At 62.7% G+C, this 57,302-nt stretch carries 54 protein-coding genes and 1 pseudogene (2 of these 55 cut by a window edge); 43 read left to right on the plus strand and 12 right to left on the minus strand.

The features are described 5' to 3' along the window. The 17 genes from thrB to ACIQTS_RS15300 form a co-directional block, all read left to right on the plus strand. Positions 1–127: the final stretch of a homoserine kinase gene (gene thrB / locus ACIQTS_RS15220; protein ID WP_105662582.1), read on the plus strand. The gene continues 806 nt to the left of window position 1, outside the view; the window shows 127 of its 933 coding nt (coding positions 807–933); its start codon lies off the left edge, out of view; the stop codon is at positions 125–127. 335 nt (positions 128–462) lie between these two features. Further along, positions 463–2,688, plus strand: a complete 2,226-nt coding sequence (gene rho, locus ACIQTS_RS15225; RefSeq protein ID WP_402473797.1) for a transcription termination factor Rho — start codon at positions 463–465, stop codon at positions 2,686–2,688. Positions 2,689–2,876: 188 nt separating this feature from the next. Then, positions 2,877–3,950: a peptide chain release factor 1 gene (prfA, locus tag ACIQTS_RS15230; RefSeq protein WP_105658405.1), complete on the plus strand. Its 1,074-nt coding sequence runs from the start codon at positions 2,877–2,879 to the stop codon at positions 3,948–3,950. Between the two features lie 7 nt (positions 3,951–3,957). Then, positions 3,958–4,815 (plus strand): peptide chain release factor N(5)-glutamine methyltransferase, encoded by an 858-nt coding sequence (prmC, locus tag ACIQTS_RS15235; RefSeq protein ID WP_400290763.1) that lies wholly within the window; start codon positions 3,958–3,960, stop codon positions 4,813–4,815. 34 nt (positions 4,816–4,849) lie between these two features. Next, positions 4,850–5,533: an L-threonylcarbamoyladenylate synthase gene (locus ACIQTS_RS15240; RefSeq protein WP_105658407.1), complete on the plus strand. Its 684-nt coding sequence runs from the start codon at positions 4,850–4,852 to the stop codon at positions 5,531–5,533. Next, positions 5,530–6,651 carry an MraY family glycosyltransferase gene (locus tag ACIQTS_RS15245; protein ID WP_332488148.1) on the plus strand — a complete coding sequence of 374 codons (1,122 nt, stop codon included), beginning with the start codon at positions 5,530–5,532 and terminating at the stop codon, positions 6,649–6,651. Before ACIQTS_RS15240 ends, ACIQTS_RS15245 begins: the two co-directional genes overlap by 4 nt. Positions 6,652–6,874: 223 nt before the next feature. Further along, positions 6,875–7,255: a hypothetical protein gene (locus tag ACIQTS_RS15250; protein WP_133834463.1), complete on the plus strand. Its 381-nt coding sequence runs from the start codon at positions 6,875–6,877 to the stop codon at positions 7,253–7,255. Positions 7,256–7,540: 285 nt separating this feature from the next. Continuing rightward, positions 7,541–8,332 (plus strand): F0F1 ATP synthase subunit A, encoded by a 792-nt coding sequence (gene atpB / locus ACIQTS_RS15255; RefSeq protein ID WP_105658410.1) that lies wholly within the window; start codon positions 7,541–7,543, stop codon positions 8,330–8,332. Between the two features lie 107 nt (positions 8,333–8,439). Further along, entirely contained in the window at positions 8,440–8,652 is a 213-nt protein-coding gene (locus ACIQTS_RS15260; protein WP_013348621.1) for an ATP synthase subunit C, read from the plus strand. Positions 8,653–8,732: 80 nt separating this feature from the next. Beyond that, the gene (locus ACIQTS_RS15265; RefSeq protein WP_013348622.1) at positions 8,733–9,287 is read left to right on the plus strand and encodes a F0F1 ATP synthase subunit B; all 555 of its coding nucleotides are present in this window, start codon (positions 8,733–8,735) and stop codon (positions 9,285–9,287) included. Further along, positions 9,287–10,099 carry a F0F1 ATP synthase subunit delta gene (locus ACIQTS_RS15270; RefSeq protein ID WP_133834462.1) on the plus strand — a complete coding sequence of 271 codons (813 nt, stop codon included), beginning with the start codon at positions 9,287–9,289 and terminating at the stop codon, positions 10,097–10,099. The genes ACIQTS_RS15265 and ACIQTS_RS15270 overlap by 1 nt, the downstream gene beginning before the upstream one ends. 125 nt (positions 10,100–10,224) lie before the next feature. After that, a complete protein-coding gene (gene atpA, locus ACIQTS_RS15275) occupies positions 10,225–11,862 on the plus strand; it encodes a F0F1 ATP synthase subunit alpha (protein ID WP_400290767.1) in 1,638 nt (545 codons plus the stop codon). Between the two features lie 75 nt (positions 11,863–11,937). Next, positions 11,938–12,831 carry a F0F1 ATP synthase subunit gamma gene (locus ACIQTS_RS15280; RefSeq protein WP_133834460.1) on the plus strand — a complete coding sequence of 298 codons (894 nt, stop codon included), beginning with the start codon at positions 11,938–11,940 and terminating at the stop codon, positions 12,829–12,831. Between the two features lie 35 nt (positions 12,832–12,866). Further along, positions 12,867–14,312, plus strand: a complete 1,446-nt coding sequence (gene atpD / locus ACIQTS_RS15285) for a F0F1 ATP synthase subunit beta (RefSeq protein ID WP_133834459.1) — start codon at positions 12,867–12,869, stop codon at positions 14,310–14,312. A gap of 2 nt (positions 14,313–14,314) precedes the next feature. Further along, positions 14,315–14,584 (plus strand): F0F1 ATP synthase subunit epsilon, encoded by a 270-nt coding sequence (locus tag ACIQTS_RS15290; protein WP_038990466.1) that lies wholly within the window; start codon positions 14,315–14,317, stop codon positions 14,582–14,584. Between the two features lie 8 nt (positions 14,585–14,592). After that, positions 14,593–15,021: a DUF2550 domain-containing protein gene (locus ACIQTS_RS15295; RefSeq protein WP_105658413.1), complete on the plus strand. Its 429-nt coding sequence runs from the start codon at positions 14,593–14,595 to the stop codon at positions 15,019–15,021. 267 nt (positions 15,022–15,288) lie between these two features. Then, positions 15,289–16,275 (plus strand): NAD-dependent epimerase/dehydratase family protein, encoded by a 987-nt coding sequence (locus ACIQTS_RS15300; RefSeq protein ID WP_400290771.1) that lies wholly within the window; start codon positions 15,289–15,291, stop codon positions 16,273–16,275. A 23-nt stretch (positions 16,276–16,298) separates the two neighbouring features. Here the strand turns inward: ACIQTS_RS15300 and nagA are convergent, their stop codons facing one another. From nagA to nucS, 3 genes are all read right to left on the minus strand, one after another. Then, complete coding sequence (gene nagA, locus ACIQTS_RS15305) at positions 16,299–17,507, minus strand: N-acetylglucosamine-6-phosphate deacetylase (RefSeq protein ID WP_400290774.1); 1,209 nt, start codon at positions 17,505–17,507, stop codon at positions 16,299–16,301. 129 nt (positions 17,508–17,636) lie between these two features. Continuing rightward, positions 17,637–18,383, minus strand: coding sequence for a DUF4126 domain-containing protein (locus ACIQTS_RS15310; RefSeq protein WP_400290777.1), 747 nt, complete (start codon positions 18,381–18,383; stop codon positions 17,637–17,639). Positions 18,384–18,559: 176 nt separating this feature from the next. Then, positions 18,560–19,255, minus strand: coding sequence for an endonuclease NucS (gene nucS / locus ACIQTS_RS15315; protein WP_105662590.1), 696 nt, complete (start codon positions 19,253–19,255; stop codon positions 18,560–18,562). Positions 19,256–19,314: 59 nt separating this feature from the next. On the opposite strand from nucS, the gene ACIQTS_RS15320 reads away from it, so the two are divergent. Then, complete coding sequence (locus ACIQTS_RS15320) at positions 19,315–19,686, plus strand: hypothetical protein (protein WP_105658418.1); 372 nt, start codon at positions 19,315–19,317, stop codon at positions 19,684–19,686. 23 nt (positions 19,687–19,709) lie between these two features. On the opposite strand, the gene ACIQTS_RS15325 is transcribed toward ACIQTS_RS15320, so the two are convergent. Further along, positions 19,710–21,077, minus strand: a complete 1,368-nt coding sequence (locus ACIQTS_RS15325) for an AI-2E family transporter (protein ID WP_402473798.1) — start codon at positions 21,075–21,077, stop codon at positions 19,710–19,712. 161 nt (positions 21,078–21,238) lie between these two features. Here ACIQTS_RS15325 and ACIQTS_RS15330 point away from each other — a divergent pair, with 161 nt between their 5' ends. From ACIQTS_RS15330 to ACIQTS_RS15355, 6 genes are all read left to right on the plus strand, one after another. Then, on the plus strand, positions 21,239–22,933 hold the full coding sequence (locus tag ACIQTS_RS15330) for a hypothetical protein (RefSeq protein ID WP_402473799.1): 1,695 nt from the start codon (positions 21,239–21,241) through the stop codon (positions 22,931–22,933). Between the two features lie 5 nt (positions 22,934–22,938). Further along, positions 22,939–23,850, plus strand: a complete 912-nt coding sequence (locus ACIQTS_RS15335; RefSeq protein WP_402473800.1) for a co-chaperone YbbN — start codon at positions 22,939–22,941, stop codon at positions 23,848–23,850. A gap of 139 nt (positions 23,851–23,989) precedes the next feature. Further along, on the plus strand, positions 23,990–24,748 hold the full coding sequence (locus tag ACIQTS_RS15340; protein ID WP_105658422.1) for an ABC transporter ATP-binding protein: 759 nt from the start codon (positions 23,990–23,992) through the stop codon (positions 24,746–24,748). Further along, a complete protein-coding gene (locus ACIQTS_RS15345) occupies positions 24,730–26,295 on the plus strand; it encodes a transporter (RefSeq protein ID WP_400290789.1) in 1,566 nt (521 codons plus the stop codon). Before ACIQTS_RS15340 ends, ACIQTS_RS15345 begins: the two co-directional genes overlap by 19 nt. A 301-nt stretch (positions 26,296–26,596) precedes the next feature. Further along, positions 26,597–26,848, plus strand: coding sequence for a DUF3039 domain-containing protein (locus tag ACIQTS_RS15350; protein WP_105658424.1), 252 nt, complete (start codon positions 26,597–26,599; stop codon positions 26,846–26,848). 55 nt (positions 26,849–26,903) lie between these two features. After that, entirely contained in the window at positions 26,904–28,670 is a 1,767-nt protein-coding gene (locus tag ACIQTS_RS15355) for a DEAD/DEAH box helicase (RefSeq protein ID WP_105658425.1), read from the plus strand. 78 nt (positions 28,671–28,748) lie between these two features. Here ACIQTS_RS15355 and ACIQTS_RS15360 read toward each other — a convergent pair whose 3' ends face one another. Together ACIQTS_RS15360 and ACIQTS_RS15365 are read right to left on the minus strand one after the other, a co-directional pair. Next, the gene (locus ACIQTS_RS15360) at positions 28,749–29,342 is read right to left on the minus strand and encodes an isochorismatase family protein (RefSeq protein WP_402473801.1); all 594 of its coding nucleotides are present in this window, start codon (positions 29,340–29,342) and stop codon (positions 28,749–28,751) included. A gap of 104 nt (positions 29,343–29,446) precedes the next feature. Continuing rightward, positions 29,447–30,745 (minus strand): nicotinate phosphoribosyltransferase, encoded by a 1,299-nt coding sequence (locus tag ACIQTS_RS15365; protein ID WP_402473802.1) that lies wholly within the window; start codon positions 30,743–30,745, stop codon positions 29,447–29,449. 142 nt (positions 30,746–30,887) lie between these two features. Between ACIQTS_RS15365 and clpS the strand changes: the two genes are divergently transcribed. From clpS to ACIQTS_RS15385, 4 genes and pseudogenes are all read left to right on the plus strand, one after another. Continuing rightward, positions 30,888–31,172 carry an ATP-dependent Clp protease adapter ClpS gene (gene clpS, locus ACIQTS_RS15370; RefSeq protein ID WP_105658428.1) on the plus strand — a complete coding sequence of 95 codons (285 nt, stop codon included), beginning with the start codon at positions 30,888–30,890 and terminating at the stop codon, positions 31,170–31,172. 2 nt (positions 31,173–31,174) lie between these two features. Continuing rightward, on the plus strand, positions 31,175–31,753 hold the full coding sequence (locus tag ACIQTS_RS15375; protein ID WP_400290795.1) for a DUF2017 domain-containing protein: 579 nt from the start codon (positions 31,175–31,177) through the stop codon (positions 31,751–31,753). A gap of 3 nt (positions 31,754–31,756) precedes the next feature. Continuing rightward, entirely contained in the window at positions 31,757–32,680 is a 924-nt protein-coding gene (gene murI, locus ACIQTS_RS15380) for a glutamate racemase (protein ID WP_105662596.1), read from the plus strand. Continuing rightward, a pseudogene (locus ACIQTS_RS15385) lies at positions 32,677–33,471 on the plus strand (MBL fold metallo-hydrolase); the annotation flags it as partial. The gene murI and the pseudogene ACIQTS_RS15385, both read left to right, overlap by 4 nt. A gap of 228 nt (positions 33,472–33,699) precedes the next feature. Here ACIQTS_RS15385 and ACIQTS_RS15390 read toward each other — a convergent pair. Continuing rightward, positions 33,700–34,083, minus strand: a complete 384-nt coding sequence (locus tag ACIQTS_RS15390; protein WP_402473803.1) for a hypothetical protein — start codon at positions 34,081–34,083, stop codon at positions 33,700–33,702. Between the two features lie 169 nt (positions 34,084–34,252). On the opposite strand from ACIQTS_RS15390, the gene ACIQTS_RS15395 reads away from it, so the two are divergent. The 3 genes from ACIQTS_RS15395 (at position 34,253) to rdgB (ending at position 36,362) form a co-directional block, all read left to right on the plus strand. Continuing rightward, positions 34,253–34,909, plus strand: coding sequence for a helix-turn-helix transcriptional regulator (locus ACIQTS_RS15395; protein WP_402473804.1), 657 nt, complete (start codon positions 34,253–34,255; stop codon positions 34,907–34,909). A gap of 89 nt (positions 34,910–34,998) precedes the next feature. Continuing rightward, positions 34,999–35,733, plus strand: a complete 735-nt coding sequence (gene rph / locus ACIQTS_RS15400; protein ID WP_105662598.1) for a ribonuclease PH — start codon at positions 34,999–35,001, stop codon at positions 35,731–35,733. Beyond that, on the plus strand, positions 35,730–36,362 hold the full coding sequence (gene rdgB / locus ACIQTS_RS15405; RefSeq protein ID WP_105662599.1) for an RdgB/HAM1 family non-canonical purine NTP pyrophosphatase: 633 nt from the start codon (positions 35,730–35,732) through the stop codon (positions 36,360–36,362). Before rph ends, rdgB begins: the two co-directional genes overlap by 4 nt. Positions 36,363–36,428: 66 nt before the next feature. On the opposite strand, the gene ACIQTS_RS15410 is transcribed toward rdgB, so the two are convergent. Continuing rightward, positions 36,429–37,556: an HNH endonuclease gene (locus ACIQTS_RS15410; protein WP_402473805.1), complete on the minus strand. Its 1,128-nt coding sequence runs from the start codon at positions 37,554–37,556 to the stop codon at positions 36,429–36,431. Positions 37,557–37,939: 383 nt separating this feature from the next. Between ACIQTS_RS15410 and ACIQTS_RS15415 the strand changes: the two genes are divergently transcribed. The 5 genes from ACIQTS_RS15415 to ACIQTS_RS15435 all read left to right on the plus strand — a co-directional run bounded on the left by ACIQTS_RS15415 (position 37,940) and on the right by ACIQTS_RS15435 (position 41,855). Beyond that, complete coding sequence (locus tag ACIQTS_RS15415; protein WP_181148913.1) at positions 37,940–38,299, plus strand: GntR family transcriptional regulator; 360 nt, start codon at positions 37,940–37,942, stop codon at positions 38,297–38,299. 29 nt (positions 38,300–38,328) lie between these two features. After that, on the plus strand, positions 38,329–39,246 hold the full coding sequence (locus ACIQTS_RS15420; RefSeq protein WP_402473806.1) for an ABC transporter ATP-binding protein: 918 nt from the start codon (positions 38,329–38,331) through the stop codon (positions 39,244–39,246). Beyond that, entirely contained in the window at positions 39,243–39,938 is a 696-nt protein-coding gene (locus tag ACIQTS_RS15425; RefSeq protein ID WP_400290805.1) for a hypothetical protein, read from the plus strand. Before ACIQTS_RS15420 ends, ACIQTS_RS15425 begins: the two co-directional genes overlap by 4 nt. Positions 39,939–40,128: 190 nt before the next feature. Continuing rightward, a complete protein-coding gene (locus ACIQTS_RS15430; protein WP_105658438.1) occupies positions 40,129–40,626 on the plus strand; it encodes an SRPBCC domain-containing protein in 498 nt (165 codons plus the stop codon). A 227-nt stretch (positions 40,627–40,853) separates the two neighbouring features. Continuing rightward, positions 40,854–41,855 (plus strand): exonuclease domain-containing protein, encoded by a 1,002-nt coding sequence (locus tag ACIQTS_RS15435; protein WP_105658459.1) that lies wholly within the window; start codon positions 40,854–40,856, stop codon positions 41,853–41,855. Between the two features lie 77 nt (positions 41,856–41,932). Here the strand turns inward: ACIQTS_RS15435 and ACIQTS_RS15440 are convergent, their stop codons facing one another. Further along, complete coding sequence (locus tag ACIQTS_RS15440; RefSeq protein WP_105658439.1) at positions 41,933–42,871, minus strand: hypothetical protein; 939 nt, start codon at positions 42,869–42,871, stop codon at positions 41,933–41,935. 51 nt (positions 42,872–42,922) lie between these two features. Between ACIQTS_RS15440 and ACIQTS_RS15445 the strand changes: the two genes are divergently transcribed. The 3 genes from ACIQTS_RS15445 (at position 42,923) to ACIQTS_RS15455 (ending at position 48,572) form a co-directional block, all read left to right on the plus strand. Beyond that, positions 42,923–44,089 (plus strand): exonuclease SbcCD subunit D, encoded by a 1,167-nt coding sequence (locus tag ACIQTS_RS15445; RefSeq protein WP_400290811.1) that lies wholly within the window; start codon positions 42,923–42,925, stop codon positions 44,087–44,089. Beyond that, positions 44,086–47,184, plus strand: coding sequence for an AAA family ATPase (locus ACIQTS_RS15450; RefSeq protein WP_402473807.1), 3,099 nt, complete (start codon positions 44,086–44,088; stop codon positions 47,182–47,184). Before ACIQTS_RS15445 ends, ACIQTS_RS15450 begins: the two co-directional genes overlap by 4 nt. Before the next feature lie 113 nt (positions 47,185–47,297). After that, a complete protein-coding gene (locus tag ACIQTS_RS15455; protein ID WP_133834433.1) occupies positions 47,298–48,572 on the plus strand; it encodes an MFS transporter in 1,275 nt (424 codons plus the stop codon). Between the two features lie 115 nt (positions 48,573–48,687). Here ACIQTS_RS15455 and ACIQTS_RS15460 read toward each other — a convergent pair whose 3' ends face one another. Continuing rightward, entirely contained in the window at positions 48,688–49,383 is a 696-nt protein-coding gene (locus tag ACIQTS_RS15460) for an IclR family transcriptional regulator (protein WP_133834432.1), read from the minus strand. 268 nt (positions 49,384–49,651) lie between these two features. On the opposite strand from ACIQTS_RS15460, the gene ACIQTS_RS15465 reads away from it, so the two are divergent. Continuing rightward, the gene (locus ACIQTS_RS15465; protein ID WP_105658444.1) at positions 49,652–50,992 is read left to right on the plus strand and encodes an MFS transporter; all 1,341 of its coding nucleotides are present in this window, start codon (positions 49,652–49,654) and stop codon (positions 50,990–50,992) included. Positions 50,993–51,191: 199 nt separating this feature from the next. Here the strand turns inward: ACIQTS_RS15465 and ACIQTS_RS15470 are convergent, their stop codons facing one another. Beyond that, positions 51,192–52,199, minus strand: a complete 1,008-nt coding sequence (locus ACIQTS_RS15470; RefSeq protein ID WP_402473808.1) for a LacI family DNA-binding transcriptional regulator — start codon at positions 52,197–52,199, stop codon at positions 51,192–51,194. Between the two features lie 112 nt (positions 52,200–52,311). After that, positions 52,312–54,000, minus strand: a complete 1,689-nt coding sequence (locus tag ACIQTS_RS15475; protein WP_402473809.1) for a glycoside hydrolase family 13 protein — start codon at positions 53,998–54,000, stop codon at positions 52,312–52,314. Positions 54,001–54,266: 266 nt separating this feature from the next. On the opposite strand from ACIQTS_RS15475, the gene ACIQTS_RS15480 reads away from it, so the two are divergent. The 3 genes from ACIQTS_RS15480 to ACIQTS_RS15490 all read left to right on the plus strand — a co-directional run. After that, the gene (locus tag ACIQTS_RS15480; protein ID WP_402473810.1) at positions 54,267–55,535 is read left to right on the plus strand and encodes an extracellular solute-binding protein; all 1,269 of its coding nucleotides are present in this window, start codon (positions 54,267–54,269) and stop codon (positions 55,533–55,535) included. A 116-nt stretch (positions 55,536–55,651) separates the two neighbouring features. Next, entirely contained in the window at positions 55,652–57,247 is a 1,596-nt protein-coding gene (locus ACIQTS_RS15485; protein ID WP_400290822.1) for an ABC transporter permease subunit, read from the plus strand. After that, positions 57,247–57,302, plus strand: the 5' portion of a protein-coding gene (locus ACIQTS_RS15490) for a sugar ABC transporter permease (protein WP_105658448.1). The gene runs 859 nt beyond the window's last position; the window shows 56 of its 915 coding nt (coding positions 1–56); its start codon is at positions 57,247–57,249; its stop codon lies beyond the right edge, outside the window. The genes ACIQTS_RS15485 and ACIQTS_RS15490 overlap by 1 nt, the downstream gene beginning before the upstream one ends.

The following is a 57,302-nucleotide window of genomic DNA, read 5'->3' on the forward strand; positions in this document are numbered from 1 at the left end:
GGCCAGCGATGAACAGGTCGCTGCCGTGCAAGCAGCCATCGATGAATTCTCTGCAGGATCTCCAGTGTCTTGGCGTGCTGAAGTTCCCAAGCTGGCTGCCAACGGTGTTACAGTAGAAGTGCTGTAACACCATGGCAGGCCGGATAGCTGGGCAGTAGCCCGGTCCGAATCCTTTGTGGCCAGTGTTGATGCGGATAAATTCGGTTCTCGAACCCCATTTCATCCGTCCAGCCGTCCCGGATCTTCCTGCAGTTCGCAGCAACTTTGATATCCCGCATTCAGGTACGTCTTCGTGCCTAGGAGATGTCAGTCTCTCTAATCCACTGCAGTTTTGCCCCGAATTCTGGGCCATCTTGCGGGGAGAAAGTGAAGTAGCCACGAAATCTTCGGCTGCTGAACATCATTTACGGCATAGTGGGCCTGCCTTGAAGCGGCCCATCCTACGAGTCAGAAGGAACTTTCGTGACCGAAACCACGAGCCTCAACGAAGGCGTGGACACCAAGACTTCCGAAAACAAGAGCGCCGGACTGGCCTCTTTGAAAATGACCCAGCTCCAGCAGTTGGCTTCGCAGCTGGGTATCACCGGCGGTTCGCGGATGCGCAAGGCTGATCTGGTCAAGGCCATCGGCGACCACCAGCGCGGTGGCTCCGTTGCCGCCAAGGATGCCAAGGCCGCACAGGAAGCGAAGTCTGCCAAGACCGAAGCTCCCGCAGCGAAGGCTGAAGCTCCAGCCGAGCAGGCCAAGGAAACCAAGACCCGTGCACGTCGTGCGCCAAAGGCCGCGGCCCAGGCGCAGGCTGAGACCGAGAGCGCACCAGAGGCCGGCGCGGCTGCTGAAGCTCCGGCTGAAAAGCCAGCTCGCGCACGCCGCACCTCGCGCCGTGTGACCGACTCGGGCAAGGTTGCGGCTCCTGCCGAAGCCAACGAAGCCGCTACCGAGGCTCCAGCCGAGAACCAGGCAGCAGCCGAGGAGTCCAAGGCTCCACGCCAGCGCCGCAACTCGCGGAACAACAAGCCGGTTGACCAGCCAGCAGAGCAGGTAGCCGAGCAGGCCGAGGCACTGGCGGAGAACGCCGAGAGCAACGGCGAAGCACGCGAAGAGCGCCGCGAGCGCGGCAACCGCCGTGAGCGTGGCAACCGCCGCGATCGCAACACCGAGCGCACCGAAGTTGCCGAGTCGGAGAACGCTGAAGAGCGCACCGACCGCCGCGAAGAGCGCCGCGAGCGCAACAACCGCCGCAACGAGCGCAACAACGACCGCAATGAGCGCAACAACGACCGCAACGAGCGCAATAACGATCGTGCTGAGCGCAACAACGATCGCAACAACGACTCGAACGACTCGGAGAACGCCGAGGACCGTTCCGAGCGTGGCGACCGCAATGACCGCCGCGAACGCCGCGAGCGCAACAACGACCGCAACGATCGCAATGACCGCAGCAACCGCCGCGAGCGCAACAATGATCGCAACGATCGCAACAACGACCGGAACAACCGCAACCGCCGCAACCGCCGTGATGACGACGAGCCGCAGCTGAGCGAGGACGACGTCGTATTGCCGATCGCCGGCATCCTGGACGTGCTGGAGAACTACGCCTTCGTGCGCACCTCCGGCTACCTGCCCGGCCCGAACGACGTCTACGTCACCCTGGGCCAGGTCAAGAAGTACAACCTGCGCAAGGGCGACGCCATCGTTGGCGCCATCCGCCAGCCACGCGAGGGCGAGACCCCGAACCCGCGCCAGAAGTTCAACGCCCTGGTGCAGCTGACTTCGGTCAACGGCAAGAAGCCAGAGGACAACCGCGAACGCGTCGAGTTCAACAAGCTCGTCCCGCTGTACCCGACCGAGCGCCTGCGCCTGGAAACCGATCCGAAGCTGGTCGGCCCGCGCGTCATCGACCTGGTCGCGCCAATCGGCAAGGGCCAGCGCGGCCTGATCGTTTCGCCTCCGAAGGCCGGCAAGACCTTGATCCTGCAGGCCATTGCCAACGCGATCACCATCAACAACCCAGAAGTGCACCTGATGATGGTGCTCGTTGATGAGCGTCCCGAAGAAGTCACCGACATGCAGCGCACCGTGAAGGGCGAGGTCATCGCCTCGACCTTCGACCGCCCGGCCGATGACCACACCACCGTGGCCGAGCTGGCCATCGAGCGCGCCAAGCGCCTGGTGGAAATGGGCATGGATGTCGTGGTCCTGCTGGACTCGATGACCCGCCTGGGCCGTGCCTACAACCTGGCAGCTCCGGCCTCGGGCCGCATCCTCTCCGGCGGCGTCGACTCGGCAGCGCTGTACCCGCCGAAGCGCTTCTTCGGTGCAGCCCGCAACATCGAGAATGGCGGCTCGCTGACCATCCTGGCTACCGCCCTGGTGGAGACCGGTTCCAAGATGGACGAGGTCATCTTCGAGGAATTCAAGGGCACCGGCAACATGGAGCTGCGCCTTTCGCGCCAGCTGGCCGAGAAGCGCATCTTCCCGGCAGTGGATGTCAACGCTTCCTCGACCCGCCGCGAAGAGCAGCTGATGAGTGCCGAAGAGGTGCGCATCATGTGGCGCCTGCGCCGCATGCTCTCGGGCATCGATCCGCAGCAGGCACTGGAAGTGCTCACCGGGAAGATCCGCGAAACCGGATCGAACGCGGAATTCTTGATGCTGGTCAACAAGACCACTCCAAACAAGGATTAGCACCACCCACCGCCATGGCGTCCAGCCAGCTTGCCGCACCGGCAGCTGGCTGGACGCCATCGGCGCGTAGTGACACCTCGCACGCCGGCCCCGGCCGGCGCAGCGTTTAGAATTGAATTCCAGCAGTGCCCCAGCCGCAATAGCCGGCGGCACTGCGCGGAAAACGCCAACAAGGAAGCACACCCACCATGTTCGAGTCCGTCAAGTCGCTACTAGAAGAGCATGCCGCAATCCAGGCGCAGCTCTCGGATCCAGCGGTGTACGCCGACCAGGCGCTGGCCCGCAAGCTCGGCCGCCGCTCGGCACAGCTGAACGGCATCGTCGAGGCCTACAACAAGTGGCACGCCGCCACCGAGGACCTGGAAGCAGCCAAGGAAATGGCTGACGAGGATCCGGACTTCGCAGAAGAGGTGGAAACCCTCACCGCCGCCCTGCCAGAGCTCGAGGAGAAGCTGCGCCGCCTGCTGATCCCGCGCGACGAGAACGACGGCCGCGACGTGATCCTCGAAGTCAAGGGCGGCGAGGGCGGCGACGAAGCAGCGCTGTTCGCAGCCGACCTGCTGCGCATGTACACCCGTTTCGCCGAGCACAAGGGCTGGAAGGTGGAGATGATCTCCTTCAACGAGTCCGACCTCGGCGGCTACAAGGACGCCCAGGTTGCCATCAAGGGCAAATCGAATGACCCGGCCGAAGGCGTCTACGCCCAGCTGAAGTTCGAAGGCGGCGTGCACCGCGTGCAGCGCGTGCCGGTCACCGAATCCCAGGGCCGCATCCACACCTCGGCTGCCGGCGTGCTGGTCCTGCCCGAAGTGGACGAGCCCGAAGAAGTCGACATCCACCAGAACGACCTGAAGATCGACGTCTACCGTTCCTCGGGCCCCGGCGGCCAGTCGGTGAACACCACCGACTCCGCGGTGCGCATTACCCACCTGCCCACCGGCATCGTGGTGGCCATGCAGAACGAGAAGTCGCAGATCCAGAACCGCGAAGCCGCGATGCGCGTGCTGCGTTCGCGCCTGCTGGCCCACCAGCAGGAGATCATCGACAAGGAGAATTCGGCCCAGCGTGCAAGCCAGATCCGCACCATGGACCGCTCCGAGCGCATCCGCACCTACAACTACCCGGAAAACCGCATTGCCGACCACCGCACCGGCTACAAGGCCTACAACCTTGACGCCGTGATGGACGGGGACCTGCAGCCGGTGGTTGAATCCTGCATCCAGATGGACGAGGAAGAGCGCTTGGCAGCGCTGGGCGAGTAACGACGCCTTGGAAGAACTCACTGCCGTACGCCGCCAGGCGATTGCGGCGCTGGCCGACGCCGGGGTGCCAAGCCCCGGCGTCGACGTCGACCTGCTGCTGTGCCACGTGCTGGGCATTGACCGCTCGGAACTGAAGCTGCGCGAACTGCGTGGCGAGGGCCTCGACCCTGGAAGCCGGGAGCAGTTCACCGCCCTGGTGGCCGCCCGGCGCACCCGCATCCCGCTGCAGCACCTGACTGGCGTGGCGTACTTCCGCTACCTGGAGCTGAAGGTGGGACCGGGAGTATTCACCCCGCGGCCGGAAACCGAAACCGTGGTGCAGCTCGGCCTTGATTTCCTGGCCGGCCAAGGCATCGGCACCCCGCGGTGCATTGATTTGTGCTCGGGCTCCGGCGCCATTGCAGCGTCCGTGGCCAGCGAAGTGCCAGCAGCCAGCGTCTGGGCCGTGGAGCTCTCGGACGATGCCATTGGCTACACCCGGGCCAACTGCGAGCCGCACCGGGTCACCGTGCTGCACCAGGATGCCACGCAAGTTCCCGGGGAGCTGGAAGGCACCATGGACCTGGTGATCTCCAATCCGCCGTATATTCCGCCCAACGCGGTTCCGCGCGAAGTGGAAGTGCGCGAGCACGACCCGGAAATGGCGTTATACGGGCTCGGGGAAGACGGACTGGACATTCCGCGAGCCATTACCGCCCAAGCCATGAAGCTCTTGCGTCCCGGCGGCTACTACGTGATGGAACACGCCGAAGTGCAGCGCGAAACCGCGGCAGCCATGCTGCACGCGGCCGGTTTCACGCAGGTAGCTGGCCATGAAGATTTGACCGGGCGCGCCCGCGCCACATCCGGCTACGCGCCGCAATAACCAAACCACACCCAGTGCATGAAAGAATGATCCCGTGAGCACAACATTTTCGGTAAGCAACGAGCAGGAACACGCTGAAGGCATCGCCGCAGCCAAGGCCGCGCTGGCGGACAAGCGCTGCATCGTCTTGCCTACAGATACCGTCTACGGGATCGGCGCCGATGCATTCAGCGCCCAGGGCGTGGCGATGCTGCTGGCCGCCAAAGGCCGCAACCGCACCATGCCCCCGCCGGTGCTGATCGCCCAGAGTTCCACCATGGACGGATTGGCCAGGGACATCCCCGAGGCCGCGCGCAAGCTGGCCGAAGCGTTCTGGCCAGGCGGACTGACCCTGATCCTGCAGGCCCAGCCTTCGCTGACCTGGGATCTGGGGGAGACCCGCGGCACCGTGGCGCTGCGCGTGCCCAACGACGACACCGCCTTGGAACTCCTGGGCCAGACCGGCCCGCTGGCCGTGTCCTCGGCCAACCGCACCGGCAACGCGGCGGCGCTGGATGTCGAGCAGGCTTTCGCTCAGCTCGGGGAGTCGGTGGATGTCTACCTCGACGGCGGCCCGCGCGGCGAGGCCGGGGAAGAGGTCCTGCCATCGACCATCATCGATTGCACCGGCCAGAACCTGCAGGTGGTTCGCTCGGGCGCGATTTCCATTGAGGAATTGCGCGTGGTCGTCCCTGGCATTCTCGATTTGGGACAGGACGCACCGGAAACCGGCGCATGAGAACATACGTACTGCTCATAGCATTCAGCTTTACGGTTTCGTTCCTGCTCACCCCGATCATCCGCACCCTTGGCCACCGTTTCACCGGCAACCAGCTGGTGCGCGAACGCGACCAGCACGAAAAACCGATCGTGAAGTTCGGCGGCCTGGCGATTATCGCCGCTTTCGCCGCAGGGCTATGGCTGGCCAGCAACTTCCACTTCTTCCGCGGGGTCTTCGGCAATGACGACGCCATCCGCGGAATCGCCTACGCCCTGGGCGTCATCGTGCTCATGGGCCTGGCCGATGACATGTTCGACCTCAAATGGTGGCTGAAGCTCGCCGGCCAGATCCTGATCGGCTGGCTGGTCGCCACCAACGGAATCGTCATCCAGTCCCTGCCAGTGGGTTCGTGGCAGATCGATGAGCAATGGATGCAGATTTCGGTGACGATTTTCCTGATCGTGCTGACCATGAACGCGATCAACTTCTCCGATGGATTGGATGGCCTGGCCGCGGGCCTGGCCGCCATTGGCGCGGCGACCTTCTTCGTGTACTCCTATGTACTGGCCACGCACGTGAGCGCCGATGACTACGCGAACATCGGGGCCTTGCTCTGCGCCTTGCTGCTCGGTGCCTGCCTGGGCTTCTTGCCGCACAACTTCAACCCGGCGAATATCTTCATGGGGGAGACCGGCGTTCTCGCCATCGGCATGATCCTCTCGGTGGCCGCGGTGGCGGTGACCGGTGATGTGCAGGGCCTGGAGGCCCGGCGCTTCCGCAACATCCCGGCCTACATGCCGATGCTGCTGCCGATGGTGATCGTCTTCCTACCAGTACTGGACCTTGTACTCTCGGTCTTCCGCCGGCTGGCCAACAAACGCTCACCCTTTTCCCCGGATGCCAAGCACATCCACCACCGGATGCTGGCCCAGGGCCACTCGGTGCGCCAATCGGTAGTTCTGCTCTACCTGTGGGCCGCCGTGATTGCAGTCTCAGTGGTTTCCATCGCCTTCATCCCGGTCATTCTGGTGGTCCCGATGGCCTTGCTGTTGTTCCTAGTGGCAGCGGTTGCAACGTGGCGCCCCCTGGTGATCAAGCGGGTCGAGGCCTTACGCAAGCGCATGGGCAAAGCCTAGCCCGATCAAATAGCGGGGTAACGCACAAGCAATCTGTTTCTATCTCGTGTAGAATTCAATCTGGATCTTCTTTCATCTGTTCTTTAGGGAATAGGTGGAAGTTTCAAGTTTCATCAGCATCGATGGGTGCACGATGGTTCCTCGGTGTTGACGAAGAAAGGTTGCGGACGTGAATTCTGGTTCTGCCCGCGTCAGTGCTTCGTCAGCCCCGAAATCCATCTGGTTGCCGATTCTTGGCTTGTCACTGGTGTATTCGCTGATCGCTACCGCCATATTTTTCCTGATTTCATGGTTGGTTGCCGATCTTCGCTACGCGCTTTCTGGCGCGCTGGCTGCCGGGATTGTGATTGGCTTTTTCGCGATTGGCATTCTCATTGCCGAAGCTGCAGGGCGAATTCGCCACTCGTGGGCCATGCCCGCGTTCTTGGGTGTCTTTGTCATCAAGGTTTTTGGCATCGCCTTCGTGTTGTTGAACCTGGGGTTGCCCGATTGGGTTAATCGCCAGGGATTCGTTCTTGCAGCAGCTATCTCCCTTGTTGCCTGGCAGGTTGGCGAGGTGCGTGCTTTCATGAAGGCGCGCCTGGCTATCTACAACGAGGAATAGAGTATTCCGCGCGACTTTGTGTCGGTGGGGTGCTGTGAGTTTGATAAGCTTACTTCGGGTCATTTTTGGCCGTCCGCTCAACTGCGGGCGGAATACGCAATATGCATCCGCGGGGTAACCCGCAGATGGACCTTCATCAGGGTTGATGCTTCTGGCATGGGCCATGATGGGATCCCCGTTTGATCTTTTCTTCACACGGTGAGAGGCAGTTACCGCCAGTCACCGCCTTTTGCCCGTGACCGTTACTGCAGAGAGGACAGCGCGTTGTTCGCGTTTGCGCTCCCAATGGCCTCAGAAGAAGGCGGCTTCGTACCGCCATCCGTTTCCGATACCCACCTCCCGGATCTTTTCCCGTGGATGGCTGAGTACGGCACGGGTTTCGGCAAGCAGATGCTCATGATCGTTTTGTCGATCGTGCTTATCTCTTGGTTCTTCACCGTGGCCATCAAGAACCCGAAGCTGGTTCCAGGCAAGATGCAGTACATCGCTGAGTCCGGTTACGCGTTTGTACGTAACGGAATTGGCCGCGACATCATCGGCGAGAAGAACTTCCGTCCTTGGATTCCTCTGCTGTTCGCGACCTTCTTCTTCGTACTGCTGAACAACCTCTTCGGCGCGATTCCGTTCCTGCAGCTTCCATCGTTCTCACACGCTGGTTCTGCATACGCGATGGCTATCATCATCTACGGCACCTGGATTGCTGTAGGCCTGAAGAACCACGGTATCCGCTACTTCAAGTTGGCCGTCGTCCCGTCCGGTGTTCCGGGCTGGATCATGCCACTGATGATTCCGTTGGAAATCATTTCTAACTTCATCGTTCGCCCGCTGACGCACTCGCTGCGTTTGATGGCAACGATGCTGGCCGGTCACATGATCGTGATGCTGGCAGCTGCCGGCGCTCGTCACCTGATCGTTGTCCAGGACTCCCTGGCCATGAACGGCCTTGGCATCCTGGTCATCGTTGGCTCGGTCGCCATGTACTTCCTGGAACTGCTGATCATGGTCCTGCAGGCGTTTGTTTTCGCCCTGCTGACCGCGATCTACCTCCAGGGTGCAATCGAAGCCGACGCCCACTAGGCCAACACTTCTTTTCTTCCAACCCATAAAGATCTTCCTTGAGTCGCTCAAGGAATACCTCACAACCTACCGGCAAAAGCTCGGTATCTTGAAAGGAACATAATCACATGTTGCACGGCTCCCTGAATATGATCGGCTACGGCCTGGCTGCTATCGGTTCGGCTATCGGCGTTGGCTTGATCTTCGCTGCCTACATCAACGGTGTTGCACGTCAGCCTGAGGCTCAGCGCATCCTGCAGCCAATCGCCATGCTTGGCTTCGCACTTGCTGAAGCACTGGCCATCCTGGGCCTGGTCTTCGCTTTCGTCATCGGCGCCTAGTCTTTTCGCAACTGTAGTGGCCTCGCCACTATCGCGAGGCGTACACACAAGCGGAAACTAGTAGATAAGGAATAGTGAGAATGAACAGCACTGATTTCATCCTCGCTGCGAGCGAATCGGTCAACCCGCTGTTGCCGAACCCGTGGGAAATTCTCGTCACGGGTGTTGGTTTCGCGGTCCTTCTGTTCATCGTCATCAAGGTAATTGCTCCAAAGTTCGAGCAGTCCTATGAAGATCGCGTCACCGCGATCGAAGGTGGCCTTGAGAAGGCTGAAGCAGCGCAGAAGGAAGCAGAGGAGACCTTGGCACAGTACAAGGCCCAGCTTCTGGAAGCACGCACCGAAGCAAACCGCATCCGTGAGGAAGCTCGTAGCGAAGGTGCTCAGATCCTTGCGGATCTGAAGACCAAGGCAACCGATGAGGCAGCTCGTATCACCGAGCAGTCGCACCGCCAGATCGAAGCTGAGCGCGTATCCGCTCTGGCTTCGCTCCGCACCGACGTGGGCGCATTGGCTACCGAGCTTGCAAGCAAGGTTGTTGACGAAGCTCTGCAGGACGATGCCCGTGCCCAGCGCGTGGTTGACAAGTTCCTGACCGATTTGGAAGCTCAGCAGAACGCAGGTGCATCGAACTAATGGCAAGTGTATCGAGCGAGTCACTGGCAAAGGCTTTGGCGTTCCTGGAACCCAAGCTGGCACTGGCATCTATTGAGCTGCCTAAGGAACTGTTCGCGGTCCTGGAAGTACTGGATGCAAATGCCGGTCTCCGCCGCGCAATGACTGACCCAGCCCGTGGAAATGCCGACAAGGCAGGCCTTTTGGCTCAGCTGCTGCACGGTAAGGTCTCGGCTGACGCCGAGGACGTCGTCGCACAGCTGGCTTCTACCCGCTGGAGCTCGGAACGCGACATTAGCGATGCGCTCGAATCGCTGGCTGTCACTGCGGTCACCGCAGTGGCAGAGCAGCAGGACGGCGCTTCGGGGCTGAACAAGCTGGAGCAGGATCTGTTCTCCTTCATCGAGGCAGTGCGTGGCAATCACGAACTGCAGCGTGCGTTGGATGATGCACAGGCCCCAGTCGAGGCTAAGCGCACTCTCGCGCTGAAGCTCGTGCCTAACGCGTCGCAGACCTCGCAGGTTTTGATCTCCCAGGCAGTTTCGAACCCCCGCGGTTTGAAGCCAGCAGCCTTGGTTGGACGTTTCGTAGAGCTCGTGGCCAAGCGCCAGCAGCGCTGGATTGCCTCGGTAACCAGCTCTGTAGAACTTTCCGAAGCCCAGCTTTCGCGCCTGGAGACCAGCCTGAACAAGCTATACGGTCGTCAGCTCAAGCTCAACGCCACTACCGACCCATCGCTGGTCGGTGGACTGGTAGTCAAGGTTGGCGACGAAGTTGTCGACGCTTCCGTGGCATCACGCGTGGCCGAGTTGCGCCGCGCCTTGGCCAGCTAGGACTCATTGGGCTAGGGAGTGATCCTTCGCCTGGTGTTCCTGGCTGCCAGGACCACAACAGACTTCATTCACATTCGATTCGGTCCAATGGACCGGATCACAATTTAGGAGAGCAGGGACTGCAGATGGCCGATTTGACCATCAATGCCAACGACGTCCGCGATGCCCTAAACGAGTTCGCATCTTCCTACGAACCGGGTAAGGCAGAGCGCACCGAGGTGGGACGCGTCGTCGCCGCGAGCGACGGCATCGCCAGAGTGGAAGGCCTTCCTTCCGTCATGGCCAACGAGTTGCTGAAGTTCGAAGATGGCACCCTGGGCCTGGCCCAGAACCTCGATACCCGCGAAATCGGTGTCGTTGTGCTTGGTGACTTCACCGGCATCGAAGCTGGCCAGAAGGTAGAGCGCACCGGCGAGATCCTTTCGGTTCCAGTTGGCGACGGCTACCTCGGCCGCGTGGTTGACCCATTGGGCGAGCCACTGGACAACCTGGGCCCAATCGCTTCCGAGGGCCGCCGCGCCCTGGAGCTTCAGGCACCAGGCGTCACCCAGCGCAAGAGCGTGCACGAGCCAATGCAGACCGGTCTGAAGGCTATCGACGCCATGATCCCGATCGGCCGTGGCCAGCGTCAGCTGATCATTGGTGACCGCCAGACCGGTAAGACCGCTATCGCGGTTGACACCATTCTGAACCAGCGCGCCAACTGGGAATCCGGCGACCAGACCAAGCAGGTTCGCTGCGTCTACGTGGCAATTGGCCAGAAGGCATCGACCATCGCTGCCGTACGCCAGACCCTCGAAGAGCAGGGTGCACTGGAATACACCACCATCGTGGCTTCCCCCGCATCTGACCCAGCAGGCTTCAAGTACTTGGCACCATACGCAGGCTCGGCCATCGGCCAGCACTGGATGTACGGTGGCAAGCACGTTCTGATCGTCTTTGATGATCTGTCGAAGCAGGCTGAAGCCTACCGTGCCGTGTCCCTGCTGCTGCGCCGTCCGCCAGGACGCGAAGCTTACCCAGGTGACGTCTTCTACCTGCACTCCCGCCTGCTTGAGCGTTGCGCCAAGCTGTCGGACGAGTTGGGTGCAGGTTCGATGACTGGTCTGCCAATCATCGAAACCAAGGCCAACGACGTGGGCGCGTTCATCCCGACCAACGTCATCTCGATCACCGACGGCCAGATCTTCTTGCAGTCGGACCTGTTCAACGCCAACCAGCGTCCAGCAGTCGACGTGGGTATCTCCGTATCCCGCGTTGGCGGCTCGGCTCAGGTCAAGGCCATGAAGAAGGTTTCCGGTACTTTGAAGCTTGAATTGGCTCAGTACCGCGACATGCAGGCATTCGCGATGTTCGCTTCGGACCTGGATGCTGCTTCCAAGCAGCAGCTGACCCGTGGTGCACGCCTGATGGAACTGCTCAAGCAGGGCCAGTACACCCCATACCCAGTCGAAGACCAGGTCGTTTCGATCTGGGCCGGCACCAACGGTTACCTGGACGATGTCCCGGTTGAGGATGTACGCCGCTTCGAGGGCGAGTTCATCGACTACCTGCGCCACCGCACCGACGTGCTGACCGTGATCGGCCAGACCGGCAAGCTGGAGAACGAGACTCTGGAAGCCATGAAGACCGCTGTTGCGGACTTCAAGGCCGGCTTCTTCGGCGAAGGTGACGACAAGCTTGTCGCCGCCGGACACGAAGAGCACGACGCTCTCGATTCCGAGTCCGTTGACCAGGAACAGATCGTCAAGCAGAAGCGCTGACAATTTCCTTACGAGGGGGAGCGGCGCCGGTAACGGCGCCGCCCTCCCGAAGTAGGGGATAAGGAAAGGACACACATGGGAGCCCAGATTCGGGTCTACCGCCAGAAGATCGGATCGACCAAGTCGATGCGCAAGATCTTCAAGGCGATGGAACTGATCGCTGCATCCCGCATTGGTAAGGCACGTACGCGTGTCTCGGCCTCGTTGCCGTATGCCAATGCGATTACCCGTGCAGTAACCGCCGTCGCGTCCCAGGCCGATGTCGAGCATCCACTGACCACCGAGCCGGCGCAGGTACGCCGCGCCGCGGTCTTGGTGATGACTTCGGACCGAGGACTTGCCGGGTCCTACTCCGCCAGCGTTCTGAAGCAGGCAGAGCACCTCGTGGAACTCCTGCGTGAAGAAGGCAAGGAAGTCAAGACCTACTTGGTCGGCCGCAAGGCCCAGGCTTACTTTGATTTCCGTTCACGCGAGTACGCACGAGTGTGGACCGGGGAAACTGATTCCCCGCGTTTCGAAACCGCACGCGAGCTGCGCGATGTCCTCCTGGAGGACTTCGACACCGATTTCGAGCAGGGTGGCGTGGACGAGATCCATGTCGTCTACACCCAGTTCAAGTCGATGGTCACGCAGGAACCGACGGTCATCCGTCTGTTGCCGTTGGAGGTTGTCGAGGATGAATCCGAGACTCCAACCGACGAGCTGTTGCCACTGTACGAGTTTGAGCCATCGCCGGAAGAAGTGCTTGACGCACTGCTTCCGCGCTACATCGATTCTCGACTGTTCAACTGCCAGTTGCAGTCCGCTGCTTCCGAGCTCGCTGCCCGCCAGCGCGCCATGAAGGCCGCAGGCGACAACGCTGGTGAACTGATCAAGAAGTACACCCGATTGCTCAACAATGCCCGTCAGGCTGAAATCACCCAGGAGCTTTCGGAAATTATCGCCGGCGCCGACGCGCTGAACAGCTAATTACCGATACTCCGACCAGACAAGAAGTGAGAAAGATGACTGCCCAACTCAACGAGCAGGTTACCGCAGGGGCCATCGGTCGCATCGCGCGCGTGACTGGCCCGGTCGTGGACGTCGAGTTCCCAGCCGACGCACTGCCTGCTATCTACAACGCACTGACCGCTGAGCTGACCCTCAACGGCGAAACCAAGAAGATCACCTTCGAGACCAGCCAGCACCTCGGTGAGGGCCTGGTCCGCGCAGTATCGCTGCAGGCCACCGACGGCCTGGTCCGCGGTGCTTCGGTGACCGATACCGGCGCTGCCATCTCCGTCCCAGTAGGCGACGGCGTCAAGGGCCACATCTTCAACGTTCTGGGCGACGCCCTGGACGTTGACAACTCGGAGATCCAGGTCACCGAGCGTTGGCCAATCCACCGCCAGCCTCCGAAGTTCTCGGAGCTCGAGGGCTCGACCGAAATGCTGGAAACCGGCATCAAGTCGATCGACCTCCTGACCCCGTACATCAAGGGCGGCAAGATCGGCCTGTTCGGCGGCGCCGGCGTTGGCAAGACCGTGCTGATCCAGGAAATGATCACCCGTGTTGCACGTAACTTCGGTGGTACCTCGGTATTCGCCGGTGTTGGCGAGCGCACCCGTGAAGGCAACGACCTCTGGGTCGAAATGGACGAGGCAAACGTCCTGAAGGACACCGCACTGGTGTTCGGCCAGATGGATGAGCCTCCTGGAACCCGTCTGCGCGTGGCACTGTCGGCTCTGACCATGGCGGAATACTTCCGCGATGTCCAGAACCAGGACGTGCTGCTGTTCATCGACAACATCTTCCGCTTCACCCAGGCCGGTTCCGAGGTGTCGACCCTGCTGGGCCGCATGCCTTCCGCCGTGGGCTACCAGCCGAACTTGGCCGATGAAATGGGTCTGCTGCAGGAACGCATCACCTCGACGAAGGGCCGCTCGATCACCTCGATGCAGGCTGTCTACGTCCCGGCCGATGACTACACCGACCCGGCTCCAGCAGCAACCTTCGCCCACTTGGATGCAACCACCGAGCTGTCGCGTGAAATCGCGTCGCGCGGCCTGTACCCGGCGATCGACCCGCTGACCTCGACCTCGCGAATCCTGGATCCGCAGTACATTGGCCAGGATCACTACGATGTAGCCATCCGCGTGAAGGCCATTCTGCAGAAGAACAAGGAACTGCAGGACATCATCGCGATCCTCGGTATCGACGAGCTGGGCGAAGAGGACAAGATCGTCGTTGCCCGTGCACGCCGTATCCAGCAGTTCCTCTCGCAGAACACCTACACCGCAAAGCAGTTCACCGGTGTCGAGGGCTCGACCGTATCGATCAAGGACACCATCGAAGGCTTCAAGGCCATTTGCGATGGCGAATTGGACCACATTGCAGAGCAGGCGTTCTTCAACATCGGCGGTCTTGACGACGTCGAGCGCCAGTGGGCCGAAATCCAGAAGGCCAGCTAATTATGGCTGAGCTTCAGGTCGAAATCGTCGCGGCTGACCACTTCGTGTGGTCGGGCGCTGCGAAGCTGGTCAAGGCTCGTTCGGTGGACGGCGAGATCGGTGTTCTGCCCGGTCACGTTCCGATGCTGTCCGTGCTTGCCGCTGGGGACCTGGAAATCGAACCGGTTTCCGAGTCCCGCTTCTCGGTCCAGATCGACGGAGGCTTCTTCTCTGTTGATTCGGATCGCGTAGTGATCGTTGCTGACAACGCTGTGCTTGGTACCGCAGCGTAGGCGATGAATTGTTTGAGATAACCGCACCAGTTCTGATCGCGTTGCTGATCCTGATCGGCATCGCCATGTTCTTCGGGGCCATGGCCGTGCGCCGCATCCAATTGCGGCGCACGCTGGGCACCTTCGATGCATCCATCCTGGCGCCTTCGGGCAAATGGATGATGGTCATCGGCCGCTACGGCGGAGCGCATGTGGACCTGTTGCGGTTTTTCTCTGTCTCCCCGGTCCCGAGTTTCGTGATCGAGCGCCGTGGCCTGGATATCACCGGGACACGCCAGCCCACCGATGAGGAAACCTCGCGGATCCCGCCAGGATTCATCATCGTGATGCTGGTGCGCAGCGGTGATGAGCTGCTGCTGGCCATGGACTACCGCGACTACACCGGCTTCTCGGCCTGGCTCGAAGCCGGACCGATCGCCGGGAGCTGGCAGATCTAGAACTTGATAAAGCAAAACCGCCGTTGCAGATGCAGCGGCGGTTTTTGCGTTCCCTGGCCGGGCAATGCTGGCAGGCAGCGTTGGCAGGCTGGGGAAGCCGCTGCGTATCGCCTGCGTGCTCGGCGCACTGCTCAGCTGCGCGTGGCGGCTCGGGGGAGTACCTCCGGATCCCGGGCACCGCAGCCGCCGATTCGGAAACGGTGGGCAGGAACTGCGCTGAGTGCGAAAAGCCTGGGCCCGCGGCGCAGGACGTAGTTGACTGTTCGCATGGAACGAACCTTGATCCTTGGCGGGACCGCGTGGCTCGGCGGCGAGCTGGCGCGGCAGCTGATCCGCAGTGGCCACGAAGTCACTAGCCTGGCGCGCGGAAATTCCGGCGAGGTTGCCCAAGGCGCGCAGCTGGTGCGTGCCGACCGGAGCCAGCCCGGGGCCTATGACGCCGTGCAGGGCATCGGATTCGACTCGGTCATCGAGCTGTCCTATGAGCCGCAATGGGTGCACGAAGCGCTGGCGGCCCTGGCCTCGACTGCGCGGCACTGGACCCTGGTTTCTTCCATCTCGGTGTATGCCAGCTCGCAGCTGCCCGGTGCCGGCGAAGACGCGCAACTGCATGATCCGTCCGATCCCGGCGACTACGGGCATGCAAAGGTCCTTGCCGAACGGGCCAGCACAGCGATGGTTGCCGACCGGTTGCTCATTGCCCGTCCGGGGCTGATGACCGGACCTGGCGATCCCAGCGACCGCTTTTCCTACTGGGTTTCGCGCTTGGCCTTGGCCGGTGCCGGCCAGGTCCTCATCCCGCCAACCGCGGGCCGCCATGTGCAGGTCATCGACGTGCGCGATGCCGCCGCGTGGATTATCGACGCCGCCGCGCGTTCGCTCACGGGAACCTTCAACGTGGCCGGAACATCACATGGCTTCGCCCAGTTCCTCAGTACGGCCGCACGGATTGCGGGATTCAGCGGGGAACTGGTCACCGCCCAGGACGCATGGCTGCGCGAACGCCAGGTCAATTACTGGGCCGGGGCGCGTTCGCTGCCGCTGTGGCTTGCGTTTGAGGACCACGGCTTCGCCCAGCGCAGCAACCAGCGGTACGCCTTGGCCGGTGGCCCGGAGCGGGACCTGGAGGACTTGCTTGGCGACGTGCTGGCCGATGAACGGGCTCGCGGACTGGACCGGTCCCGGCATGCTGGCCTGAGCCGGGCCGAGGAGCTTGAGCTGCTCGGCCAGCTCGGGCGGATCCGGCAGGGCTAGCGCAGTCCGGGATTTTCGGTGGGCTAGAGGTATTCCCCGTTGCGGATCGTCTGGACCAGCTGCAGATTGGCATCCAGGATCAGTGCATCGGCGGCGAAGCCGTAGTGCAGGGAACCGACTTCGTCGGCCAGGCCGATCAGCGAGGCGGGGATGGACGTAGCCGAGTTGACCGCCTGGACCAGTGAGACCCCGGCCTGCACGGCGCGCTGCACGATTTCCAGCAGCGTGCAGGTGCCGCCGGCCAGGGAATTGTCGCTGGCCAGCCGTGCCTGGCCCAGGGCCACATTCACATCCTGCGGGCCGAGGGTGTACTGCCCATCGGCCAAGCCGGTGGCCGCCATGGAATCGCTGACCAGCAAGATGTTCTCCGCACCGACCAAGCGGAAGACCAGGCGCACGGTATCGGGGGACAGGTGCACCCCGTCGGCGATCAGCTCCACGAACGCATTGCGGTTCACCGCCTCTTCCAGGCAGGCGGCCACCGGACCGGGTTCGCGGTGGTGCAGCGAAGGCATGCCGTTGAACAGGTGGGTGACCGTAGGGCGTTCGGTGAAGCCGTCCACCCCGGCGCTGCGCAGCTGTTCGCGGGCAAAGCGCAGGGAATCCGCGGTGATCTGGGCGCTGGCATCGGTGTGCCCCAGCGACGGAACCACGCCGTGGGAGACCAGCTGCTCAACGAGTTCCTCGCTGCCGGCCAATTCCGGAGCGTAGGTCATGGTGCGCAGCTGGCCGCGGCTGGCAGCCACCAGCTCGCTGACGAATTCCGGATCCGGATCCTGCAGGAAGCGCGGGTCCTGGGCGCCGCAGCGGGCTACGGAGAGGAACGGGCCTTCGGCATGGATGCCGGCAATCTGGCCGGCCTCCGCCAGCTCGGCGAGCAGCTCGGCGGCCTCGATCATGGACGAGGGCTCTGCGGTGACCAGCGACGCGAGCAGGGTAGTGGTGCCCGAGCGGTGCAGGTACTCCACCGCTTCAGTGACGCTCGAATGATCCGGTGCCGAGAAGTCCGCGCCGAGGGCGCCATGGCAATGCAGGTCGATCAGGCCCGGGATGATGATGGATCCGGGGGCTACCTCGCGTACCGGGTAATCGGCAGCATCGGCCAGCGCGTCGAAGTCATCGCGGTTGCCGGCAAAGCGGATGCGGTCGCCTTCCACGGCGAGCACGCCATCGGTGACCTTGAGGCCATCGGAAATCAGGGTGGCATGAAGGGCGTAGCGCGTCGTAGTCATGTTCCCAGCTTAGAAGAGAGAACGCGTCCAGTCACCGACTCGACGGATTATTTTCTCAGCGGACTTGGCATTTAGCGAATCGGGAACGCAACGGCCCCAGTGCGTCGGGCTCCTGGCCAAGGCGAGGCGCTAGCTGTCCTTGCCCGTAGGATCTTCGGAAGCCGGCGCGTTGCCGGTGGCCAGGGCCTGCAGGGCCTGCAGCGTGCTGGTCTTCGCGCCGGAGGCCAGCTGCGCTTCGCGCGCGGAGTGCGCGGCGGCCCGGTTCTGCCTGATGCTGCCGACCCGGTTCTTCATTGACCGGTAGACCCTGCGGAACATGCGGTAGAGGAAGAAGCCGATGGCAATGGCAACGAGTCCGAGCACGGCAGCCAGTACGGGAACCAGCACAGCTGCGAAGACGAGAACCAGCGCGCCAAGATCTTCTGCCAGGCTGCGCACCCATTGGGTGATGGGTTCGGGCACGGCATTGGTCGCCGCGGTCATCGACGATTTGCCCAGGCTCACCGACAGCGCGGAGCCCGCACCGAGCAGTCCGGTGAGGACGGCAACCTCGACTCCCGAATTGGCGCCAAGGCCGATGCCAACCAGAGCACCGAAAACAGGCCGCAGCCACACCGAGATGGTTTCCATGGACAGATTGAGGAAAGGGATCTTATCCAGGCCGGCCTCGCCGATGGCAAGTACGGCACAGATCGCCAGGACCCACGGATTGGTGATGCTTTCAGGAATCTGCCGTGCCGCAGAAGCGATCATGTCAGGTGCGGTATCGGGGATCACGAGTCCCGCGATGCCCAGGGCCAATACCGTGAAATACGGCCGCAGGCCCGCAGCGGAACCGCTGCCAATGGCCATGAGCGAAGCTGTCAGCGGATCCAATGGACCTCCCGAGCCTGGCGGCCCGGACCGTGCGGCACCGAGCGCTTTTGGTAGAGGAGATCAGACTAGCAGTCGGGATGCAGTTTTCTGCAGGGCCAAGCTAAGGCTGCCAGGCAGCAGCATCCGGCCAGCAGCGGATGCGCCAAGGCCAGGCAGCTCGGGGAGGACCCGCAACCCTAGAAGAGGCGTCCTGCCGAGTCGTCGACTCCGCGCATTGCGTCGTAATCCAAGGTGAGGCAGCGGATGCCGCGGTCCTCGGCCAAGGTGCGGGCCTGCGGCTTGATCTGCTGGGCGGCGAAAATGCCGGTAACCGGCTTGAGCAGGGGATCGCGGTTCAGAAGCTCCAGGTAGCGGGTCAGCTGCTCCACGCCGTCGATATCGCCACGGCGCTTGAGCTCCACGGCAACCGTGGCGCCCTTGGCATCACGGGCCAGGATATCCACCGGGCCGATGGCGGTCATGTATTCACGGCGGACCAACTGGTGGCCGGCGCCGAGCAACTCGATCTGCTCGGCCAGCAGGCGCTGCAGGTCGGCTTCGACGCCATCCTTGATCAGCCCCGGATCGGTGCCCAGGATGTGGGCCGAGTCGTGCTCGAAGCTATGGAAGTGGATGGTCAGCTTGTCATCGGTCTTCGCGCTGGACACGGTCCAGGTAGCGGTGGCACCCAATGCCGCGGCGTCCTCATCGGGATCTGCCTCGCGCAGGATCAACGGCGGATTCATCCAGTTCAGCGGCTTGTAGCTGCCGCCGTCCGAGTGGATGAGTACCGAGCCGTCGGCCTTGACCATGATCAAGCGGGTCGCCAACGGAAGGTGGGCTCGAAGACGGCCCTCGTAATCAACTGAACACTTCGCTACCACTAAACGCACCCCACACACTTTACTAGCTGGTTGCGACTTGTGCCGGGAGATACGGCATGATTAAAGACATGCCACGTTCCAACCGCCCGCGCCGCTCCAAGAATTCCCGACCCGCCCAAGGCCGGAACTCCGGCTCCGGCTACGGATCCGGGGATGAAGAGCAGGGCTACGGTTCGGGCCAGGAAGAGTGGATGCAGCGTGCCCGTTTCGGCGTGGTGCTGCGCCAGGATGCCCCCGACGGCCAATGGCATGTGCGCAAGATTGCGCCGATGAACGCCAATAAGCCCTATTCCTGCCCGGGGTGCCACCGTTCCATCGGAGTTGGAGTTGCCCATGTGGTCGCCTGGCGCGCGGACCACTGGTCGGGCGATGACGCCGCGGCCAACGCGCGCCGCCACTGGCATCCGCACTGCTGGGAAACCCGTTCCTACCGCTACTAGGCCAGCTGCCTAAAGGGCAGGTGCTAGCGGCGGTCCTGCCGGGCGATGAAGACTTCGCGCAGCAGGATCATGGCGCTGGCTGCCACCGGGATGGCCATGAGCGCACCGGTGACCCCGGCCAAGGTGCCGCCGGCAATCACCGAGATCACCGCGACCGCGCCGGGCACTGCCACCGCACGGCGCATGATGCGCGGCGAAACGAAATACGCCTCGACTTGCAGGTAGCCGAAGTAGCACACCGCGTAGATCAGGGCGGTTTGCCAGCCCAATGACAATGTCACCAAGGTGACCAGCACGCCGGCGATCACCCCGCCGACCAATGGGATGAAGGCCAGCATCGCCACCAGCAAGGTGAGCAGCGCGGTGAATGGCACACCCAGGATGCTCATCAGCACCAGCGCCACCAGGCAGTTCAGTATGGCCACGGTGGCTTGGCCCATCACGTAATTGCCCACGGAGCGGGTAATGCGCACGGTCAATTCGGCCACGCGGTCGCGTTTGGAGCGCGGGGCCAGGCGCAGCGAGAAGCCCATCATCCCTGGCAGCGAAGCCAGGAAGTAGATGGCCAGCACAAGCACGATCAGCACGCCGAACATGGACTGGGCGACGGTCTGCGATACGCCCAGGACGCCGCCGAACACATTGGTCACCGCGCCCGAATCGCCAAAGAAACGGTCGACCTCGGTAGTGATGCGCTGGGAAACCGCGTATTGCCGGTCGATTTCCCGGACCCAATCGCTATTGAGGAAATCATCCACGATTTCAGGCGCCCGCGTGATGAAGGCGGTGATCTGGTTGACCAGGGTAGGGATGATCAAGGCCATGAAGCCGCCGAAGATCGCCAGCAAGCTGACCATGGTCGCGGCCACAGCCAGCGGACGGGTCAATCCCTTGCGCATCATGAAGCGCACAATCGGATCAAGGCCCAGCGCGATGAACAGCGCAATGGCAATCCAGGTCATCAGCGAACCGACGTTGGTCAGCAGGTAGTAGCCGCCCAGGGCGATGCCCACGCCAATGGTGCCCAAGAAGCCCATGGAAATAGGATGCAGCGCCGGAATCGGTTCCGGCGAGCCATCCAGCGGATGCTCCGGTTCCTCGCCCAGGGCCGCACTGCGCTGCGGGGTGTTGAGCATCTTGCCCACGCGTTCGGCGATCTTCTTGGTCCAGCCCTCGCGGGATGCATTAGCGCCCGTCGGCGCAGCGCCCGGATAACGGGCCTGCGCGCTGGCGGCCGCAGGTGATTCCGATTGGGAATTGCCCTCATGAGGCTGGGAATGCGCTGTGGATTCCGGGCCGGAGGTTGCCGGCCCGGAAGAGCGATCCGACGCGTCGGAACGCGGCTCGGGTACGTGCTTATCGCGATGCGGGTGCGGCTGATCAGGCTCCATGGGTCAGAGCATATCGCGCATCGGCCACTGTTAAGTGGTTCAAGACACCGTGCTGTTGCGTTGTTGAGCCAGTTCACAGGCGCGGATCGGAACCATGATCGGCCGCAACTCGTTAGACTTGTCAAAGAACAGCTGTGAGACGTAGGCGAATAGGTGAACTTGTGCGAAAAGTAATCTCCGTGATCGCGATGCTGCTGGGGGCCGCGGCCCTGGTAGTCGGCATCGGACAGAAGACCTTTTGGGCCCCGCCCGAAACGGTGACCGCGAGCATGCCGCAACTAGCTGATGAGGCACCGCTGACCCTGATTGAATCCTCGGTCAACGACCCCAAGCTGGACCCGGTGGAACTGGTGATCAAGTCGAAGGGCGAATTCACTGCTTCCTTGGGCCGCGACTATGACGTCGAGGCGTGGATCGGCGATGCATCGCATGTATCGGTCACCGGCATCGACACCGAAAACCACAAGATGATCGCCAAGCACGCCAAGGGCAAGGCCGATGCGCCTGATCCCGCCGGTGATGACATCTTCTTCGACTCGCAGACCGCGGATCAGACCATGACCTACCGCTGGACCGCTCCGGATTCCGGCGACTGGTCCCTGCTGCTGGCCGCAGGCGGAAAGGATGCCGCTCCGGTGGATATCTCGGTAACCTACGCGAACGACGACGCCATGCCATTTGCCCTGCCGCTGATCATTGCCGGCTCGCTGCTGCTGGTCTTCGGACTGGCCCTGCTGGTCATGCGCCCGGGCAAGCCGAAGAGCGGGTCGAACACCCAGCACTCGGTCGCCGCCGTGGCCGTGGTGGCCCTGGCGATCTCCGGTGTTTCGCTGCCCATGGCGCCAAGCGACGAGTCCAGCGCCAAGCCTTCGGAATCCGAGCAGAAGTCGCAGGACGCCAAGGCGTCCGATGATGCCAAGGGCTCCGAGTCCGCTTCTTCCTCGGTTGAAGAAGTATCCAGCTTCCCGGTCATCACCGAAGAGCAGCTCAAGCGCGTTCTGGCTGATGCCCAGAAGCAGGTAGCCAAGGCCGATGAGAAGAGCGATGCCAAAGCCCTGGAACCACGCAGCGCCGGGGCGTTCAAGTACCTGCGCGATAAGCGCTACGACATGCTCAAGGAGAAGTTCGAGGTAGACAAGCCGCTGGCGCTCACTACCCAGGTCATCCGCTCGGCCGCTGTGCCGAATGCGAATGAAGCCAAGTTCCCCCGCGTGATCTCCGTGGTGACCGCGAAGAACAATGATGCCGACACCCTGCCGCAGGCGCTGACCCTGGTGCAGGCCAACGCCCGAGATAACTTCAAGGTGGTCTTCGCCGGCCAGATGCTGCCGAACTCCACCTTCCCGGGCATCGCCGTTGGCGACCCGTCGACCAAGCAGCTGGCTGCCAACGCCGAGGGCCTGCAGATGACCCCGGAGAAGGCTCTGGAAGCATTGGGCAACGTGCTGACCGATGGCAAAGCCAAGGACAAGGACAAGTTTGCCGAATCGGACTTCATCAAGGCGGTGCACGCAGCCCAGAAGGATGAGTCCAAGGAAGCCAACGAGGCGGACGTCAAGTACAAGCGCACGGTCACCAAGGGCGACACCAAGGTGGTTTCCACCCCGGATGGCGGAGCGATTGTTACCGGCAAGCTGAACAACAAGGCGCTCTTCGTGCGCACCGAAGACGCTGACCCGCTCAAGAGCACCGACAAGCTGACCGAACAGCTGCTGGGATCCAGCTCCTCGAACGGCGACGTGGAAAGCACCTACGCCGAGCCGGTGATGTTCTACCTGCCAGCCGACGGTTCCAAGGACAAGATCCAGCTGATCTCTGCAAGCCAGATCCTGCTCGATGTGAAGGAAGTTGACTAACCCCCATGACTGATCAGAACATTCCCTCAACCCGTGGTGCGGTAGATCTCTCCGCCCTGGCGAGCCAAGGCCCGGAAGCTTCCGGCAGCATGCCGGCTGGTCCGGCAAGCTGGACCACCAATCTGGATGAGGCTGCGTTCCAGCAGTTCGTCGGCATGTCCCAGCAGGTACCTGCCATCGTTTCCCTCGGCTCGCCTCGCGTGCAGGTCTCGGCAGACCTGGATGCGACGCTGCGCAAGCTGGTGGATGCCAAGGGCGGCAAATTCATCCTCGGCCTGGTGGATGCAGAAACCTACCCGCAGATCGCCCAGGCCTTCCAGGCGCAGCAGATCCCGATGGTGGTTGCGCTGATCAAGGGCCAGCCGGTGCCGCTGTTCCAGGGGCCTGCCGATGAACAGCAGATTGTCCAGGTTTTCGCACAGCTTGAACAGCTCGCAGTCCAGCAGGGCATGAGCGGTACCGCCCCGGCATTCTCCGGGCAGGCCGGCGAGCCTGAGCCAGAGCTGCCGCCGCTGCACCAGAAGGCCGTGGACGCCATCGATGCCGGGGACTACGCCGCCGCCGAGGCCGCCTACCTGGAAGCGTTGAACGAGAAGCCGAACGACAAGGACGCGCAGATCGGTGTGTACCAGGTTCGACTGCTCTCGCGCACGCACAACCTGGATCTGAACAAGTCCCGCGAGCAAGCCGCGCAGAACCCTGAAGACATCGCAGCCCAGCTGGATGTAGCAGATCTGGACGTGGTGGGCGGGCATGTTGAAGATGCCTTCGCCCGACTGGTTTCGCTGATCTCCCGCCTGGCTGATGAAGACCGCGAGCGGGTCCGCCGTCGCCTGATTGAGCTCTATGCGGTAATCGGCAACAGCGATCCACGCGTAGCTGCCTCGCGGCAGAAACTGGCACGCGTACTCTTCTAGGCTGACGTCCAGGGACTGGACCAAGCAGTTCAACCGCCGCGACCCAGGGTTTTTCCCAGGGTCGCGGCGGTTGTCTTATACCTGGGTTTAACTCCAAAGGATGATGCGTTCTGACTAGGGGCATTGCTAGCCTTGAGCTATGAATCAGATCGCACTGGACATTCGGGGTCTTGCCAAGCAATTCGGCGCCAAGATTGCCGTGAACAACGTCAGCCTGCAAGTTCCTGCGGGTTCCTTCTACGGTCTTGTCGGACCCAATGGTGCCGGCAAGACCACCATGCTTTCCATGGCCACTGGATTGCTGCGCCCGGATTCAGGCCAAGCGCTGGTCAACGGCGTGGATATCTGGGCTGATCCGCAAGCGGCCAAGGCCACGTTGGGAGTCCTGGCTGATGGCGTGCGCCAGTTTGACCGGCTGACCGGCCGCCAGCTGGTGACCTACTCGGGATTGCTGCGCGGCATGGAACGCGCAGAAGTTGCCCAGCGTACCGAAGACCTGCTGCGCGTGATGGATTTGCTCGATGACGGAGACAAGCTGGTGGTGGACTACTCGGCCGGCATGACCAAGAAGATATCCTTGGCTACCGCGATGATCCACTCGCCAAAGCTCTTGGTTCTGGACGAGCCGTTCGAGGCGGTGGACCCGGTATCGGCGGCGAATATCCGCGACATCCTGAATAACTACGTTGAATTCGGCGGCACCGTCATCGTTTCCTCGCATGTGATGGACCTCGTCCAGCGCATGTGCACGCATGTCGCGGTCATTTCCGATGGCATGCTCAAGGCGCAGGGCACCGTGGATGAAGTCCGCGGTGGCATGAGCCTGGAAGATCGCTTCGTCGATCTGGTGGGCGGCCGCGCCAATAATGAGGGGCTGTCATGGTTGCGCACGTCCTAAGCTTGAAATTGCGCTTGCTCGCCAACGGCTTCAAGCGCTCCGTCGGCCAGCTCATTGGCGTCATCATTGGTGGCCTGTACGCACTGGGTATGATAACCATGCTGACCATGGCCATGTGGTTTACCGCCGGCGATATTCCTTTCCAGGGCGAAATCTTCACCCTGATCGGCTCGGCCGTGGTGCTGGGCTGGGCCATTATCCCGCCGCTGCTGACCGGTGTTGACCTCACCCTGGAACCTTCACGCTTTGTCCACTTCGGGATTCCGGAAAAGACCTTGGGGCCAGCGCTGGTGCTGGCTGGCTTTATCTCGATTCCCGCGGTGCTGACCATTGCGGGCCTGCTCGGCGCCTCGCTGATGTGGCGCTTCGATGCGGGCGCGCTCATGCTGGCACTGCTGGCAGCGGTGGCGACCGCGGTGATGGCGATTCTGCTTTGCCAGTATTTGGTGATCATGGCGACCGCACTGCGGGCCAAGCGCCGATTCCGTGAATTGACTTTCGTGCTGCTGTTCGTGGTGCTCATCGCCTTGGGGCCGATCGTGACCTCGGCATTGGCTGCCGCGCAGAGTATGAGCGACTGGATCCAGCCGATTGCCTCGGTCTTGGGGTACACCCCGCTGGGTGCCTTTGCCGCGATTCCCGGGGCTTTTGCCTCGGCGCAATACGGCCAGATGGCGATCCATCTGGCGCTGGGCTTGCTCTACCTTGGCGGACTGTACCTCCTGCTGGCTCGGGCTACCGCCAAAGCCACGGTGACCCCGCCGCCAGAGCAGCGCGCTGCCACGGCCAAGGGGCTGGGCTTCTTCAAGTTGATGCCGGCCACGCCAACGGGCGCCGTGGCTGCCCGCGCACTGACCTACTGGTTCAAGGATCCGCGCTATGCCATTGGCGTGCTCATTGTGCCGATGCTGCCGTTGCTCTTCTGGTTCACCGGCAACCAGACCGGCAGCTACGTGATGATGTTCCTGCTGGGCCCGTTGATCGGCATCTTGATGGGCTTCTCCATCTCGGCCGACATTTCCTATGACAACACCGCCTTTGCGCTGCACGCGCTGACCGGCATTTCCGGACGCGCAGATCGTGCAGGGCGAGTGCTGTCCTGTTTCCTGATTGCCATCGTTCCGGTCCTGGCGGCAGCCATTTTGCCGGGCCTCATCTCCGGTGCGCTGTGGCGCATCCCGGGAGACCTGGGCCTGTCACTGGCTGGGCTGCTCATCGCGTTGGGCGTCGCGTCGGTGTCCTCGGCCCGCTACACCTATTCGGTGCCGCTGCCGGGTGATAACCCGATGAAGACCCCTCCGGGCAATGGCATGCGCATTGCCCTGACCCAGCTGGGAATCATGTTTGCCATGGGCCTCCTGCTGATCCCGGTTCTCATTCCGTACATCATCGGCTGGGTGAAGCAGTCGCAGTCCTTCGGCTTCATCACCTTGGGCGCGGGCCTGGTCGTGGGTATCGGGCTGATGCTCGGCGGCATTGCCCTCGGTGGCAAATGGTACGAAAAGCGCACTCCTGAGCTGATGCAGTCGGTCATCCTCAATAAGTAGGCGCAGCAGCCGAATTGCTGCCTTCGGCCGTCTAGCGGGACGCTGTTTTCCGCTAGGCGGCCGTTTGCCTGCCTTGGGTGCAAGGAGGTTCACAGGATATTGATCGGGTCGCGACCAATTGGCTCAATATTGACTTCCAAGGGCACCGCAACGCATCGGAAGACCACTGAAAAATGGTTGTTGACTTGCAGAGAGGAAGAAATCGATGGGGCGGCCTAGTGCAGCGCGGCAAAGTCAATGTGGACAAGCTCCCATGCTTTCCACGCGGACAGCAGTGGCAATCCGTATTAGACTTGGAGGCATGGTGGAACAGTCTGAAGAAACCCGCGGTGGCACTGCCACGATTGAACGTACCGAGACAACCCAGAGTGTCGAGGCCGGAGATCATGAGCGTTTTGCTCACTACGTGCAGAAGGAAAAGATCATGGAGTCGGCAATGACCGGCGACCCAGTGATCGCTCTGTGCGGCAAGGTCTGGACGCCAGGCCGAGATCCGCAGAAGTTCCCGGTATGCCCCGAGTGCAAGGAAGTCTACGACTCCATGATGGGGTAGTGCTGCGAATGAACTAGCACTACTTCACACAATGCACGCGGCCGGGAAAAGGTAAATGACCGAGACACTCTTTGATTTTGGCGACAAGCTTCCACTAGAAGACAAGCTGCCGGTAGCGTATCCGGAACGTGCGGCTTGGGGGACTGGGCCGAAGCTGCGTGCCTGGCAGGCCGAGGCCTTGGCTCTGTACTTCGATACGGAGCCCAAGGACTTCATGGCAGTGGCGACCCCTGGCGCAGGTAAGACCACCTTCGCGCTGCGCCTGGCCAAAGTGCTGATCGACTCGGGCAAGATCAACCGCATGATCGTTGTCGCGCCCACCGACCACCTGAAAAAGCAGTGGGCGGATGCGGCGGCGCGTGTGGGCATCTCACTGGACCCGAACTACAAGAACTCCGACGGCCGGCACGGCTCGCACTACATGGGTGTGGTGGTGACCTATGCCCAGGTCTCGCTGAAGCCCGCGGTGCACCGCGCGAAAACTGAAGATGCCCGCACCCTGGTGATCATGGATGAGGTCCACCACGCCGGCGATGCCCTGTCCTGGGGCGATGGCATTCGTGAAGCATTCGAACCGGCTACCCGGCGGCTTGCCCTGACCGGTACCCCATTCCGTTCCGATGCGGCCCCGATTCCTTTCGTGCAGTATGTGGACGAGGGCGATGGCATTCGCCGTTCCAAGGCGGACTACACCTACGGCTACGGCAGCGCCCTGGCCGACCACGTGGTCCGTCCGGTGCTGTTCATGGCCTATTCGGGCAATATGCGCTGGCGTACCTCCGGCGGCGAGGAGATGGAAGCAAACCTCGGCGAAGGCTTCACCAAGGATGTCACCGCCCATGCCTGGCGTACCGCGCTGGATCCGCACGGCGACTGGATCCCGTCGGTGCTGCAGGCCGCTGACCGGCGGCTCTCGGAGGTCCGCCGCACCGTGAAGGACGCCGGCGGCCTGATCATCGCCACGGACCACGAGGACGCGCGCGGCTACGCGGCCCAGCTCGAAGCGATCTGTGGCGAGAAGGTCACCACCATTCTTTCCGATGACCCCAAGGCATCGCAGAAGATCGACGATTTCTCCGAATCCGACGCGCGCTGGATGGTTGCGGTGCGCATGGTGTCCGAAGGCGTGGACGTTCCGCGTCTCTGCGTGGGCGTTTATGCGACGTCCACCTCCACTCCGTTGTTCTTCGCCCAGGCGGTCGGCCGCTTCGTGCGTAGCCGCAAGCGCGGCGAGGTGGCTTCGGTCTTCCTGCCCTCGGTGCCGATCCTGATGGCCTTGGCCAACGAGATGGAAGTCGAACGCGACCACGCCTTGGACCGTGAAGGTTCCAAGGACGAAGACGGGCTGGACGATTCGCTGCTGGAAGCGGCGAACAAGGAAGACAAGGCCAGCGACGAGCTGACGCGCAATAAATTCGAAGCGCTGAACTCGCAGGCCTCCTTTGACCGCGTGCTCTTTGACGGTGGCGAATTCGGTACCGGTGCCGACATCGGCAGTGAAGAAGAACTTGGCTTCCTGGGCATCCCGGGCCTGCTGGACACCGAACAGGTTTCCGAACTGCTGCGCAAGCAGCAGAACAAGCAGATTTCCAAGGGCGGCACCAAGCCCGAGCCGGTCTCCGACCACCGCCGCATGATGGAGCTGCGCACCAAGCTGTCGAAGAATGTCTCGGCATGGGCTGCCCGCACCGGCACCCCGCACGGGCAGATCCACAACAAGCTGCGCAGCGTCTGCGGCGGGCCTGCAGTGCCGCAGGCTACTGCTGACCAGCTGCAGGCGCGCATTGACAAGCTGCAGGACTGGTTCGTCGGGCGAAAATAGGCTCCACGAGAGAACGGCTTTGCTCCTGACCGGAAAATCCGGTCAGGAGCAAAGCCGTTTCTGCTTTCCGGGGGATCATCAACCCAGCGAAATCACCGTTACCTTGGCTGCCCTCAGTTCCTCGCGTATCGCCGGCAGATTCTCCGGTGAGACTGCTGCGGTCAGCGGAGAAATGATGGTCGTGGTGAATCCTGCTTCAGCTGCATCGAAGGCGGTCGCCTTTACGCAATGATCCGCGGCGAGCCCTACGACATCTACAGAGTCAATTCCTCTGGCCTTGAGCCATGGACCTAGCAGTTCTCCGCTTTCATCAGCCTGGTCAGCCGATGGATCCAGCACTCTGGCTTCGAAACCCGAATAGGCTGCGGTGAAGCGCCCCTTGGCGAAGTGCGCATCCAGGGGCACCTCGGCGAGCTGCGGATGCAGGGCGGCGCCAGATGTTCCGGCGACACAGTGCACCGGCCAGGAATCAATGAAGTCGGGGGTTTCCGAGAAATGATTCCCCGGCTCGATATGCCAATCCTGGGTGGTGACGATTGCCGAGTAGGCATCGCGGCGTTCGGCAATATCCGCGGCAATGGCCGTTGCGACGGCGTTGCCGCCGGTCACGGCCAGGGCTCCGCCTTCGCAGAAGTCGGGTTGGACATCAATGATCAACAGGGCTCTGCTCATCGCTGCCTCCTGGCTGGGGGAAGTGTAGAGATTGGAAAACTGCGGACCGCAGGATCCTTGAATCTGGATCCTACGTCCCGCAGCTGGGATTTTCGTGTGTTCGACTAGTCCTGGATCATGACGGTCGGGATGACCGGTTCGCCACGCTGCATCTTGCGTGCCACGCCTGGCAGTTCCTGGACCGATGCGAAGTGGCGCTCGGTGGCGAGCTTGACGCCAGCTGCACCCACGTACGCCGGATCGATCTCGCCATGGCGCACCAACGGGACCACCAGATCCCGCTCGGGGCCGCCGGTGGTGTACTCGGAAGTGGAGACGATTTCAGCGACAGCGCGGTTGCGCTCATTGAGCTGGCGCACCGCGTACTTGCGCCCGCCCACGCTGGCCTTGTTCGCCGCGGCCTTGGCGACCGGAATCCATTGCCCCGAATCGTCTTGGCGGGCAACCAGCTTGTAAACCATCGACGCGGTCGGATGGCCGGAGCCGGTGACCAATGCCGTGCCGACGCCATAGGCGTCAACCGGGGCGCTGGCCAGGGCGGCGATCGCGTACTCGTCGAGGTCCGAGGTCACGGTGATCTTGGTGTTCCAGTTGCCCAGGTCATCAAGCAGCTCGCGAACCCAGCCTGCCTGCTGCACCAGGTCGCCCGAGTCCAGCCGGACTCCGCCCAGTTCCGGACCCGCAACTTCAACCGCGGTGCGTACGCCCTTCTCCACGTCGTAGGTATCCACCAGCAAGATGGTGTCCTTGCCCAGCGAGGCAACCTGCGCTTCGAAGGCGGCGCGCTCGGTGTCGTGAAGCAGGGTGAACGAGTGGGCCGAAGTGCCAACGGTCTTCAAGCCATAGCGGGCACCGGCTTCCAAATTGGACGTTGAAGTGAATCCGGCAATCATGGCGGCCCGCGCGGCAGCCACTGCTGATTCCTCATGGGTGCGGCGCGAGCCCATCTCGATACATGGGCGTTCGCCGGCCGAGGCGATCATTCGCGATGCCGCCGACGCGATGGCCGAATCATGGTTCATGACCGAGAGCAGGAAAGTCTCGATAACGCAGGCTTCAGCGAAAGTCGACTCCACGGTCAGCAGTGGCGAATTCGGGAAGTACAACTCGCCCTCGGCGTAGCCGGAGATGCTGCCGGTGAAGCGGAAGTTCTCCAGGTACTTGATGGTTTCCGCGTTGACTACCTTGTTGTCGCTGAGGAAACGCAGCTGTTCGTCATCGAAGCGGAAGTTTGCCAACCCTTCGAGCACGCGACCAGTACCTGCGACCACGCCATAGCGCCGGCCCTCGGGCAAGCGGCGAGCGAATGCCTCGAAGACAGACGGGCGGTGAGCTGCACCGGATCCCAGCGCTGCTTGGAGCATGGTCAGCTCATAGTGGTCGGTGAAGAGACTGGTGCGCATGTGACGCTCCTGATGATCGGAAAAGGCCTTATACGGTGCTGCTTGGGAAAGCAGACCGGTTTTACTGTATAACGGCTCACGCTCAAGGTGATATTTGCCGTGTCCGGTGTTGCGTTCAGCTTCCAAGCGTAAAATGGAAGCCATGACCGCAATGCCCGATGTACTTTCCGAATTTGAAACCCTGGTATCCCAAGACAAGCCCTGGCGCTTGGTCGTGTGGAATGATCCAGTGAACTTGATGAGCTACGTATCCTACGTGTTCCGTTCCTACTTTGGTTTCAGCGCGGAAAAAGCCGAGAAGCTCATGCTGCAGGTGCACCATGACGGCTTCTGCACGGTGCGCAGCGGCAGCCGCGAAGCTATCGAATCCGATGTGCAGGCAATGCACGGATTCGGCCTGAACGCAACGATGACCCAGGGAGCCTGAACGTGGCGAAGGCCTTCAAGAACGGTTCCAAGGGCATTACCGGAACACTGCACTCCGCAGAACGAAAACTGATCCGCGAACTCTTCGGCGATGTCATTGGAATGCTCGAGGAGCGCGCGCAGCTGCACCAGCTGCCCGAAGATGTTGATCCGCTTTACGCCCTGACCGGGATGCGGCCCGAGTCCATGGACCTGCCGCCGGTTTCTGATCCTGCGCTGGCCAGGCTGCTGCCGGATGCCAGCGATGACGCAGTGGCCGCCGCCGAGCATCGCCGGCTGACCGAAGCCGACCTGATCGCGCAAAAGGTTGGCCGCCTGCGCGAGGCCCAGATGCTGCTGGACACCGAAAAGCTGGTCTTGGACAAGGACACCGCGACGCGTTTTGCCCAAGCGCTGAACGACGTGCGCCTGGTGCTCGCAGAGCGCCTGGAAATCCGCAGTGAAGAGGATTCAGCCCGGGTCGCAGAGGTGCTCGATGCATCCGAGGTGAACACTCCGGAAGAATACATGTCCTTGGTGTACAACCTGATTTCATGGGTACTCGATACCCTGATGGCTGCACTGATGGATGCGGAGTTCTAATCCATGAATTCCTACTTTGCTACCGGGCAGGTCTCGGCCCCGGAGGCCAATACCCCCATCGGCATTTTCGACTCGGGCGTTGGCGGACTGACCGTGGCCCGCGCGATCATTGACCAGCTGCCGGGCGAATCGCTGATCTATGTGGGGGATACCGCCAACTCTCCCTATGGCCCGTTGCCCATTGCCCAGGTTCGGGCCAATGCGCTGGGGGTGATGGATGAGCTGGTCGATGGTGGCGTGAAGCTGCTGGTGATTGCCTGCAATTCGGCCTCTGCCGCGGTGTTGCGCGATGCTCGCGAGCGCTATACCGCGCGCTATGGCATTCCGGTCGTCGAGGTCATCCAGCCGGCGGTGCGCCGTGCGGTAGCCGGCACGAAGAATGGCAAGATCGGCATCATCGGCACCCAGGCGACTGTTGGTTCACGCGCCTACGAGGACGCCTTTGCGGCCGCGCCGAACTTGCAGGTCTCCACCGTGGCCTGCCCGCGCTTCGTGGAGTTCGTGGAGTCCGGCATTACCGCCGGTGCCGAGCTGCTGGAGATCGCGCAGGAATACCTGGCGCCGCTGCAGGCCGCCGATGTAGACACCCTGGTTCTGGGATGCACGCACTATCCGTTGCTGACCGGCGTGATCTCCTATGTCATGGGGGATTCGGTCAGCTTGGTTTCGAGTGCCGAGGAAACGGCAAAGGACGTTTTCCGGGCGTTGACCCGCCATGCCCTGGTGCGCAACGACGGCGCCGCGGCGCGTCATGAGTTCCTAGCCACAGGCAACGCTGATAGCTTTGGTGTACTGGCTCGCCGATTCCTCGGACCCGAGGTGCTGCAGGTGCGCCACGTGGACCATGTAGCCGCCCACTATCCGACCGGAGCTATTTCGCGGATTACCCCGCAGATGATTGCCGCGTCGAAAGCGAGTAACGAATGAAGCTGACCATCATTGGATGCACCGGGTCATTCCCAGGGCCGGGATCGCCCGCTTCCTGCTACCTGGTGTCGGCCTTTGATGGCACGCGCGACTGGAAGATCCTGCTGGATCTGGGTTCCGGTGCATTGGGCGTGCTTCAGCGTTACACCGATCTAAAAGACATTGACGGGATCATGATTTCCCATCTGCATCCGGATCACTGCATGGACCTTTGCGGTTTGCATGTGGCGATTCGCTGGGATCCGACGGGCTGGGGCCGGGACCGGATGCTGGTGCACGGTCCGGAAGATACCGCCGAACGCATCGAAACGGCCTACTCCCTGCCCGATGGCGACACCATGGCCAAGGACTACGACTTCCAGGTCTGGAAATCCTTGCAGCCGGTGAACATCGGTCCCTTCACCATCACGCCCTACCCGGTGCGCCACCCGATCAAGGAAGCCTATGCGCTGCGCGTGGAAGCGCACGAGCCGGGCCCCGACGGCGAGCTGCTGACCAGCGTGCTGACCTATTCCGGGGACACCGACAGCTGCGATGGCCTGGTTGAGGCCGCCCGCGGCGCGGACATGTTCCTGTGCGAAGCGGCCTTCGAAGAGGGCCGCGATGACCATATCGACGGCGTGCACCTGACAGGCAAGCGTGCTGGCGAAATGGCGACCGCGGCCGGTGCCGAGCGCATGCTGCTGACGCACATTCCGGTCTGGACCGACATCAACAAGGTGGTCGAGGAAGCCAAGGAAACCTACGACGGCGGGATCGCTGTTGCCGTTTCCGGGGTGACTTACGGCGTGTACTCCGGCAGCCTGAAGGAAGACAAGGACCCGGCCCTGTTCAAGGGGGAGCGCGGTACCGACTACCTGAAGACCCGTACCGGCACCATGCCGACCATCAAGTACGAGAAGACCCGCAAGTTCCCCTTGCTCAAACGCAAGAAGTAGGCACACGGAACCGGAGAAAAGCACCGGCGGACAGGAAGAAATATCCTCTCCGCCGGTGCTTTTCGCTTTCCCGGGAGAAGCCTAGCCGGCGCCGTGCTTGGCGCCCCATGGCTTGTCGAATTTGCTGGCCAGTCGGGTCAGGGCCAATGCGGCGAGCAGCAGTCCCACGTCGCGCAGGACGACATCGAGGAAGACGCCCATCGAGACCAGATTGACGATGATGCCCAGCAGCCACAGTGACAGCACATAGCTCGCGTAGCGCGGCTTGATGATCATCGATGCGGCGGCAACCAGTTCCACCACGCCAACGAAATGCATGGCGGTTTGCGCGGAAAACGGCACGATGGCAATGATCCACGGGGCCAGGTATTCCGGCCAGTAGGTCATCACGTTCGCGAACTTGTCCAGTCCCATCAGCAGGGGAAGGACGACAAATCCAATGCGCAGGATCCAGAATGCGCTCAACGACGGGTCGGTGTTGACTCATGCAGCTGTTGTTGCCCGTATGTGCGAGACCGGATGCTTCTCGCTCCATGAGGCGCTCATGGCGATCACCCTCCAAAGGTTTGAACGTATACCCAGAATTCGCCTCTCGGGCCTATTTGTCAAGATCCATTGTTGATAGAATTCTGGCATGTCGACAAAACTGAGCTTGCAACAAGATGCGGTCCTCAAATCGCTCAACGATCCGGTTCGGCGGCGACTATTCGAATTCATTTCGCAAAGCCCGCAACCGGCGGGACGCGACGCGGCATCCAAGGCCGCAGGAATCAGCCGGACCCTGGCCGCCTACCATCTGGACCGGCTGGCAAGCGCAGGATTGCTGGCGGTGACTTTCGCACGGCCGGAGGGCAAAAACGGACCGGGGGCCGGGCGCACCGCGAAACTTTACGCGCTCGCCCAAGAAGAAGTCGCCGTGAGCTTGCCAGCGCGCAATTACCGCCTCTTGGGCAGCTTGCTGGCCAACGCGGCCAGTGCCGATGCCTCGGGGGTCGTGCTCCAGGCGCTGCGTCAGGCGGCACGAGGCGAAGGGCAGAACCTGGGGCAGGGCAGTGGCGGGCTCGTGCCGCTGCTGGACGAGCTGGGCTATGCGCCTGAAGCAGACGAGCGAGGAGAGATCTCCATGGGGAACTGCCCCTTCCATCTGGTCGCGCAGCAGCAGACCGAACTGGTCTGCTCCATGAACTATGAACTGGTTTCAGGCGTCTTGGAGGGGTGCCAGTTGGATTGCAGCCGGGCCGAGCTGAGCCCGCGTCCCGGGCGATGCTGCGTTGTGGTGCATCCGCAGTAGCTGCCAAGGATGCGCCACGAGGTGCATTTCACCGTAACTCGCGGGTTCACCCGTACAGATCGCGCGGTGCGCGTGGTTAGGATGGAAGCATGACTTTACGCGCTGACGGCCGAGGAGCCGCGCAACTTCGAGACATTACCATCACCCGTGGCTGGTCCGCTCAGGCCGAAGGCTCGGCGCTGATCGAATTCGGCAACACCCGCGTGCTGTGCACCGCGTCCTTCACCGAGGGCGTGCCACGCTGGCTCAAGGGCGAAGGCACCGGCTGGGTCACCGCTGAATACGCGATGCTCCCACGTGCTACCAACACCCGCAACTCCCGCGAATCGGTCCGGGGCAAGCTCTCGGGCCGCACCCATGAGATTTCCCGCCTGATCGGCCGCTCGCTGCGTGCCGTCGTGGACACCAAGGCCCTGGGCGAAAACACCATCGTGCTGGACTGCGACGTCCTGCAGGCCGACGGCGGCACCCGCACTGCCGCCATCACCGGTGCCTACGTGGCACTGGCAGAAGCAATTTCCTGGGCCCGTTCACAGGGCATCGTGAAGGCCAACGCCAAGGTGCTCACCGACTCGGTCGCCGCGATCTCGGTGGGCATCATCGATGGCACCCCGATGCTGGACCTGCCCTACGAGGAAGATGTTCGCGCCGAGACCGACATGAACGTCGTGGTCACCGGATCCGGCGACTTCGTCGAGGTCCAGGGCACCGCCGAAGGGGTTCCATTCAAGCGCGAGGAGCTGGATGCCCTGCTGGACCTGGCCCTTGGCGGTACCAACGAGCTGGCCGAGATCCAGCGTGAAACCCTGAGCAGCACCAAATGAGCCAGCCGGTACTGGTGCTTGCCTCGCGCAACCAGGGCAAGCTGCGCGAATTGCGCGAATTGCTGCGCGGGCAGGTGCCGGGCTTGGATGTTGACAGCCAGGTCATCGACGCCGCCACCGCTGGGGCTGCCGATCCGGTTGAAGACCAGGTCACCTTCCAGGGCAATGCGCTGAAAAAGGCCCGCGAGATCTCGGCATCCACCGGCCTGGTGGCGCTGGCCGATGATTCCGGCTTGAGCGTGGATGTGCTCGGGGGAGCGCCGGGAATCTTCTCGGCGCGCTGGTCCGGGGTGCACGGCAATGACGAAGCGAATATCGATCTGCTGCTCGGCCAGCTCGGCGATATTGCAGCCGAGCACCGCGCAGCGCAGTTCGTCTGCGCCGCGGCACTGGCTACCCCAGAGGGTGCCGAGCACGTGGAACTGGGCAAGGTCGAAGGCGTGCTGCGCACCGAGCGTGCCGGCGAGCATGGTTTCGGCTATGATCCGATCTTCGAACCTGCCGGCGCCGGCAAGTCCATGGCCCAGCACACTCCGGAGGAGAAGAACGCGATCTCGCACCGGGCTCGCGCCTTCGCCGCGTTGCTGCCCAGCATCATCGACGAGGTCACCAAGGCCTTGGCCAAGTAGCCTCCAAATCCCGGATAGAACAAGAACGCCAGCAAATCCTGAAACGGATTTGCTGGCGTTCTTGCGCTAGTGCGGGAAGTTCTCGCCGGACCGTGCCAGGGCCAGGTAGGGCCGCTCGTCGAACTCGGTCACCAGGTATTGGGTTTCGCATGCGCGGCACTGCCACTGTGCGGGAGGCCCCACAGGCATCATGCAGCCAGCGGTGACGTACTCGTCGTCATCGGGCATGAAGCTTGGCATTCCCCAGATGATCTTCAGCGGATTGCGTTCCCCGCATTCCGGGCAGGCAGGCTTCGCGAACTTCCGGAGCTGTTCCAGAGTTGGCTGGTGGGCCATGTCGTGGCAGCCACGGCAAAGCAGCACCACCTCATCGGCATGGTCCTGGATCTCCCAACGCAGGCCGTTGTGATGGCTCTGCGGCAGGTGGACCTCGGGCCTGGCAGAAATATCCCGATCGCAGATTTCGCAAGCAAGCGGTTCATACGGTGAAGCCTTCTGGAGGATGGCCACAACGCCCAGCACCTCATTGGCCTTCGCAGGCTGCGAGGGAGTGCAAGGTCCGGCGGTGACGAATATCGGGCGGGGGCGTTCGAGAAGATCCCCGATGCTGCCCAGAAGCTTCTGGGCAAGGGAATCTGCCAAATACTGCGAGCGTCCTGGAAGTTCTGCGCCGATCATGGACTCGAGCTCAGCCACGGAGATCGGGTCGGTGAAGGTCGCCAAATTGGTGAAGGTGAGCCGCTCCGCCTCATCCGCTTCGGTGATTTCAAGGCTGGCCATCAACGCTGGAGTGCCCTCCAATGCCGTCAGGACGAGATCGCCTGCCCGCAGGGGTTCCTCCAAATTCCAGCGGAATGACTCGTTCTCCTGACCCAGGGCCGCCGCGGAAGCCAGTGCATTTGCCTGGCGGCACCAATATACCGGCTGGCCCTTCGTGCCGGTGAGCAGTGCGCGATTCAATGCCGCTTGGTTCGGGCGGCGCAAGGGGTAGTCCAGGATATTGCGGCCGGGACGCTGCATGGTGCCAGCACGCGAGTCCTGGATCCTGGCGATCAGCTCGCGCCGGGTAGCGCGGGCCATTTCTTCACCGGTGGATTCGGTGAAAAGCACCATGTACAGCCCGAGCAGGATCTGGCGATCCAATGCTCCGAGAATCGGATCCGGCGCCTCAAGGCGATTGAAAAGTTCTTGCATGGTCCCTCCCATAAAGGCCTGCAACCCGTGGATTGCGGTCATTGCCCAGCGTGCGATCACTATTTTCCTGGACCAGATACTGCAAATTATTCGTAGCCATCGCCAGCCCTTCCCGGTTTCGGGTTGGGTCATGCGTTGTCTCGGTCTGCAGCTCCATTTCCGTGCTCACCACTGTGAACGCACCATCGCCAGTGCCCGTTCCGGGCAGCCCCGTCGACAGTTCCCAGCATAGATAGCAAGGCGGACAGTTTGGGGTACCGGATTTTCCGTGGATATTTTGCCGCCCCGCTATTGCACAGAACCGAACTAGGTTCTATGGTTAGTTACATGAGTAACTAACCCACTAACTAACCTAGTGGAAATGAGCACGGAGAGGAGCCAGCATGATTGATGATTCAAAACCGATCTTCTTGCAGATTGCTGAGCTGATTGAGAACGACATCATCTCTGGTGTTCTTGCAGAAGAAGCGCAAGTTCCATCAACCAATGAATTCGCAGCGTTCTACCGGATCAATCCGGCCACAGCAGCCAAGGGAATCAACCGGCTCGTGGAAGACGGACTGCTCTACAAGAAGCGGGGGATCGGCATGTTCGTCACCGAAGGTGCACCGCGGCGGCTGCGAGAACAGCGCCGCGAGAAATTCCAACAGCAATTCATCACCCCATTGACCGCAGAAGCCTCCAAGCTGGGCATTGGCCTGGATGAGCTGGTCGCCATGATCAAGACCGGTTCGGATTCTTGAAACATCTCTACTAGGCAGGGAGGAACGACATGCCACGAACGACAGCAATCGCCACACGCGAGCTGAGCAAGACCTACAAGGACGTGCGAGCGCTCGACAACGTCAGCCTGGAACTGGAACCCGACCGTATCTACGGGCTGCTTGGACGAAACGGGGCCGGCAAGACCACGCTCATGTCCATCCTGACCGGGCAGAACTATGCGGACCAAGGCACCGCCGAAATCTTCGGCCACGCCCCCTTCGAGCATGATCCTACGCTCTCGCGCATCTGCTTCATCCGCGAATCCCAGAAGTACCCCGATGACTTCAAGGTCCACCAGGCCTTCAAATCCGCAGCCCTGTTCTTCGAGAACTGGGATGAGGAACTGGCCCAGGATCTCGTCGAGGCGTTCGCGCTGCCGACCAGGCGCAGGATCAAGAAGCTCTCCCGCGGGCAGCTGTCTGCGGTGGGCGTGATCATCGGCATGGCCTCGCGGGCGGACATCACGTTCTTCGACGAACCCTACCTCGGCCTGGACGCGGTAGCGCGGCAGATCTTCTATGACCGCCTCGTCGAAGACTTCGCGGAATATCCACGCACCATCGTGCTCTCCAGCCACCTGATCGATGAAGTCGCTAACCTGCTCGAGCACGTCATCGTGATCGACAAGGGGCGAATCGTCGTCGACTCGGATGCCGAAGAGCTGCGCGGCACCGCGGTAACGGTGACTGGCGAGGACGCCAAGGTCCAGGAATTCATCGGCTCCGCGCAGGTAATCCATCGTGATGCACTCGGCGCCCTGGCCAGCGTCACCATCAAGGCCAAGCTGGATTCGGAGCAGCGCGAACAAGCGAAGCTCATGGGCCTGGACCTGAGTCCGGTGTCGCTGCAGCAACTGGTAGTCCGCAGCGCCTTGAGCAGCACCACCGAAACAGGGATCGACGAACGGACGGAGGCAAGAAAATGAACCGCATCATCAAAGTCGCCCGCATGCAACTGATCAACAAAGCCACTTTCATCGGAATCCCGCTGATGATCCTGTGCGCATCCTTCCTCTTCACACTGGCCATCTGGTGGCTGGTCCGGCGCAACGGCAGCGACGAAGGGCTGTACAGCGGCGGCGCCCAAGCGCCGATGTGGTATTTTCTGGCCCTGGGTATCCAGGCGCTGACGCTGACCTTCCCGTTCTCCATGGCCATGAGCATTTCGCGGCGTACCTTCTATCTGGGAACCGTGGCACTGTTCTCCGTCTGCGCACTGGTTCTGTCGGTGTTCTACTACCTGATTGGATTGCTGGAAGTCGCCACCGGTGGTTGGGGCATGGGCGGCCAGTTCTTCGCCCTGCAATGGATTGCGGATAACAACTGGCTGGTCCAGATCCTGTTCTACTTCGTGCTGATGGTGCTGCTGTTCATGGTCGGCTTCCTGATAGCGACCATCTACATGAGGTGGCGCACCACGGGCATGGTGGTTTTCTTCACCCTGCTGGGTGTGGTCGTGCTGGGAATCATCGCCCTGTTCACCTTCGGCAATTACTGGGACCAGTTCTGGAGCTGGGCCTTGACCTGGACCGCCGCGGGGATCACGCTATGGGGCGGCCTGGTGGCCCTGCTGATGGCAGGAGGATCCTATCTCACCTTGCGCAAGGCAACCGCCTAGCCCGGGTCGGAAATGCAGAACATAAGGGCACCGGTTCCCTTTCCCCTTGGGGGAAGGGAACCGGTGCCTGCTTTTGCAAGAAGGCGCCCAGCGGCCCGGGACCGCGATTTGCTATTCTTCAATGACTGCCGGTGAAGGCGCTGGAGCCGCCCGTGCCGCGGCGGCAGGGGAGCAACCCAGGAGAGAAATCATGAGCGCCTCGCCGACCGGAATTCGAACCGCAGACGGAGCGCTGGAATTGCGCCGCGAGTTCACCCAATCCCCGAGCAGGATCTGGCGCTATCTGGCAGACTCCCAGTGCTTGGCGCTCTGGTATGGCCCATGGCACGGGGACCCGGAGCGCGGCGCGGTGGACGTGGTGATGCTGCTCGAGGACGGTTCACCCACCGAACGAGTCGAAATCCTGCGTTGCGATCCGCGCATGCACCACCTGCAGGTGCAACTTGGAACAGGCCCCTCGGCCTGGCGGCTGGAGCTCGCGGTGCAGTCCTGCGGCGAGGGCAGTTCCCTGGTCTTCCGGATGCCGGGCCTTGACCCGCAGCTCGCCGGCTCCGTCGGGCCGGGCTGGGACTACTACCTGGACCGCCTGGCAGCCGTGGTGAACGGAGCCGATGCCGACAGCGTGGACTTCGAGGCCGATTACTATCCGGCGCTCAGCGAGCATTACGAGGAGCTGTTCGGGCGCTGAGTTCCCTGCGTGCAGGGTTCGACTCGCTCAATGCGGCCGGCTGATGATTGTGAGATGCCCTGCCTTGCGCCCAAGCCAGCCAGGCCGCCGATAACTTGATCGATACAGGTCAAAATCGGGTTGCAGCGAATTATTGGCACGTTATCGCCCGGCGGTCACCGCGCGGTCCGCGGTGCGCGAATGTCACGCATGCCGGTGCCAGCGATTAAGCGAGTAAGCTATTGGGCGTGGCATTGGACTTCACAGCAGTAGATTTTGAGACAGCAAACGGTTTTATTGGTTCCGCCTGTTCGGTGGGCCTGGTCAAGGTACGCTCCGGGCAAATCGTCGAAACCGAACAGTGGCTCATGCAGCCGCCGGCAGGCTTCGACCACTTCGACCCGCGCAACGTCTCGATCCACCACATCACCCCCGACATGGTGAGCGCCGCGCCACGGGTGACCGACAGGATTCCGGAACTGCTGGAATTCATCGGATCCGACGTGCTGGTGGCCCACAATTCTTCGTTCGATTCCGGAGTGATCCGCGCGGCGTGCGAAGCCGGCGAACTGCCGGTACCGGAAATTGCGCACCTGTGCACCGTCAAGCTCTCCCGCAAGGCCTATGATCTGCCCAGCTACTCGCTGCCGTTCGTTGCCGAAGAAGCCGGGCACCCTATCGAAAACCACCACGAGGCTCTGGCTGACGCTGTGGCCTGTGCCTGGGCAATGATCGATATCGCCGGGCGCAGCGGACAGCAGTCCGTGTTGGAGACGGCAGACCACTATGGCGTCCGGCTGAGCCTGACCCAGCCGTGGCAGCCAGGCCACGAACTGTCCCGCGCCACCCGCGACGCCCAGGGCTGGCTGGCTGCTGGCAACCCGTTGCCGCCGCAGGATTCCTTCAACAACTGGCCGCAGGAAGGGCCGAACCCGAAGCCGAGCGACAACGCGGATCCCAGCCATCCGCTGTTCGGCCAGATCATGGTGTTCACCGGCAACCTGTCCATGCCGCGCCCCAAGGCCAAGGAACTGGCCGCCGAACACGGCGCGCAGACCGCCTCGCGGGTCACCCGCGCCACCACGGCGCTGGTCGTCGGAGACGGCTTCGTCCCGGAGGATCTGGCCAACGGGCGGCTGACCAACAAGGCCAAGCACGTACTCCGGCTGCGCGAAAAGGGCCAGCGGGTCAGCATCATCTCCGAAGGCGAGTTCATGCAGATGGTTGGCGGGTTCGGGCTGACCGCCTAGCAAACCGCAGAAGCCCGGCCGGCACAGATCGAATCTGTGCCGGCCGGGCTTCTGCCATTTTTTTCTGGGCGCGGTTCCTAGACCAGCAGTGCCATCCAGCGGTCATGCAGCTCGGAGATGATGTCATCCAGTGCGCTCGCGGGGCGCTCGCCGACGGCTTCGGTGCCGTAGATGGCAGCCAGCAGCGCTACAGCGTAGGCGTCGACCTCGGGATCTCGGCTGGCTTCTTCTTCGGCGGTTGCCGCCGGGGCGGCCTCGATGTCCGATTCCGCGTCTTGCTCGGCGGCATGCTCGCCGAAGTACGCCGCGTAGGCCTCTTCGGGGGACAGCGAGATGTTCTCGGCGATCCTGGTGGCCACCTCGCGCAGCGCATCGGCCGACGGGCCCTGCAGGCCAACGAGCAGCTCGGCCCATTCGCCGGTGGCGGCCTCGGAGCGTTCCATGGCCGAGCGGATGATCTTCGCCGCGGCAATGGCGGTCTTGGCCGCCTGGTCGTCGTGGGTCAGGAAGGCGGCCGAACGGGCCAGGGTCTCGGTGGTGCCCACAGGGACCCGAGCCAGCAGCGCGGCAATCGCGGCACGCGGAAGCACGCCGGTGGAGTCGGCGCCAGCGCCGGTGGGACGCCCTGGCTGTCCCATGTCGGGGCTGTCCAGGCCGGCGAGGTTCTGCGGATCGCCGTCCAGGATCTTCTCGAAGATCTCGACGTTGGCGAATTCCTTGTCGATCCAGCGGCCCAGCGGTTGCGGGGCGCGTTCCGGGAAGGAGCCGGCGATCTTGCTGTAGCCGCGCAGGGCCGCAAGCCACATGCAGGCCGCTTCGTCGCTGGCGACACCGTCGTTGGCCCATTCCAGCGCTTCCAGCAGGCCGTCGGCCAGGTAGAGCGGGAGGATTTCGGTGGCCCCGGGGTCAATTTCGTCACGGGCGTGGGTTGCGCCATCGGCTAGGCCGAGGAGGATCGCAAACACCTTGTCTGAGTAGTTCTCTGGCAGGAGTGCAGTTTCACCGGTTTCATTCACATCACCATTCTAATGTCCAAGTTGTCCGCGGCATTGCATAAGGTTGGACACATGCGATTGCTTCACACCTCGGACTGGCATTTGGGACGGACCTTCCACGGGGCCTCCCTGATCGAAGCGCAGCGCGCAGTGCTGCAGGAAATCATCGATATCACGATTAATCAGCAGGTTGATGCGGTGCTGATTTCCGGTGACATCTACGACCGCGCGCTGCCGCATGTGGATGCCGTCCAGTTGTGCAACTGGGTGCTGCGCGAGCTGCGCGCCACCGGGGCCGCCGTCGTGGTCACCAGCGGCAACCACGACTCGGCCTCCCGTCTGGGCTTCGGCGCAGAGCTCCTGGACAGCGCCGGGGTGCACATCATCGCCGACCTCCAACGCATGCTGCTGCCGGTCATCCGCGAGGCCGGCGACCACCAGGTAGCCATCTACGGCATCCCGTACCTGGAACCGCGCATGGTGATGGAACGCCTGGGCGTGGCCAAGGCCAGCCACGAAGCGGTCGTGCGTGCAGCCATATCGCAGATCGATGAAGATCTTGCGCAACTGCGGGCAGGGGAAAAACCGGTAGTTTCCATCGCGATGGCCCACCTGTTCGCCGCCGGCGGCTACGGCAGCGACTCCGAACGCGAGCTGAGCACCGGCAACCTCGACGTGGTTCCGGCAGAGCTTTTCGAGCGCTTCGACTACTCGGCGCTGGGGCACCTGCATGGACGGCAGAAGGTCAAGGAGCACGTGCGCTATTCGGGCTCTCCGCTGGCATACTCCTTCTCCGAGGCAACGCAGCGCAAGGGCGTATGGCTGATCGACACCAACGCCCGGGGCATAGAGTCCGTGCAGGAAGTCCTGCTTCCGGTGCCGAAGAAATTGGCCATCCTCAAGGGCAAGCTCGCTGAGCTCCTGGCGGATCCGGAACTGGAATCCGCCGTCGATGCATGGTGCCAGGTCACGCTGACCGATAGCGAGCGCCCCGCCGACGCGATGGCAACGATTCGGACCCGTTTCCCCGACACTGTGGTGCTGAATTTCGCCCCCGATCACGCCGGCGGGGATGCCAAGCCGGCGAGCTATGCCGAGCGCATGGCCAAGGCCGCCAGCACCGAACAAGTGGTGGGGGACTTCATGGAACATGTCCGCGAACGCGCGGCCGATGAACTGGAACGGGAAGTCATCGGCGCCGTCATCCAAGCCACCCGAGAGGCACAGGCCAGCCAGTGAGAATCCACAAACTCCAGATCCAGGCGTTCGGGCCCTTCGCAGGCACCGAAGAGATCGACTTCGATGAACTGGCCGAAGGCGGGCTGTTCCTGCTTGATGGCCCCACCGGTGCCGGCAAGTCCAGCATCCTGGATGCGATCTGCTACGCCCTGTACGGCGCGCTGCCCGGAAGCCGTGCCGGCAGCCGGCAGATCCGTTCGGATCATGCCCCGGCCGGTTTGGCTCCGGAAGTGGTCTGCGAGCTGACCATCGGCGACCGGCGCTTCGAGGTCACCCGTTCGCCGGCCTGGATGCGCCCGTCCAAGCGCGGCAAGAACAAGACCACCGAGCAGAAGGCCGCCAGCTTCCTGCGCGAGTTCACCGGTTCGGGCTGGAAGGAACTGTCCACCCGCAACGACGAGGTGGGCCACGTCCTGGGCAGCCTGCTGGGTCTGGACCGCGAGCAGTTCACCAAGGTAGTCATGCTGCCGCAGGGCGGCTTTGCGGACTTCCTGCGGGCCAAGGCCAAGGACCGCGAAGATCTCCTGGCGAATCTCTTCGATACCAGCGGCTATGCGCGGATCGAGGATGAATTCGCCGCCCGGCTGGCCGAAGAGCGCAAGAAAACCGAGAGCCTGGAAGCACGCCTGAGCGCCAGTGAAGAGGCCATCCATTCCGCTGCCCGGGCGTTCCTCGCCGGCCGCGAAGCCATCGATGAGTCCGCTGAGGCCGGCGGAGAAGCGAACGCCGAAACCGACGGCGAAGGCGCTGGACAGGCCGCTGCGGGGGACCTGAGCAGTGCCGAGCAGTTCGCCGGCTATCACCGCCGGATCGCGGCGGTTCACCGGGACTCGACCCTAGAAGCGGCCAAACTGCGCACCGAGATGACCCGCACCCGCGAGCAGGCGCAGGCCCTGGAGGAACGCCGCCGGATCTTCGCGCGCCTGGCCGAGCTGCGCGGCATGCAGGCCGGCTATGCCCAGAACCATGAAGCGGCCGCAGCGGCTGCCGCGCGCTTGGACAGCGATGCCAAGGCAGGCGCGGTGCGTGCCTACCAGGCCCAGCTCCAGGAGGCATCCGTTGCCCAGGAGCAGGCCAAGGGCACCTGGCTGGACAGCAAGCTGTGGCTTGAAACCGAACAGGGACTGGACCCCAGTGCCGACGCTGCCGGTCTGGAGCAGCTGCGCCTGCCGGCGCAGCAAGCGGCCGAAGAACTAGCGGTGGCCAAGGCGGGCCTGGACGATGAAAAGCGCCGCGACGTCCTGGCCGGCCAGGCACGCAAAGCCGCCGAACTGGCCGCTGCGCAGGAAGAGACCCGTGCCCAGGCCGAAGCCGAAGTTGCCTTGCTCAAGGCCGAACGTGCTGCGCTGGAAGCCGCGGACCTCGACCAGGTAGCCGCCGGCGGCAAGGTCCAGCAGGCCAAGGAACAGGTGAAGGGGCTGGAGACCAGGATCCAGCATGCCACCGAGCGCGACGCCCTGGAGAAGCAGGCGCTGGCCGCACGGGAGCAGTCCAGCGCACAAGAGCTGGAGATTGTAGGCGTAGCCAATACCTTGCTTGACCTGCGTACCGAGCAGCTGGCCCAGAGCGCTTTGCGATTGGCTGCCGCGCTGGAAGACGGGCAACCGTGCCTGGTCTGCGGTGCGCAAGAGCATCCCGCCCCGGCCCGGGCGGATGCCGATGCGCCGCTGATCGACGATGAGCAGATCCAGACGCTGGAAACCGCGGTGGCTGTGGCAAGAGCTGCCGGGCAACGGGCCGCGCAGGCGCGCGACACCCTGGTGGCCAAGTTCCAGGCCGCGCAGGAAGCTGCCGGCGATGCCCCGGTCGCGGACCTGCGGGCGGAGCTTGCCACGGCGCGGGCCGGACTGGAACGGGAGCAGAAGCAGCAAGGAGAAATCGCTGCCCGCGTGGCAAAGCTGGATGCGGTGCGCCAGCGTACCGAGCAGCAGAACGCGCGGGCATCCCAGGCAGTACTCGAGCACGCCACCGCGAAGCAGCGGGCGCAGTCCCTGCAAACCCAGCTGGCAGAACTCGATGCCAAGCTGGAGCAGCTGCGCCAAGGCCGGGAGAACCTGGCCGAACTTGTGGCGCAGCTGTCCGCCACGTCCCAGGGCTTGGCCAGCGCGGTGCAGAACCTGCGCCGTTTCCTTGAGGCTAGCGAGGCGCTGGAGAAGGCCGAGGCCAACTGGAATAGCCAGCGCACGGCCGCCGGTTTCGAGAATCCGGCTGCCTTCGAGGCCGCCTTGCTGGACAGCGCCGAACGCGAGCGCCTGCGCCAGCTGCAGCGTGCCGATGCCGATCTGGCCAGTGCCATTGCCACGCTTGAAGCGTCGCAGGACTGCCGCAAGGCCCAGGAATTATCCGCGCAGGGCCTTGAAGGGCCAAGCGAAGAAGGGATTGCCGAAGCGAAGCTGCGCTCTTCCCTTGCCGAAGAACGCTTCGAAGCGGCGCGGGAACAAGAAGTGCTGGCGCAGACCCAGCTCGCTCGCCACGAGCAAGCAGCCACTGATCTTGAACGCCAGCGGACCGAGGCAGGCCCGGTCATCGAAGCCTACCGCCGGCTGCGCGGATTGGCTGAAGTGATTCGTGGCGGGGGAGAGAACCTCTACAAGATGACGCTGAGCACCTATGTGCTCGCTGCCCGGCTGGAGGAAGTGGCAATCGCCGCAACGCAGCGCCTGGGCATGATGTCCGGCGGCCGCTACTCGCTGCACCATGATGATTCCAAGCAGGGCAATTCGAAGTCCGGGTTGGGGCTGCAGGTGCTCGATTCGTGGACCGGGAAGCGCCGGGAGACCCAGACGCTCTCCGGAGGCGAGACCTTCATGGCCTCGCTGGCCCTGGCACTGGGCCTGGCGGATGTCATTTCGCACCATTCCGGGGCAGTGGACATGCAGACGCTCTTCGTCGATGAAGGCTTCGGTTCGCTGGATGCCGAGACGCTGGAAGAAGTCATGCAGGCGCTGGAAAACTTGCGTGCCGGGGGCCGCACCATCGGCTTGGTCTCCCACGTGGCAGAAATGAAGCAGCGCATCACCAATCGGATTTCGGTCAGCAAGACCCAGCACGGTTCCACCATTGAACGCGATGGCACTGTGATCTTGGCTGGATAGATTGGACTTGCCCCAGGGCAGTAGCTATCTTGAAAGTAGTGCCATCAGGCATGCCTGGGAAATTTTGTGCGTCGGGGGGTGTGGGACGACGCACGCTTCGTCATGGAGTTTTGTTGACTCAGCCTACTTTGTCGAAGGAAAACAGTGAGGAATCCGAGAAGATGTCCGGATACTCCGCGTTAGTTCCTTTGGTGGGAGCACCCTTCCTGCCGCTTACTTTCCTTGCACGCCTCCCGCTGGCGATGCTCACCATCGGGTCCATGACCCTGGTAACTGCTACCACCGGCTCATATGCCATGGGCGGCTTGGCCGCGGCCATGGTTGGCCTGGGGTCCGCCATTGGCGGTCCGAGCATCGGCTATCTGGCTGACCGGGTGGGCCAGCGCCCGGTATTGACCACGGTCGCGGTCATCCACACCATCCTGCTGGTTGCCCTGACGCTGTTTGCCGATTCGGGACCGGACATGTCCGCGGCCTTGCTCTCGATCATGTGCCTGGCCACCGGTGCTACCGGCCCGCAGGTCGGCCCGATGTCCCGCGTCCGCTGGATTGCGATCACCCGCCAGCAGAAGAAGAACCACAAGGTCCTTTCGGCGGCATTGAGCCTGGAGTCCATGTTCGATGAACTGGGCTTCGTCTTCGGCCCGGTTGCCGTGGGCCTGCTGGCATCCCTGGTGGATCCGGTGCTGCCGCTTTACCTTGCCGCCCTGCTGACCCTGGTGCTGGTGCCGGTGTTCGCTTCGCACCGTACCGGCAATGCGGTGAAGCCGGCGAGAACCGCCGAGCACACTCCCAAGGTCTCGATCAGCGGCGCGCAGGTTGCCGCAATTGGTGCCCTGGTCCTGGGCATGATGGCGCTGGGCACGGTCTTCGGTTCCTCGGCGGCCGGTACCCTGGCCTTTGCCGGGGCGCAGGGCGATTCCAACTCCGGCGGCCTGCTCTATGGCGCCATGGGGTTCTCCAGCGCGATTGCCGCGATTTCCGTGGCTGCTTGGCCGCAGGCCTTCAAGCAGATCAACCGCTGGATCCTGTGCGGCGCAGCATTGACCGTGCTCAGCTTCGGGCTGCACGTGGCCGGCAATGTGCCGCTGATGCTGGTTGCCCTGTTCATCGCAGGATTTGCGGTAGGGCCGGTGATCGTCACGGTCATGACCCTGGGCGGCGAAGTAGCTCCGCCGCAGCGCCTGTCCACCGTGATGACCATGCTCTCTGCCGGCATTGTTGTGGGAACCGCGATCGGAAACGGCTTGGCCGGCGTCTTCGCCGAGACCCTGGGCTACCTCGGCGCTTTCTGGGTCTCCACCGGTGGCGCACTGGTGATCTTCCTGGCCGCTGTGGCGATGAAGATCGTTGTCGCGAAGTCCCCGTCGCTGGCCCGCGTCCGCTAGGGCAAGAACTCTGCGCATCTTGCGGCCGGCCAGCAAAGCTGGATAAGAAGCATCCCGTTGCACCTCGCCCAGCAGGCGAAAGGCAGCGGGATGCTTCTTTCCCCGCCGGGAATTGCTAGTGCGCGAGCTTTTCGCTGATGCGCGCCGCTGCGTGCTTGAGTTCCTCGATCATGCGTTCGTACCCGCCGACCGTGCTGGCGGCGAAGACGACGGCCAAGGCCGCCGGGGTTTGCCCGGAATGCTGGATCGGAACGGCAATGGACGTCACGCCCTGGATGACTTCATTCTCGCTGGTGGCATAGCCGTCAACCCGGGCCGCGACGGCAGCTTCGCGGTACTCGATGCCCGTGTCCAGGGCATCCCACTCGGCCTTGGCATAGCGCGATTGGATCGCGATGCCGGCAGCTCCCACATCCATGCCGTGCACCGAGCCCGGGCGGTGGACGATCGCGCGCTGGGAGTTCAACGGGGAGACCGACTGCAAGGTGGTGCACAGGTCGTGTTCCCAGACGGCCACGAAAGCAGTCATCGACAGCTCGTTGGCCAGCGCGGTGAGTTCCGGGGTGGCGGCCGCCTGCAGGTCGCGCTGGACCGAGCGGGCGAGCACGGCCAAGCCGGAAGCGGAACGGATATGCCCGGCCTCATCGCGGTTGAGCAGGTGATGCTGCTCCAGGGTGCGGATGATGCGGTAGGCAATGGAGCGGTGGACTTCCAGTTTCGCGGCGATTTCCGCGATGGATAGATTGACCGGGGAATTGGCGACGATTTCAAGGACGCGGATTCCACGCGAAAGCGTCTGGGAGGTAGGCATTGTTCTTCAATCTGGCGTGCGGCGCTGCTGGAACGTCGTCGAGGGCCTTCGTAGTGAACCGGGGGGACCTGGCGGTCGGTGATCTATATCCGATTTTAGTCGTTCTCTATTAGAACACCGAATTCCCGGCCCAGTGCGGGAGAGGGTGCCTGGCTGGAGCTGGTCACGATTTGGATAGATCTTGTGATCTGCTTCACTGTGGGCATATGATGGTGTGCGACATAAACCGTCCGAACGGTCGGTAAACAACTCGCAAAAAGGCCAACTCATGTCATCGACTGTCACTCGCACCCAGGAGGAGCGCCGGGTTCTTGCCGGCACCCTGGTGGGCACCACCATTGAGTGGTACGACTTCTTCATTTTCGCCCAGCTCACCGCGACCCTGCTGACCCCGTTGTTCCTCGAGCCCCTGGGGCAGTCGAATCCGGGTGTCGCGCAGATCCTTTCCTTCGCAATGATTGGCATCTCCTTCTTCTTCCGTCCCCTGGGCGCAGTGGTTGCCGGCCACCTGGGCGACCGCTACGGACGCAAGCGCATCCTGGTGCTCACCCTGATCCTCATGGGCGTTGCCACCGCGGCCATTGGCCTGTTGCCAACCTACGCGTCCATCGGCGTGGCCGCGCCAATCCTGCTGGTGCTCCTGCGCGTGGTCCAGGGCTTCTCGGCCGGTGGCGAATGGGGCGGTGCGGCCTTGATGGCGGTAGAGCACGCACCAAAGGATCGCCGCGGCTACTTCGGCGCCTACCCGCAGATCGGCGTGCCCATCGGCATGATCCTGGCTACCGGCCTGCTCTACATCCTGCGCGTTGCGATGAGCCCGGAAGAGTTCGCCGCATGGGGCTGGCGCATTCCGTTCCTGCTCTCCATTGCGCTGATCTTCGTGGGCTACATGATCCGCCGTGCGGTCGAGGAATCCCCGGTCTTCAAGCAGCTCGCCCAGCGCAAGGCTTCCGAGCACACCCCGCTGCGCGAGCTGATGACCAGCCATTCCAAGCAGGTCCTGCAGGCAGCGCTGATCTTCATCTCGAACAACGCCGCCGGTTACCTGGTGATCGCGTTCTTCATTTCCTACACCACCAAGGTCCTCGAGATGCCGGTGGCGCCGATCCTCCTGGCTACCACCATCGGTTCGGTGGGCTGGCTGATCTTCACCCTGGTCGGCGGCTGGCTCTCGGACAAGATCGGGCGCCGCAATACCTTCGTGATCGGCTACGCGCTGGTGTTCATCTGGATGATCCCGATGTTCCTGATGGTCGACACCGGAAACATCGTGCTGTACACCATTGCGATCTTCGTGCTGACCGTTGGCCTGGGCTTGTCCTACGGCCCGCAGTCGGCGATGTACGCGGAGATGTTCCCGGCGCAGATCCGCTACTCGGGCATCTCCATTGGCTACGCCATTGGCGCTATTTTGGGCGGTGCCTTCGCGGCCACCGTTGCGCAGATCCTGCTGGAGACCACAGGTTCTTCGATCTCGATTGCCATCTACATCATGGTGCTGACCATCATTTCCGTGGCAGCGGTGCTCTGGGTGGGCGAGACTCGTGGACGCAACCTGCACGTGGAAGAAATCGAGGGCGAACAGGCCGACTCGCGCGTGGCGCACTAGTTTCGCGGCAGTACAATGCCCGCGCAGGCAAGCGATCAAGCGATCCTGGCCCGCGCGGGCATTTGCGCGTCTGGCGACCGGTGGTTTGCCGATCAGTGGGCGGATGCAGCGGGCAGTTTGCTGCACGGCCAAATTCCGGCCACCGCCATCGATTGCACCTAGGCCGCCGGCGTTTGGGCCCGGGGAATTCCTGGGCCGGTTATTGGGCGGGGCGGGTGGTGGAGGAGCGCACGATCAGCCGATGACCCAACTCGTGGGCTTGCGCCGGTTCCTGGCCGCGGATAGCACGCAGCAGCATGGCGACCGCCAGCTGCCCCTGCTCACGCGGACGCTGCTCGACGGTGGTCAAGCCGAAGAGCTCGGCCAGGTCGTGATTGTCCACGCCGATGACCGACAGGTCATGGGGCAGCTGCAAACCGAGATCGCGGGCGGCCAGGATCGCGCCAATGGCCATTTCATCACTGGCTGCGAACACTGCCGTCGGACGGGATGCCGGGTTGCCCAGCAGCTGCTTGGCCACCGCGTAGCCCTGGGCCATGGAGAAGTCCGCGCTGGCGAACAGCGACTCATCCAGTTCAAGTCCAGCCTCGGCCAGCGCCCGCTCGTAGCCGGTGCGGCGGTGGGTGGGCACCATGAAATCCACATCGGTTTCCGCGTTGCCGCCGATGAAGCCAATGCGTTCATGGCCCAGGGAGATGAGGTGCCCGGTCGCGAGGGCAGAAATCGCTTCGTCATTCACGTGCAGGGTCGGCACACCGGGAAGCGGTCCTCCCACGCCAACCAGGGGCTTGTCCATGGCCAGCAGCGCCTGGACCTCGTCCCCAGCCAACTCGACGTTGACCGCGATCACCGCATCCACGCGCTGGCGCAGCAGGAAATCGGAGAAGATCTTCTCGCGCTGGGTGCGGTCCTTGGTCAGCTGATAGAGGGTGGTGTCATAGCCCTCGTCCATCAAGCGGCTGGAAATGCCTTCCAGCACGCAGGCATAGAACCAGTGGTTGATCACCGGAACGAGCACGCCGATGTTGCGGGTGCGTCCCGAGGCCAGCCCGGACGCGGAAGATGAGACCACATAGCCCAGCTCGGTGGCGGCGCGCTGCACAGCCTCCTGCGCGGACGCGGAGACAGAACCCCGGCCAGATAATGCGCGCGAGACGGTGGCAATGGATACGCCAGCGGCTTGTGCGACGTCTTTGATCCCGGCCACTTCTCTTCCTTCCTTCATGGGCACAGCCATGGCTAGGGGAAATTCCTTCCCCTGGCCACGGCTCCTGCCCAACATTACCCGGTGCGGCTGCAGCCGGTCAGCAGATTGCCGGCTACGGCAACTGGAACCAGAGCGTGGTTTCGCCCGGAATCATTCCCGATTCCGCCGAAATCTCGCTTTGGCTGCGCACCAGTTCGGTGGCGCCCTGCGCACAGGCAGGCAAGGGCTGTGCAGTTGCAGCGTAGTTGGCCACGACCAGCACAGTGCCGTTGGTGAAAGCCAGAACATCATCCGCAGTGCCTTCGACCCAATCCAGGGTGCCGGTGCCCAGTGCGTGATCCTGGCGCAGCTGCAACAGGCGGCGGTACAGGTTCAGTGTGGAAGACTGGTCATCGACCTGCGCATCGCGGGCATAGGAATCCCAGCCTTCCGGCTGCGGCAGCCAGCTTTCACCGGTCGCGCTGAAGCCGAAAGCGGGCTTGCCGCTTTCCCAGGGCAAGGGCACCCGGCAGCCGTCACGTCCGTAGCGCTCGCCATTGGTGCGCAACCAAGTAGGATCCTGGCGCGCCTCATCTGGCAGTTCAACGGCTTCTGGCAGGCCCAGCTCTTCGCCCTGGTAGATGTAGGCGCCACCTGGCAGGGCCAGCATCAACGCGCTGGAAGCACGAGCGCGACGCAATCCCACGGCAGCCTCCGGCAGGTTTGGGGTGTTCAGGCCGATGCCCTCGCCTTGCGGGTTCTCATCGGTCAGCGCCAAGCGGGTCGCATGGCGCACCACGTCATGGTTGGAGAGCACCCAGGTGCTCGGGGCGCCGACCTTGCCGAACTCCTCCAGGGACTGGTCGATGGTTTCGCGGATCTGCTGGGCATCGAAGTCGCAGGAGAGGTAAGGGAAGTTGAAAGCCTGGTGCATCTCGTCCTCGCGCACCCACTTGGCCATCAGCGACAGGGGATTGACCCAAGCCTCGGCGCACAGCACGCGCTCGCCGTCGTACTCGTCCATGACCTTGCGCCAGTCGCGGTAGATCTCATGCACGCCATCCTGGCCCCACCACGGAGCCAGTTCGTCGGTGCCGCCCATGGAAGCTCCGGATGGGTCCGGGGTGAAGTCCGGCAAGCCCTCGGCCTTGATCAGCCCGTGGGCCACGTCAACGCGGAAGCCGTCGGTGCCCCGGTCCAGCCAGAAGCGCAGGACGTCGCGGAACATCGCGCGCACTTCCTCGTTGTGCCAATTGAAGTCCGGCTGCGAGGAGTCGAAGATATGCAGGTAGGACTGGCCGGCGCTGCCATCAGGATTCCTGGTTTCGGTCCACATCGGGCCGCCGAAGACCGAATCCCAATTATTCGGGCGCCCGGTTGCCGGGGTGTCCTTGAAGATGAAGCGGTCGCGTTCGGGGGAGCCGGGCGCCGCCTTGAGCGCTTCCTGGAACCACGGGTGCTGGTCCGAGCAGTGGTTCGGAACCAGGTCGATGATGACGCGCAGGCCCAATGCGTGGGCCTTGGCGACCATCGCGTCGTAGTCCTCCAGGGTTCCAAACAGCGGATCCACATCGCAGTAGTCCGATACGTCGTATCCGGCGTCCTTCTGCGGGGAAGTGAAGAATGGCGACAGCCAAATCGCGTCGACCGAAAGCTGAGCGATGCTTTCCAGGCGTTGGGTAATGCCGCGCAGATCGCCCATCCCATCGCCATTGGAATCGGCGAAGGAGCGCGGGTAGATCTGGTAGATCACCGAGGAGCGCCACCACTGCGAGTCTTCGGATTGCACAAGGGAATCAGCTGCTGAACGAATTGAAGTCATGACGGTAACGATAAATGATTCACCAGAGTTTGTAAACGCTTGCAATTATGCTTCAAAGCCTTCGTTCCATGGCGAGGTCAGAATTCGCGCCTCGGCCGATAAAACTGATTTTATCGGCATTGTTGTCAATTTTCATGATCTGTGCCACGCTGTAAACGCTTACAATCAATGTGTTACTCGCACCACTAAAGACCCGACCGGCAGGTTCAGCGGAAATCGCGGCCGACCCGGTCCCTGATGACACAGTTGTCACGAAAGGACATCCCATGAAGGTGAATAAGCACCCTTGGCTTCTCGGCGGAGCACTGACGGCCATTGCCGCACTCTCGCTCACCGCTTGCGGCGGGTCTGGCACCGGCGAGCCAGCAGCTTCTTCCAGCCCCGCAGCGGCGCAATCCTCCCCGGCAGCCGCCTCCGGCGGCGAACTGACCGTATGGGTGGATGCCAACCGCGAACCAGTGCTGAAGGAGGCCGCGGCGGACTTCGAGAAGCAGTCCGGGGTCAAGGTGGACCTGGTGATCAAGGACTTCTCCAAGATCCAGGAAGACTTCCTGCGCCAGGTTCCTACCGGCAAGGGCCCGGATATCACCATCGGCGCCCACGACTGGCTGGGCAACCTGGTCAACAACGGTGTCGTGCAGCCAGTTGAGCTGGGCGACAAGGCCGGCGAATTCCAGGACGTCGCCGTCAACGCCATGAGCTACGAGGGCAACACCTACGGCGTTCCCTACGCCACGGAGAACCTGGCCCTGCTGCGCAATGCGGATTTGGTCAAGGAAGCTCCGACGAGCTTCGATGACATGATTGCCGCCGGCGAGAAGGCCGGCACTGAATTCCCGTTCCTGGTGCAGGTCTCTGATGTCGGCGACCCATTCCACGCCTACCCGTTCCAGACCTCCTTCGGCGCACCGGTGTTCGGCACCGATGATACGGGCGCCTATGACCCGGCAGATCTGCAGATCGGCAACGAGGGCGGCATCGAGTTCGCCAAGTGGCTGGCTGAAGAGGGCGAAGAAGGCAACCTGAAGACCAGCCTCGACGGGGACATTGCCAAGGAGAAGTTCGTCTCCGGCGACTCGCCATTCTTCCTGACCGGTCCATGGAACGTGGAAGCAGTGGAAGAAGCTGAGATCAACCTGGAAATCGACCCGATTCCATCGGCCGGTGGAGAACAGGCCCAGCCATTCGTCGCCGTGCAGGGTTTCTTCGTTTCCGCGAAGACCGAGAACCTGCTGGCCGCTACCGAATTCCTGACCAACTACATCGGCACCGAAGAAGTCCAGACCGAACTGTACGAGGTAGGCAACCGCCCGCCGGCAAACAACGCGGCATTCGAAGCGGCCAAGGCCGATGAAACCATCGCTGCCTTCGGCGAGGTCGGCGCCAACGGTGTGCCGATGCCGAACATCCCGGAAATGGCTGCCGTATGGGAGTTCTGGGGCGTAGCCGAGGCCGAGATCATCACCGGCAAGGCTGATCCAGCCAAGCGCTGGAAGCAGATGACCTCGGATATCGAAAAGGCCATCTCGAAGTAGGAACACCTGCCACCAGGCACAACGGTGGGCGCTGGGGTCGGGAGGAACTCTTCCGGGCCCCAGCGCCTGCAATTCACCAGCGCCAACTGCACTTGATCGACAGGGATATCTGGAAGATGACAAAGACCGCCCGCCAAGGGCCGCAACCCGGCACCGAGGAGACGAAGCCCAAGCTGTCACCGGCAGCCAGGCGCTTCGCGAATGCCACCAGCACCTCCATTGGGGCCATGCTCGCCAAGATCATCCTGGTGGCGATCGTCGATGCGACCGCGCTCTTCGCGGTCTTCACCGCACTGGGGCGCGAAGCCTGGGCGATCGCCGCGGTGATCGCGGCCATTACCGTGCTGATCAACGTGGTCTACTTCAAGCGCGGATGGCTGCCGGCAAAGTACCTGCTGCCGGGCACCATCTTCCTGCTGATCTTCCAGGTCTTCGTGATCGGCTACACCGGGTATATCGCCTTCACCAACTACGGTTCGGGGCACAACTCGGATAAGGATGACGCGATCAACGCGCTGCTGCAATCCAACCAGAACCGCGTCGAGGGATCAGCCGGCTACCCGGTGTCCATCCTCGAAGGACAAGACGGGCTGGCGATGCTCATTGAGCGCGATGGCCAGCAGCTGCTCGGCGATGCGGATGATCCTTTCGTCCCGGTAGACCCCGCTGGCCTGGGGGACTACTCCGAACTGGCTTTCGCCGATTTGCTGGGCCGCCAGCAGGAAGTCACCTCGCTGGCCGTTCCATTCACCGAGAACCCGGCAGATGGCACCTTGCGCACCAGCGATGGCCGCACCGCCTACCAGTACACTTCCTCCATCAAGCATGATGAAGCCGCGGACACCATGACCGATCAGAAGACCGGCGTGGTGTACCGGGACACCGGCGTGGGCGCGTATACCGCGCAAGACGGCTCGCAGCTGATGCCCGGCTGGTCCATCAACGTGGGCTTCGAGAACTTCACCCGTGCGGTCACCGATTCCTCGATCCGCAACGCCCTGTTCTCTGTCACCGTGTGGACCTTCGCCTTCGCCTTCCTGTCGGTGGCGACCACCTTCTTCCTCGGGCTGTTCCTGGCGATTGTCTTCAACGACCTGCGCATGAAGGGGCGGAAGGTCTACCGCGTCATCTCGATCCTGCCTTACGCATTCCCTGCGTTCCTGGGCGGGCTGGTCTGGGCCGGCATGCTCAACCGCGACTTCGGGTTCGTCAACCAGGTGCTCCTGGGCGGAGCGCAGATCCCTTGGCTGACCGACCCGTGGCTGGCGAAGTTCTCCGTGCTCTGGGTGAATCTGTGGCTCGGATTCCCGTACATGTTCCTGGTCTGCACCGGGGCGCTGCAGTCCATTCCGAATGAACTCTCCGAAGCGGCCACCATCGACGGGGCGAAGCCGTTCCAGATCTTCCGGTTGATCAAGCTGCCGCTGCTGCTGGTCTCGGTGGCTCCGCTGCTGATCAGCTCCTTCGCCTTCAACTTCAACAACTTCAACGTGATCTACATGCTCACCGAAGGCGGGCCGCGCATGCAGGATGCAGGACTGAACGTGGGATCCACCGACATCCTGATTTCCATGGTCTACAAGGTGGCGTTCGTTGGTTCCCAGCGCGACTACGGCCTGGCCAGCGCCTTCTCCATCATCATCTTCGTGATCGTCGCGATCATCTCGATTATCAGTTTCAAGCAGACCAAGGCACTGGAGGAGCTGAACTAATGAGCACCGAAATCACCGGCAGGCCGGTAGCCGGCGCACCCAAGGGACGCGCGGG

It is taken from the genome of Glutamicibacter sp. NPDC090743 (assembly GCF_044769125.1).
GTDB lineage: Bacteria > Actinomycetota > Actinomycetes > Actinomycetales > Micrococcaceae > Glutamicibacter.

Excerpts from the sequence above, each read along its gene's own strand:
- ACIQTS_RS15245 (WP_332488148.1), top strand. The coding sequence starts at position 5,530 with ATGAGAACATACGTACTGCTCATAGCATTCAGCTTTACGGTTTCGTTC.
- ACIQTS_RS15290 (WP_038990466.1), top strand. The coding sequence starts at position 14,315 with ATGGCTGAGCTTCAGGTCGAAATCGTCGCGGCTGACCACTTCGTGTGG.
- nagA (WP_400290774.1), bottom strand. The coding sequence starts at position 17,507 with ATGACTACGACGCGCTACGCCCTTCATGCCACCCTGATTTCCGATGGC.
- ACIQTS_RS15475 (WP_402473809.1), bottom strand. The coding sequence starts at position 54,000 with ATGACTTCAATTCGTTCAGCAGCTGATTCCCTTGTGCAATCCGAAGAC.
- ACIQTS_RS15365 (WP_402473802.1), bottom strand. The coding sequence starts at position 30,745 with ATGCGCACCAGTCTCTTCACCGACCACTATGAGCTGACCATGCTCCAA.
- ACIQTS_RS15395 (WP_402473804.1), top strand. The coding sequence starts at position 34,253 with ATGTCGACAAAACTGAGCTTGCAACAAGATGCGGTCCTCAAATCGCTC.
- atpD (WP_133834459.1), top strand. The coding sequence starts at position 12,867 with ATGACTGCCCAACTCAACGAGCAGGTTACCGCAGGGGCCATCGGTCGC.
- ACIQTS_RS15335 (WP_402473800.1), top strand. The coding sequence starts at position 22,939 with ATGACTGATCAGAACATTCCCTCAACCCGTGGTGCGGTAGATCTCTCC.
- ACIQTS_RS15485 (WP_400290822.1), top strand. The coding sequence starts at position 55,652 with ATGACAAAGACCGCCCGCCAAGGGCCGCAACCCGGCACCGAGGAGACG.
- ACIQTS_RS15465 (WP_105658444.1), top strand. The coding sequence starts at position 49,652 with ATGTCATCGACTGTCACTCGCACCCAGGAGGAGCGCCGGGTTCTTGCC.
- ACIQTS_RS15350 (WP_105658424.1), top strand. The coding sequence starts at position 26,597 with ATGGTGGAACAGTCTGAAGAAACCCGCGGTGGCACTGCCACGATTGAA.
- ACIQTS_RS15355 (WP_105658425.1), top strand. The coding sequence starts at position 26,904 with ATGACCGAGACACTCTTTGATTTTGGCGACAAGCTTCCACTAGAAGAC.
- ACIQTS_RS15415 (WP_181148913.1), top strand. The coding sequence starts at position 37,940 with ATGATTGATGATTCAAAACCGATCTTCTTGCAGATTGCTGAGCTGATT.
- ACIQTS_RS15425 (WP_400290805.1), top strand. The coding sequence starts at position 39,243 with ATGAACCGCATCATCAAAGTCGCCCGCATGCAACTGATCAACAAAGCC.
- ACIQTS_RS15430 (WP_105658438.1), top strand. The coding sequence starts at position 40,129 with ATGAGCGCCTCGCCGACCGGAATTCGAACCGCAGACGGAGCGCTGGAA.
- ACIQTS_RS15280 (WP_133834460.1), top strand. The coding sequence starts at position 11,938 with ATGGGAGCCCAGATTCGGGTCTACCGCCAGAAGATCGGATCGACCAAG.
- rph (WP_105662598.1), top strand. The coding sequence starts at position 34,999 with ATGACTTTACGCGCTGACGGCCGAGGAGCCGCGCAACTTCGAGACATT.
- clpS (WP_105658428.1), top strand. The coding sequence starts at position 30,888 with ATGACCGCAATGCCCGATGTACTTTCCGAATTTGAAACCCTGGTATCC.
- atpB (WP_105658410.1), top strand. The coding sequence starts at position 7,541 with ATGGCCTCAGAAGAAGGCGGCTTCGTACCGCCATCCGTTTCCGATACC.
- ACIQTS_RS15360 (WP_402473801.1), bottom strand. The coding sequence starts at position 29,342 with ATGAGCAGAGCCCTGTTGATCATTGATGTCCAACCCGACTTCTGCGAA.
- rdgB (WP_105662599.1), top strand. The coding sequence starts at position 35,730 with ATGAGCCAGCCGGTACTGGTGCTTGCCTCGCGCAACCAGGGCAAGCTG.
- ACIQTS_RS15270 (WP_133834462.1), top strand. The coding sequence starts at position 9,287 with ATGGCAAGTGTATCGAGCGAGTCACTGGCAAAGGCTTTGGCGTTCCTG.
- ACIQTS_RS15265 (WP_013348622.1), top strand. The coding sequence starts at position 8,733 with ATGAACAGCACTGATTTCATCCTCGCTGCGAGCGAATCGGTCAACCCG.
- murI (WP_105662596.1), top strand. The coding sequence starts at position 31,757 with ATGAATTCCTACTTTGCTACCGGGCAGGTCTCGGCCCCGGAGGCCAAT.
- ACIQTS_RS15320 (WP_105658418.1), top strand. The coding sequence starts at position 19,315 with ATGCCACGTTCCAACCGCCCGCGCCGCTCCAAGAATTCCCGACCCGCC.
- ACIQTS_RS15420 (WP_402473806.1), top strand. The coding sequence starts at position 38,329 with ATGCCACGAACGACAGCAATCGCCACACGCGAGCTGAGCAAGACCTAC.
- ACIQTS_RS15260 (WP_013348621.1), top strand. The coding sequence starts at position 8,440 with ATGTTGCACGGCTCCCTGAATATGATCGGCTACGGCCTGGCTGCTATC.
- ACIQTS_RS15300 (WP_400290771.1), top strand. The coding sequence starts at position 15,289 with ATGGAACGAACCTTGATCCTTGGCGGGACCGCGTGGCTCGGCGGCGAG.
- ACIQTS_RS15445 (WP_400290811.1), top strand. The coding sequence starts at position 42,923 with ATGCGATTGCTTCACACCTCGGACTGGCATTTGGGACGGACCTTCCAC.
- ACIQTS_RS15340 (WP_105658422.1), top strand. The coding sequence starts at position 23,990 with ATGAATCAGATCGCACTGGACATTCGGGGTCTTGCCAAGCAATTCGGC.
- ACIQTS_RS15345 (WP_400290789.1), top strand. The coding sequence starts at position 24,730 with ATGGTTGCGCACGTCCTAAGCTTGAAATTGCGCTTGCTCGCCAACGGC.
- ACIQTS_RS15325 (WP_402473798.1), bottom strand. The coding sequence starts at position 21,077 with ATGGAGCCTGATCAGCCGCACCCGCATCGCGATAAGCACGTACCCGAG.
- ACIQTS_RS15480 (WP_402473810.1), top strand. The coding sequence starts at position 54,267 with ATGAAGGTGAATAAGCACCCTTGGCTTCTCGGCGGAGCACTGACGGCC.
- prfA (WP_105658405.1), top strand. The coding sequence starts at position 2,877 with ATGTTCGAGTCCGTCAAGTCGCTACTAGAAGAGCATGCCGCAATCCAG.
- ACIQTS_RS15410 (WP_402473805.1), bottom strand. The coding sequence starts at position 37,556 with ATGCAAGAACTTTTCAATCGCCTTGAGGCGCCGGATCCGATTCTCGGA.
- atpA (WP_400290767.1), top strand. The coding sequence starts at position 10,225 with ATGGCCGATTTGACCATCAATGCCAACGACGTCCGCGATGCCCTAAAC.
- ACIQTS_RS15460 (WP_133834432.1), bottom strand. The coding sequence starts at position 49,383 with ATGCCTACCTCCCAGACGCTTTCGCGTGGAATCCGCGTCCTTGAAATC.